Annotated in this window: 46 protein-coding genes; 18 read left to right on the top strand and 28 right to left on the bottom strand. The window is 48.4% G+C overall.

Translation table 11 applies throughout. From position 1 onward, the window contains the following. Nucleotides 1-58 precede the first annotated feature (58 nt). On the top strand, nucleotides 59-571 hold the full coding sequence (locus BMY62_RS04920; protein WP_090657246.1) for a hypothetical protein: 513 nt from the start codon (nucleotides 59-61) through the stop codon (nucleotides 569-571). Between the two features lie 263 nt (nucleotides 572-834). Here the strand turns inward: BMY62_RS04920 and BMY62_RS04915 are convergent, their stop codons facing one another. Genes BMY62_RS04915 through BMY62_RS04905 form a run of 3 tightly spaced genes read right to left on the bottom strand, consistent with a single transcriptional unit; the run spans nucleotide 835 to nucleotide 4,473 of the window. Then, the gene (locus BMY62_RS04915; protein WP_090657244.1) at nucleotides 835-2,487 is read right to left on the bottom strand and encodes a glycerol-3-phosphate dehydrogenase/oxidase; all 1,653 of its coding nucleotides are present in this window, start codon (nucleotides 2,485-2,487) and stop codon (nucleotides 835-837) included. Next, nucleotides 2,484-3,251 (bottom strand): glycerophosphodiester phosphodiesterase, encoded by a 768-nt coding sequence (locus tag BMY62_RS04910; protein ID WP_256207426.1) that lies wholly within the window; start codon nucleotides 3,249-3,251, stop codon nucleotides 2,484-2,486. The genes BMY62_RS04915 and BMY62_RS04910 overlap by 4 nt, the downstream gene beginning before the upstream one ends. 28 nt (nucleotides 3,252-3,279) lie before the next feature. Continuing rightward, a complete protein-coding gene (locus BMY62_RS04905) occupies nucleotides 3,280-4,473 on the bottom strand; it encodes an ankyrin repeat domain-containing protein (RefSeq protein ID WP_090657243.1) in 1,194 nt (397 codons plus the stop codon). Between the two features lie 160 nt (nucleotides 4,474-4,633). Between BMY62_RS04905 and pgeF the strand changes: the two genes are divergently transcribed. The 4 genes from pgeF (at nucleotide 4,634) to BMY62_RS04885 (ending at nucleotide 8,550) form a co-directional block, all read left to right on the top strand. Next, nucleotides 4,634-5,404 (top strand): peptidoglycan editing factor PgeF, encoded by a 771-nt coding sequence (pgeF, locus tag BMY62_RS04900; RefSeq protein WP_090657241.1) that lies wholly within the window; start codon nucleotides 4,634-4,636, stop codon nucleotides 5,402-5,404. A gap of 55 nt (nucleotides 5,405-5,459) precedes the next feature. Next, nucleotides 5,460-6,296, top strand: coding sequence for a ZIP family metal transporter (locus BMY62_RS04895; protein ID WP_090657239.1), 837 nt, complete (start codon nucleotides 5,460-5,462; stop codon nucleotides 6,294-6,296). Between the two features lie 191 nt (nucleotides 6,297-6,487). Beyond that, the gene (locus BMY62_RS04890) at nucleotides 6,488-7,402 is read left to right on the top strand and encodes an LpxL/LpxP family acyltransferase (protein WP_090657237.1); all 915 of its coding nucleotides are present in this window, start codon (nucleotides 6,488-6,490) and stop codon (nucleotides 7,400-7,402) included. Between the two features lie 143 nt (nucleotides 7,403-7,545). Further along, nucleotides 7,546-8,550: a 2-dehydropantoate 2-reductase gene (locus BMY62_RS04885; RefSeq protein ID WP_090657235.1), complete on the top strand. Its 1,005-nt coding sequence runs from the start codon at nucleotides 7,546-7,548 to the stop codon at nucleotides 8,548-8,550. 124 nt (nucleotides 8,551-8,674) lie between these two features. Here BMY62_RS04885 and treY read toward each other — a convergent pair whose 3' ends face one another. From treY to glk, 6 genes are all read right to left on the bottom strand, one after another. Then, complete coding sequence (gene treY, locus BMY62_RS04880) at nucleotides 8,675-11,602, bottom strand: malto-oligosyltrehalose synthase (RefSeq protein WP_090657233.1); 2,928 nt, start codon at nucleotides 11,600-11,602, stop codon at nucleotides 8,675-8,677. Continuing rightward, the gene (gene treZ, locus BMY62_RS04875) at nucleotides 11,602-13,452 is read right to left on the bottom strand and encodes a malto-oligosyltrehalose trehalohydrolase (protein ID WP_256207425.1); all 1,851 of its coding nucleotides are present in this window, start codon (nucleotides 13,450-13,452) and stop codon (nucleotides 11,602-11,604) included. The genes treY and treZ overlap by 1 nt, the downstream gene beginning before the upstream one ends. Nucleotides 13,453-13,466: 14 nt before the next feature. Then, entirely contained in the window at nucleotides 13,467-14,738 is a 1,272-nt protein-coding gene (locus BMY62_RS04870; RefSeq protein ID WP_090657231.1) for a glycosyltransferase, read from the bottom strand. After that, nucleotides 14,722-15,444 (bottom strand): DUF5752 family protein, encoded by a 723-nt coding sequence (locus BMY62_RS04865; RefSeq protein ID WP_090657229.1) that lies wholly within the window; start codon nucleotides 15,442-15,444, stop codon nucleotides 14,722-14,724. The genes BMY62_RS04870 and BMY62_RS04865 overlap by 17 nt, the downstream gene beginning before the upstream one ends. Before the next feature lie 178 nt (nucleotides 15,445-15,622). Further along, complete coding sequence (gene glgP, locus BMY62_RS04860; RefSeq protein WP_090657226.1) at nucleotides 15,623-18,178, bottom strand: alpha-glucan family phosphorylase; 2,556 nt, start codon at nucleotides 18,176-18,178, stop codon at nucleotides 15,623-15,625. A 289-nt stretch (nucleotides 18,179-18,467) separates the two neighbouring features. Further along, entirely contained in the window at nucleotides 18,468-19,475 is a 1,008-nt protein-coding gene (glk, locus tag BMY62_RS04855) for a glucokinase (protein ID WP_090657223.1), read from the bottom strand. A gap of 492 nt (nucleotides 19,476-19,967) precedes the next feature. On the opposite strand from glk, the gene BMY62_RS04850 reads away from it, so the two are divergent. Next, a complete protein-coding gene (locus BMY62_RS04850; protein WP_090657221.1) occupies nucleotides 19,968-23,003 on the top strand; it encodes an HzsA-related protein in 3,036 nt (1,011 codons plus the stop codon). A 43-nt stretch (nucleotides 23,004-23,046) separates the two neighbouring features. Here BMY62_RS04850 and BMY62_RS04845 read toward each other — a convergent pair whose 3' ends face one another. Together BMY62_RS04845 and BMY62_RS04840 are read right to left on the bottom strand one after the other, a co-directional pair. Then, nucleotides 23,047-23,475: a DUF2231 domain-containing protein gene (locus tag BMY62_RS04845; RefSeq protein WP_090657219.1), complete on the bottom strand. Its 429-nt coding sequence runs from the start codon at nucleotides 23,473-23,475 to the stop codon at nucleotides 23,047-23,049. A 15-nt stretch (nucleotides 23,476-23,490) separates the two neighbouring features. Beyond that, complete coding sequence (locus BMY62_RS04840) at nucleotides 23,491-23,835, bottom strand: hypothetical protein (protein WP_090657217.1); 345 nt, start codon at nucleotides 23,833-23,835, stop codon at nucleotides 23,491-23,493. A gap of 140 nt (nucleotides 23,836-23,975) precedes the next feature. On the opposite strand from BMY62_RS04840, the gene BMY62_RS04835 reads away from it, so the two are divergent. The 3 genes from BMY62_RS04835 to BMY62_RS04825 all read left to right on the top strand — a co-directional run bounded on the left by BMY62_RS04835 (nucleotide 23,976) and on the right by BMY62_RS04825 (nucleotide 26,106). Continuing rightward, nucleotides 23,976-24,644 carry a helix-turn-helix transcriptional regulator gene (locus BMY62_RS04835; protein ID WP_090657215.1) on the top strand — a complete coding sequence of 223 codons (669 nt, stop codon included), beginning with the start codon at nucleotides 23,976-23,978 and terminating at the stop codon, nucleotides 24,642-24,644. A gap of 282 nt (nucleotides 24,645-24,926) precedes the next feature. Further along, on the top strand, nucleotides 24,927-25,493 hold the full coding sequence (locus tag BMY62_RS04830; RefSeq protein WP_143058756.1) for an RNA polymerase sigma factor: 567 nt from the start codon (nucleotides 24,927-24,929) through the stop codon (nucleotides 25,491-25,493). Next, complete coding sequence (locus tag BMY62_RS04825; RefSeq protein ID WP_090657211.1) at nucleotides 25,477-26,106, top strand: cupin domain-containing protein; 630 nt, start codon at nucleotides 25,477-25,479, stop codon at nucleotides 26,104-26,106. Before BMY62_RS04830 ends, BMY62_RS04825 begins: the two co-directional genes overlap by 17 nt. A gap of 57 nt (nucleotides 26,107-26,163) precedes the next feature. On the opposite strand, the gene BMY62_RS04820 is transcribed toward BMY62_RS04825, so the two are convergent. Both BMY62_RS04820 and BMY62_RS04815 read right to left on the bottom strand, forming a co-directional pair. Then, nucleotides 26,164-27,417 (bottom strand): hypothetical protein, encoded by a 1,254-nt coding sequence (locus BMY62_RS04820; RefSeq protein ID WP_090657209.1) that lies wholly within the window; start codon nucleotides 27,415-27,417, stop codon nucleotides 26,164-26,166. 2 nt (nucleotides 27,418-27,419) lie between these two features. Then, nucleotides 27,420-28,439 (bottom strand): hypothetical protein, encoded by a 1,020-nt coding sequence (locus tag BMY62_RS04815; protein ID WP_143058755.1) that lies wholly within the window; start codon nucleotides 28,437-28,439, stop codon nucleotides 27,420-27,422. A gap of 792 nt (nucleotides 28,440-29,231) precedes the next feature. Between BMY62_RS04815 and BMY62_RS16465 the strand changes: the two genes are divergently transcribed. Both BMY62_RS16465 and BMY62_RS04810 read left to right on the top strand, forming a co-directional pair. After that, entirely contained in the window at nucleotides 29,232-29,354 is a 123-nt protein-coding gene (locus tag BMY62_RS16465; RefSeq protein WP_256207424.1) for a hypothetical protein, read from the top strand. A gap of 277 nt (nucleotides 29,355-29,631) precedes the next feature. Continuing rightward, nucleotides 29,632-30,564 carry a peptidylprolyl isomerase gene (locus BMY62_RS04810; RefSeq protein ID WP_218142935.1) on the top strand — a complete coding sequence of 311 codons (933 nt, stop codon included), beginning with the start codon at nucleotides 29,632-29,634 and terminating at the stop codon, nucleotides 30,562-30,564. Between the two features lie 151 nt (nucleotides 30,565-30,715). Here BMY62_RS04810 and BMY62_RS04805 read toward each other — a convergent pair whose 3' ends face one another. Further along, entirely contained in the window at nucleotides 30,716-31,654 is a 939-nt protein-coding gene (locus BMY62_RS04805; protein ID WP_256207423.1) for a LysR family transcriptional regulator, read from the bottom strand. A gap of 144 nt (nucleotides 31,655-31,798) precedes the next feature. On the opposite strand from BMY62_RS04805, the gene BMY62_RS04800 reads away from it, so the two are divergent. Both BMY62_RS04800 and BMY62_RS04795 read left to right on the top strand, forming a co-directional pair. Continuing rightward, nucleotides 31,799-32,674, top strand: a complete 876-nt coding sequence (locus BMY62_RS04800) for a pirin family protein (RefSeq protein ID WP_090657204.1) — start codon at nucleotides 31,799-31,801, stop codon at nucleotides 32,672-32,674. Nucleotides 32,675-32,700: 26 nt separating this feature from the next. Then, nucleotides 32,701-33,075, top strand: coding sequence for a DoxX family protein (locus BMY62_RS04795; RefSeq protein ID WP_090657201.1), 375 nt, complete (start codon nucleotides 32,701-32,703; stop codon nucleotides 33,073-33,075). 24 nt (nucleotides 33,076-33,099) lie between these two features. Here BMY62_RS04795 and BMY62_RS04790 read toward each other — a convergent pair whose 3' ends face one another. After that, nucleotides 33,100-34,200, bottom strand: coding sequence for an aminopeptidase (locus BMY62_RS04790; RefSeq protein ID WP_090657200.1), 1,101 nt, complete (start codon nucleotides 34,198-34,200; stop codon nucleotides 33,100-33,102). Nucleotides 34,201-34,498: 298 nt separating this feature from the next. On the opposite strand from BMY62_RS04790, the gene BMY62_RS04785 reads away from it, so the two are divergent. The 4 genes from BMY62_RS04785 to BMY62_RS04770 all read left to right on the top strand — a co-directional run bounded on the left by BMY62_RS04785 (nucleotide 34,499) and on the right by BMY62_RS04770 (nucleotide 41,401). Beyond that, on the top strand, nucleotides 34,499-35,923 hold the full coding sequence (locus tag BMY62_RS04785; RefSeq protein WP_256207422.1) for an efflux transporter outer membrane subunit: 1,425 nt from the start codon (nucleotides 34,499-34,501) through the stop codon (nucleotides 35,921-35,923). Nucleotides 35,924-35,989: 66 nt separating this feature from the next. Next, nucleotides 35,990-37,195, top strand: coding sequence for an efflux RND transporter periplasmic adaptor subunit (locus tag BMY62_RS04780; RefSeq protein WP_256207421.1), 1,206 nt, complete (start codon nucleotides 35,990-35,992; stop codon nucleotides 37,193-37,195). Then, nucleotides 37,192-40,305, top strand: coding sequence for an efflux RND transporter permease subunit (locus tag BMY62_RS04775; RefSeq protein ID WP_090657198.1), 3,114 nt, complete (start codon nucleotides 37,192-37,194; stop codon nucleotides 40,303-40,305). The genes BMY62_RS04780 and BMY62_RS04775 overlap by 4 nt, the downstream gene beginning before the upstream one ends. 211 nt (nucleotides 40,306-40,516) lie before the next feature. Then, on the top strand, nucleotides 40,517-41,401 hold the full coding sequence (locus tag BMY62_RS04770) for a patatin-like phospholipase family protein (protein ID WP_090657196.1): 885 nt from the start codon (nucleotides 40,517-40,519) through the stop codon (nucleotides 41,399-41,401). A 230-nt stretch (nucleotides 41,402-41,631) separates the two neighbouring features. Here the strand turns inward: BMY62_RS04770 and trbK are convergent, their stop codons facing one another. Further along, nucleotides 41,632-41,829, bottom strand: a complete 198-nt coding sequence (trbK, locus tag BMY62_RS04765) for an entry exclusion lipoprotein TrbK (RefSeq protein WP_090657194.1) — start codon at nucleotides 41,827-41,829, stop codon at nucleotides 41,632-41,634. A gap of 391 nt (nucleotides 41,830-42,220) precedes the next feature. Between trbK and BMY62_RS04760 the strand changes: the two genes are divergently transcribed. Next, complete coding sequence (locus BMY62_RS04760; protein ID WP_090657192.1) at nucleotides 42,221-43,201, top strand: endonuclease/exonuclease/phosphatase family protein; 981 nt, start codon at nucleotides 42,221-42,223, stop codon at nucleotides 43,199-43,201. Between the two features lie 207 nt (nucleotides 43,202-43,408). Here BMY62_RS04760 and BMY62_RS04755 read toward each other — a convergent pair whose 3' ends face one another. The 12 genes from BMY62_RS04755 to BMY62_RS04690 all read right to left on the bottom strand — a co-directional run bounded on the left by BMY62_RS04755 (nucleotide 43,409) and on the right by BMY62_RS04690 (nucleotide 56,305). Continuing rightward, nucleotides 43,409-43,738 carry a c-type cytochrome gene (locus tag BMY62_RS04755; RefSeq protein ID WP_090657190.1) on the bottom strand — a complete coding sequence of 110 codons (330 nt, stop codon included), beginning with the start codon at nucleotides 43,736-43,738 and terminating at the stop codon, nucleotides 43,409-43,411. A gap of 37 nt (nucleotides 43,739-43,775) precedes the next feature. After that, complete coding sequence (locus tag BMY62_RS04750; RefSeq protein WP_090657188.1) at nucleotides 43,776-44,102, bottom strand: c-type cytochrome; 327 nt, start codon at nucleotides 44,100-44,102, stop codon at nucleotides 43,776-43,778. A gap of 110 nt (nucleotides 44,103-44,212) precedes the next feature. After that, the gene (locus tag BMY62_RS04745) at nucleotides 44,213-46,150 is read right to left on the bottom strand and encodes an ATP-binding cassette domain-containing protein (protein ID WP_090657186.1); all 1,938 of its coding nucleotides are present in this window, start codon (nucleotides 46,148-46,150) and stop codon (nucleotides 44,213-44,215) included. A gap of 145 nt (nucleotides 46,151-46,295) precedes the next feature. Further along, nucleotides 46,296-46,721 carry an Hsp20/alpha crystallin family protein gene (locus BMY62_RS04740; protein ID WP_090657184.1) on the bottom strand — a complete coding sequence of 142 codons (426 nt, stop codon included), beginning with the start codon at nucleotides 46,719-46,721 and terminating at the stop codon, nucleotides 46,296-46,298. Between the two features lie 140 nt (nucleotides 46,722-46,861). Next, nucleotides 46,862-47,596: a DUF2490 domain-containing protein gene (locus tag BMY62_RS04735; protein ID WP_090657182.1), complete on the bottom strand. Its 735-nt coding sequence runs from the start codon at nucleotides 47,594-47,596 to the stop codon at nucleotides 46,862-46,864. Between the two features lie 109 nt (nucleotides 47,597-47,705). After that, complete coding sequence (locus BMY62_RS04730) at nucleotides 47,706-48,686, bottom strand: transposase (protein WP_256207418.1); 981 nt, start codon at nucleotides 48,684-48,686, stop codon at nucleotides 47,706-47,708. Nucleotides 48,687-49,393: 707 nt separating this feature from the next. Next, nucleotides 49,394-51,172 (bottom strand): BatD family protein, encoded by a 1,779-nt coding sequence (locus BMY62_RS04715; protein WP_090657176.1) that lies wholly within the window; start codon nucleotides 51,170-51,172, stop codon nucleotides 49,394-49,396. Continuing rightward, nucleotides 51,169-52,953, bottom strand: a complete 1,785-nt coding sequence (locus tag BMY62_RS04710) for a vWA domain-containing protein (RefSeq protein ID WP_090657174.1) — start codon at nucleotides 52,951-52,953, stop codon at nucleotides 51,169-51,171. The genes BMY62_RS04715 and BMY62_RS04710 overlap by 4 nt, the downstream gene beginning before the upstream one ends. 18 nt (nucleotides 52,954-52,971) lie before the next feature. Next, complete coding sequence (locus BMY62_RS04705) at nucleotides 52,972-53,955, bottom strand: vWA domain-containing protein (protein WP_090657172.1); 984 nt, start codon at nucleotides 53,953-53,955, stop codon at nucleotides 52,972-52,974. A gap of 7 nt (nucleotides 53,956-53,962) precedes the next feature. After that, nucleotides 53,963-54,415 carry a DUF4381 domain-containing protein gene (locus BMY62_RS04700; protein WP_090657170.1) on the bottom strand — a complete coding sequence of 151 codons (453 nt, stop codon included), beginning with the start codon at nucleotides 54,413-54,415 and terminating at the stop codon, nucleotides 53,963-53,965. Beyond that, entirely contained in the window at nucleotides 54,408-55,325 is a 918-nt protein-coding gene (locus BMY62_RS04695; protein WP_090657168.1) for a DUF58 domain-containing protein, read from the bottom strand. The genes BMY62_RS04700 and BMY62_RS04695 overlap by 8 nt, the downstream gene beginning before the upstream one ends. Further along, the gene (locus tag BMY62_RS04690; protein WP_090657166.1) at nucleotides 55,322-56,305 is read right to left on the bottom strand and encodes an AAA family ATPase; all 984 of its coding nucleotides are present in this window, start codon (nucleotides 56,303-56,305) and stop codon (nucleotides 55,322-55,324) included. Before BMY62_RS04690 ends, BMY62_RS04695 begins: the two co-directional genes overlap by 4 nt. Nucleotides 56,306-56,904: the final 599 nt, after the last annotated feature.

Here is a 56,904-nt window from a genome sequence, read left to right as displayed (position 1 = left end):
ATATAATAAACAAAATGTTATTATACACTAACCAGGAAAAATAACTTCACTTCCAGACTTGCTTCGTTTTGTAATCGCAATTTTTAGATATGCCCTTGACGTGTTCGACCCTGAAAACTATCAGGGTTCATCGGATGGCGTATTCACTGCTGAAGAACTTGGTGTGGCGCACCTGCCAAACCTGCCGGCAACAACTGAAACCCTGGAGTCGTTGATTTACGGTACAATGGTCAATGCATTTAGGGCAATTGACGAATCAGAGATTATTCAGATTGCTTCATATTTTCGTTCCCATCCCGATCTAATCGATAATCCAGATACATCTGAATTTGCCGCGTTAATGAACGACGTTTTTAGCGATAGGCCAGCAGATCCTATTTACAGGAATGATACCCAACTGGCTCACGCTGTGTATCAAGCTACCAATGTTCTGATCGATGATATTATACGAAATGACTTTGAAGATATTTTAATTATGTCATTGATTGATGTAACCGCTGCATCTATGCTGGAACTAATCTCAAATGGCAGAGCCGATATATTTTTTGATAGTGGTGGCGTGTTTCTGTAAGTAAACAAAATATTGAGTATGCAGCCGGACACTTGCCTTAGGTTTTAATGGGTAAATTCGATCTGGACGGTAAGCGTCAAGGATAAACTTCATCAAAATTCAATTCACAGAGTGCTGTTTTTTTTATTTCTGGCAAGGCGTGAAGAGGCGTAACAACTTGTCATTAAAATGAATCAAATCCGGAAAATGATAAAAAAACGGCATAATATTAGTATCATAGGGTTACCTTAAGGGTGAAGGGATTCGTTATTGTTTTTTTTGATTTATGTTGTTTGTTCTTTTTTATGACAGTCAACTGAGTTTTTTAGGTTTAACCAAGGCCTGCAACGGGCAATTTCTTCTTGAACCCTGAGCGCGTCCCAATGCATTACACCAGAGATTTCTTCACCGATTCGACGCAAATCTGTTTCGGTCAGCTTCGCGAGAATCAGCAGCGGCAAACGGCGGCGCAGCAGATCGTCCAGGTGCATAACCATCTCGCTAGCTGCGCAGTGCATGAGATCGGCCTGGATCAACGGTAAGGACGGAACAATGCGTGCAGCCAGATCCGGTCGTTGTTCAATATCCTTCAGAATGTCTGAAACCTTACTACCATGACGCCGAATCAGCCACAACGCACTTTCCGGGTCAACTTTCAGTTCCGCAGCCAGTGCCTGCATTGTTTCAGACCAGCGCAAAAAGCTGTCCAGCGATGCGACCTGTTCACTTAGTTCCTGTGGCGACCAGGGCAGCTTGCGGTTTCGGGTTGTGCAGGGCGCGTCAATATTCAATTCTTCACAGACCCGGTCGACAATCTGAGCGGCGTCCTGCCGGGCTGACGTTAATTTTCCACCAATCGAATAGTGAACACCGTTTGAAGCAGTTCTCACTACCCAGTCCCGGCTGACGGATGAGGGAGATTCCGTTGAGTCGGCAGTCGCCTCATGCTTCAGTACCCGTACACCGGCAAAAGCGCCGACAATATCATTGCGCGTCCAGGGTTCGCGCAAATAATCATTGACCGCATTCAGCAGATAATCGACTTCTGTTTCATCGACGTCGATACGATTTAGTGGACCCTGGTAGGTGGTGTCGGTTGTTCCCAGCAATGTCAATCCATACCATGGGATCATAAAAAAAACGCGCCCGTCCGAACGAGCTGTAAGCAGCAGCGCCTCTTCCAGACCAAGCTGTGGCATGACCATATGAATACCGCGGGTCAACAAACAATTTTCCGGACGTTGATTGTCCACTGCTATCCAGGGACCCGTTGTATTAACAATCTGTTTCGCCTGAATTGTATACGTCCGATCCGCCGGTTCATCGTAAACAGCCGCACCTGTAGCCTGCTGGCCGGTTTCTATCAGGTCGGTCAGTTTGCAGTAGTTGACACACACCGCACCGGCATTCATGGCACCTTGTACCAGTTCCAGCACCAGCCGTGCATCGTCGGTCTGCGCATCGGCGTATGTAAAACCGCCCTTCAGCGTATCAGCTTTTAAAAAAGGAAATCGCACGTTCAATTGCTGGCGGTTGAAATAGCGATGTCGCTTCGAGGTTTGCTGTCCGACCGCAAGAAAATCATACGCCATCAATCCCAGCTTCAAACGCAGCAGGCCGACCCGGCTGTTTGCATACACCGGCACGCCAAAACGCAACGGCCACACCCGGTGTGGCGCAACCAACATCAACATCTCACGTTCGGTCAGCGTTTTCCGCACTAACCCGAATTCAAATTGCTCAAGATACCGCAAACCCCCGTGAACCAGTTTGCTGGACGCGGAGGAAGTAGCGCTGCCCCAATCTCCCTGATCGATCAGCGCAACACTCAGGCCGCGCAATACGGCATCATAAGCCGTCCAGGCACCATAAATTCCGCCACCGCATACAAGCAGGTCGAACGTCTGACTTTCCAGCCGCGCGGGATTTCGGTTCATGCACCACCCGGTCTCGCATTCCGCATTTCAATCGCCTTGTCCGGCACATCGCTGATCAGTATATCGACACCCAGTTGCAGCGCCTTGTTGATCTGATCATCCGTATTACAGGTATATACGATAATGCGTTTATAGTGTGCACGCAGCTGATCTGACAGATGCTGATCCAGCAAAGCTATTGGCAAACAGAAACCGTAAAGAAACGTACAGTCGTGCAATGCCTGCTGCACGTCTGCGATGGTCTGGTGATCATCAATATTGTAGACCAGCGGAATATCGCAACCCTGCTGATGCGCATAAACCAGACTCTGCAAATTAAATGACGATACCAGTAAACGGTCAGCAGTCCGGCTGCCTGATACTTCTTTAATGAGATCAATCACCCGGCGCATTTTTATTTCATGACGAATGACCGGCTCCCTGTCATGGTTTTTGACTTCGATCAGCAAGCGGCAATGCTGATTGTAATCATTCAGAAACGTTTTCAGGGTCATGATGCCTTTAACACCGGTTTGCGGAAAATTCAACGTTTCCAGTTGCGCCAAATCAAAATCATCAATATGTTGACCGGCCAGACCGATCTTATCGAGAGACTCGTCGTGCCAGAGCACCGCCACTTCATCACGGCTAAGCTGAACATCGGTTTCAATACCGTCAATTGCATATAGCAATGCATGCTCGAAAGCCGCGCGCGTGTTTTCCATGGCTTCCCTGCTTGCACCGCGATGGGCAAAAATCTGGCATTTACTGGACTGTTGCTGCAAAATTTATTACTCCATTATGAACTTACTGTCATTCAGACTGCAGTAATTCAATAATATCCTCGTTCCTGGCAATTTCCAATGCCGTCTTGCCGCTATTACTTTTAATAGATACATCCGCATCATGTTCAAGCAGCAATTTTACCGCTTCAACATGATCGTGCATCGCTGACCACATCAAGGCAGTGACGCCGTCATCATTCTGAAGATCTATTTGCGCACCTTTTTCCAGCAACACCTTCATCACGGGAACCTGTCCGTTTTGCGCAGCCAGAATCAACGGTGTAAAACCATTTCTGGCTTTATGATCGATCTTAGCACCGGATGCAAGCAGGATTTCAACAACTTCTTTTTGCCCGACCAGAGCGGCCAGCGTCAATGCTGTAGCGCCGTTCTGATCCGGCTGATCCATTGAAATACCTTTATCCAGCAGGGCCTTGACGATTTCAATATAGCCGTTCTGTGCGGCGACGTGCAACGGCGTAGTCTGATTGGCGGCGATCAGATCAACCGGCGCATCTTTCGCCAGCAAAGTATTCACAATCGCTGTATGGCCGTTTCGTGTTGCCATATACAATGCTGTCGTGCCATCAGAAGCCTGAGTATCAATTCGGACATTTTTTGCCAGTAATTTATCGACGATAGTTTCTCTGCCTTCAAGAGCAGCAATCATCAACGCGGTCACATTGTCTTCCGTTCCAAGATTAACATTGACCTTCTGTTCCAGCAGTGCATCAACTATGTTGTCATAACCTTTCTGAGCAGCCAGCATCAGGGCTGATATGCCATCGCTTGTCTGCAGATTCACCCGCGCACCTTTGGCCAGCAACGCCCTGACCACGTCGGCATGCCCGTTTTTGGTGGCCAGAATCAATGCCGTCGCCCCCCCGTTGTTCTGAATATCCAGATGCGCATCCTTTTCCAGCAGCATGGTTACAATATTTTCATAACCGTACTGCGATGCAATCATCAGAGGCGTAAATCCCTTTTCATTTTGCAGATCAGGGCTCACACCTTTGCCCAGCAATTCGCTGACAATTTTATCTTTACCGGAAAATACAGCCTTCATCAATTCGGTTTGATCATCGGCTGGTCCGGTTGCAGTGACCCCGGCGGCATTTTGTGCGTATGCCAGACTGTCGGCTGCCTTTAGCGGTAAAATGACCGCCAGCAATACAAGTAAAAGAAATTTCAAATAATGTCTAAATTTTTCGGTATCATTCATTGAGCACACCTGTTCTGGAATCTAATCTTTTATAATTGATTTATAGGGAATAACGCAAGCGCTTAACCCAAAACCCGTTATTCTAACCCAGAAATTCATTGAGCATGTTTTATAACCAGAGCACGTTTCTAATATTGTGCTTAACCATGATCAAAAAACGATGATTGATTTGATAATTCCCGACTGGCCGGTCCCCGGCCATATCAAAGCCCTGTTTACAACGCGATGCGGTGGGTTCAGCAATGGCGCTCACGCCTCTTTCAATCTGGGCATGCATGTACACGACAACTCTGAGAATGTCTTCAGGAACAGGTCTTTGCTGCGAAAATATCTACCCAGTGATCCATATTGGCTCGTGCAAGTGCACGGATCCCGCCATATCTGGATAAATCAGAACGCCACACAACTGCAGGAAAAATCCGCAGATGCCGCGTTAAGCCGCCAGTGCAATACCGTTTGCGCAATCATGGTAGCCGATTGCCTGCCGGTATTGTTATGCGATATGGCTGGAACCGTGGTCGGCGTAGTGCATGCCGGATGGCGCGGACTAGCAGCCGGTATCATCGAACAAACCGTTGCAGCCATGCAAACCGGAAACGATACTTTGATGGCGTGGCTTGGCCCGGCTATTGGTCCTGAACATTTTGAAGTCGGCGATGATGTCAGGGCGGCTTTCGTTGACCATGATCAGCGAAGCGCCAAAGCTTTTCAACAAGCAGGCTCTTCTACACGATCGGAACCCAAATGGTTTGCAGATATTTTCCATCTCGCGCAGCAACGCCTGGCCTGCGCGGGAGTAACTCACGTATATGGCGGAGGCGTTTGCACGTACAGTGACCCGGCACGTTTTTTCTCATACCGCCGGGATGGCGAAACCGGCCGCATGGCGGCGTTGATCTGGATGGAAAAACCGGCAAACTGGCCAAATTAGTTCATTCACCCCGTGCATCAGCGTATAATCCCGCCTTTCCAATTGTTTTTTCTTTATGTCGACGCTTTCCTGGATCGTAGCAGCCAGCTTTACCGGTGGCGTACTGAGCCTGCTTCTGGCAGCCTTGCTCACGCTTAACACTCGCACAGCCTGGGTTTCAAAGCTTGTCTCTTTCGCAATCGGTGCATTGCTGGGCGCCGCGTTTCTGAATATCCTGCCGGAGGCCTTTGAACTTTCTGACAACCCCGCTCAAGTTACCATTCTGGTACTATTTGGAATTTTACTGTTTTTCATTCTGGAAAAACTTGTGCTATGGCGGCACTGCCATATGGAAGACTGCGAGGCACACAGTCCGGCAACTGCCTCAGAACAGGCTGTGCCCACTGTAGCGACCGTAACGGCGAGCAGCTATTCTACACATGAGCATGAGCACGATCACGGTCGCAGTGGCATGATGATTATGATCGGAGACACTTTCCATAATTTCGTCGACGGCATTCTGATCGCGGCTGCTTTTATGGTCGACACACAACTTGGCATCGTTACATCCATCGCGATCATCGCGCATGAAATACCGCAGGAAGCCGGTGATTTCATCATTCTGCTCAATTCAGGCTATTCCCGCCGCATGGCTTTTTTGATGAATCTGTTATCTAGTTTTGCAACGCTTGTCGGCGGTGTTCTCGCTTATTTTATGCTTAACACACTCGATTTTCTGATACTGCCTTTGCTGGGACTTGCCTCAGCCAGTATGATTTACGTTGCCCTGTCCGATTTAATACCGGGCCTGCACAAACGTCCCGAGATTGGCGCTACCATACAGCAAGTCACATTAATTCTTGCGGGAATCGGTCTGATCTGGTTTGTCGGGTTATTTGCCCACGGACATTGACTGTCCCTGAAAGTACCACTTGTACCAGCTTCGCAATCGCGCGCGAACACATCAGAACCGATTCCATATCAGCTTCTTATGGCCCAGAATATTTACACCCTTTATCAGTTTATATAAACTCGGCCCATGAAAAGAACACACCAGTTACTATCCGCAGCAAGACCTCTGCATTTTTGTTCGAATAATTTCTAATGAAGACCATATCGCTGCGAGACATAATGATGGTCTTCTATTTCGCAGCCCTTCTACCCATTGCCTGGCTGATTCCGGAGCGGTATTGGAATTTCCTGACCGGTTTTCTAGGCAAAACGCATATCAAGCTGTTTGGAGACAATGGAACACACTTAAATCGACTGGTCTCCCGGATTCCGACGATCAAACCATACCAGATCGAGGTTGCATTCCGCCAACACAATCACTGGGAGCTGCTTGAGAATTTACGGGAGTATGCTCCCTGGGGATGGAACCCTAAAATAGAAATCAGCGGCCAGCACCACATATTCGAAGCACTCGAGAAAAACAAAGGTGTGATTTTATGGTTCTGCCCATTTGCGCATGCTGATCTAGTTTTTAAAAAAGGATTGTTTCAGGCCGGATTTCGCATCACACACCTGAGCAGTTATACGCACGGCTTCTCTGACACCCGTTTTGGCATGCATGTTCTTAATCCGGTAAAAACAAACATCGAAAAGCGGTATCTGGAAGAACGCTGCCTGATCACGCGAAATGGTTCAGGACAGGCCATGCGCCGTCTGGTCTCCAGGCTTCAGGCAAATGAAATCGTTTCGATAACGGCCATTCATTCTGGCCGTCGTTACGGAGAGCGTCCTTTTCTGGGTGGCCGCATCCGGCTGGCTAAAGGCGCACCCAATCTCGCACTGACAACGGGTGCCGCCCTGCTTCCGGTATTTATTGTCCCTGCTTCAAACGGTTACGCTATTAACATAGCGCCACCCCTTGAATCTCAGAGCCCACAGATTGATGAGGCTGAAGAAGAAATGATCAGTGCATACATACCCATTCTTGAACAAAATGTATTGGAACATCCCGGACTCTGGCGAGGCTGGTGGCCCCCTTTCAATCTCTGGAAAATTGATCCGGGCTGATCTTAGCCGGAATGCCTGACAGACTTGAATTTAATTTTCCTTTGTTCTATCCGCTAACAACATACGTTGTTTACAAATTACCAGTATTAATATAGAACCAAAAAAAACCAGTTTTTGCATTTTTGAAAAACACAGGAAAAAGTATGCGTATCGCAATTGTTGGTTCCGGCGCAATGGGTATATTCATTGGGCACGGTATCCAGAAGGCCGGATATGAAGTTACCATGATCGATCTGCCGAACCGGGTGAAGAGACTGAAAACATCAGGTCAGATTACTGTAGCTGACCTGGATGGTCTGGAATCATCTGTAAGCCCGTCTTTGATTACTTCAGATTTTGCTGAGGCTGGAATACACCAAATTATAATATTGGCAACCAAAGCACAAGACCTGCCAGACGCTGCGGAAAACATTGCCAGGCTCACCGATGGCAATTCAATTATCATTCCCATACAAAATGGAATACCATGGTGGTATCTACATGGACTCTCGGATCGTTTTAAAGAAGCGCAGATTAACTGCCTGGATCCGGAGGGCCTGTTGAATCGCTATATCAACCCCTCGCAAGTTATTGGTTGTGTCGCCTATCCTGCAGTCATGCTGGAAGAAAATGGACGCGCCCGGCACATTGAGGGAAAACGATTCTCAATCGGCGAAATCATTGGCACGCAAGGCGAACGCACACAAAAAGTCGCAAATCTGTTTCAAGAGTCCGGATTTAAATGTCTGATAATTGACGATATTCGATCAGAAATCTGGCTAAAGGCATGGGGAGCCTTGTCTATAAACCCTATCAGCGCTTTAACGCATGCAACGATGGAAGATATCTGCACCTTTCCCAATACACGCGAACTGGTCGCCAGAATGATGAGCGAGGCCCAGCAGGTTGCCGAAACGCTGGGAGCACATTTCAGGCACACCATCGAAAAACGCATAGAAGGCGCAAAGGCTGTCGGCCCGCATAAAACGTCCATGCTGCAGGATTTGGAAAACGGACACCCGCTTGAGCTGGATGCGCTAATGCTCGCTGTACTGGAACTTGCAAGACTCACAGGTATACAGACACCAACGATTCGCAACATATATGCCTGCGCATCGTTGTTGAACTGGAATATTCAGAAAAGATATGAATTAAAAGAGGACGCATAGAACTGCCTTATCTTAAATAATGCCATTCATTGCTACCCGGGGCTTCTGTATCACAGCTAACCAACTGCTTTCATAAAACATGATTGCGGCTCTGGTCACAACAACTCGCACATGTTAGCAAGTATTATTTCGCTGGTTCCTCTACCAGTAACCCCACCGAGAAACTGCTGAACACTTCTGCCGCGCTCAGGAAAAATTGGTCGTCAATGCGCGTGCTGGTGACGCGTTCACCGGTAAAAACATTGCGATAAGTCTGTATTTCCGACTGGTTTGCAGGTAATTCGACAAAGGTGTCATGCCAGATGGATCCACCGATAGGCAAGTCATTTTCTTCGGTTACCAGTGGCACGAATTCGCGGGCAGCGACTGCTATGATAGTTTCGCCTTCATGGCAGCGTGCAAACGCGCAGATGTGATCGGCGCGGGGGCCTTGTGCAGTCAAGCCTGTATAGCTGCCGTGCCGAAAAAGCTGTTGATATCGATGGCGCAGTTTCAGGCTTTTCCAGGTCAGGTAGAGCTTGGCATGGCCATTGCCAATCTGCTCAAGCAACTGCCGTGCAAAAACAGACAGGTCTGTGCAGGCCTCGGATTCCTTCACGAGCGAACTCAACAATCGGTTGCGCTCCCGATAATCCACGGGCTGCCGGTTGTCCGGGTCAACCAGATTAAACATCCATAGTTCATTACCCTGATAAATGTCGGGTATACCGGGTATCGTCAGTTTCATCAATGTTTGCGACAGGCTGTTAAATAACCCGAAACGTGCGACGCGCTGCTGAAATGGTAAAAAATCAGCGAGAAAAGCATTGTGTTCCGGGTTGGTATATAACAACGCACTCACAAAACTGCGTATGGCTTCTTCATACTCCTCGTTAGGATTGATCCATGAAGTATGCACCTTGGCTTCCCTGATGGCCTTGAGCATATAATCTTCAATGCGCTTGCGTAATGATTCAAGCGCATCAGTGTCTTCGAACAGATGCCCGGTTTGTAGCGGCCATACGCCGATCAAAGTCTGATAAATCAGATATTCGTCGTTGCGGGAAGGAGCGCTTTCATGATTGATCAGTCTCTTTTTGTGACGATTGAGACGACTCCAGCGATTCAGGCGCCGCTGCCATTCATCCGGCATCTCTGACAATACATTTATGCGTGCGCGAACGTCCTCACTGCGTTTACTGTCATGCGTGGATGTAGTGACCATGGCTTGTGGCCAGTGCATTAGCCGCTGTTTGTTGGCCTGGTGAAAAGCAGCAACAGAAATACCAAATGCGCAGGGATTAAACCCGACATCGTTTAACGATGTCAGACGGTTATAAATATAGAACGTGGTGTCTTCAAGCCCCTTGGCCATCACAGGCGATGTATATTGCTGAAATTTAAGTACGAACTGAACAACCTTACGCCGCATGCTGTTGCGGTAAGCGTCCAGATGCGTCAATGTCAATAACTGTCCGATAAAATCAAAAATCAGAATATCGGTCGCCGGATTGTGTTTTTTTGCCTGCGCGATTGCCCATTGCACATAGCGTAAATCTTCTTCGCTGATTTGTGTAGCAGTGATATACGTACGATAAACCGGAAAACAGGCAACCACCTCACCCAATGCATCGCGCAACGCCTGATAGGTAAAATCACGGGTGCGCCGGTTGGTTTGCGCAATATGACTGAGCAAGTTGGCCAGCACCGTCAATTCGCTTGACAGCATACGATGGGTAATCAGTTTCTTTCGATCGTAGAGCAAACTTTCATATTCAAGATTCAATCCGATAAACCTGCTGTAAATGCGATTAACCTGACGTTCGGACTGCTGCCGGACAAAAATCCCATTGAGCAGAAATGCCGAATCATATCCAGTGGTCCCGCTGACAGGCCAATCGGACGGCAGGTGCTCGAAATTGGCCAGAATTTTCTCGATCCACAATCCGAAAAATGCGTCATCCGACTCCGACTGGGTGCCGGCTTGCTTACGCACTAATTGCTGCAATTGATGATAATAGGCGCAGGGATCGGATAAACCGTCAGGATGATCAACGCGAAGACCGTTGATTTGTCCGTCATGCACCATTTGCAGAATAAGCTGATGCGTCACATCAAAGACCTCACTGTTCTCCATCCTCAAGGCGGCCAGTTCGTTGATGTCGAAGAAGCGCCTGTAATTGATTTCTTCGGTAGCGACTTTCCAGTAAGACAGCCGGTAAGCCTGTGTTTCCAACAGCTGGTGCAATCGGTCAAAACTGCCGGGCTGTTTGACATCACCGTTAAATACATCCAGATTGGCCTGAATATAGGTGTGCGCTTCAGGATGCTTGGAGTAGAGTTCGACCAGATGGTGCTTGCATGCCATGGCACTCTGATGGCGATACTTGCGCAGAGAATCTGAAAGATCGTTGCGGCCTGGCAGGGACTTGCAAGCGGCAATGACTACGGTAAGGGCCTCAAAAAGTCTTTGATTCCTGTCACTATGCTGTGTCAGTCGGTCAATATGCATGCCCAGAATAAATGGATAAGTAAGCGGATCAATCGGAAACAGGTGCTCGTAATAACGCACGTTAAAAGTGCCGTTCTTGCTGTCGAATACAAGCTTCAGCTCGCCGTTTTCAAGAACCGATCCGTAGTGATCGCCGAGAAAGGGCAACAGCACCTTGTTACTCAACGCCGGATTTGCGGGGTGCCAGTCGATATCGAAAAAATCCGCATAAACCGATGCCTCGCCATTTTCCAATACATCCAGCCACCAGTTATTGTCGTCACCGCCAACACCCATATGGTTGGGCACAATATCAACGATCTGCCCCATACCGTAATGGTGAAGCCTTTCAATATAAGCATCGAAGTCGGCTTTTGTACCGATTTCAGGATTCAGCGCGTTATGATCAACAATATTGTAACCATGCAGACTGCCAGTGCGCGCTTTTAAGAACGGAGAAGCATACACGTGACTGATACCCAGTGCATGCAGATATGCGATCATATCTGCGGCATCGGCAAACGTAAATCCACGGTTAAACTGCAGACGGTATGTCGAACTGGGCGCACTCGATGGATTCACTAAGCAGCTCCTTTACTCAGATACCAGATCACGGACCAGGGCGGCAAAACATCGATGTCATTCAGACCGCAGCTGGTGCTATGCGTGGCATACAGTAATTTCCATGGAGAAAAACTGCAGCCGCTCAGTACTTCATCTCCAAGGTTGGCAATTAGCGATAATTGCGTATTATCGGCCAGTATCCAGCTTACCTTCAATCCATGACCCCCCAATTGACTGAACGCTGCCGGTTGCTGAATCAAACCGGGCAGACAAGGCACAATATAACGATGACGCAGGGCAAGCAGCTCACGATACAGCGTCAGCCAGGATGCATGTTCGGGACGATCACAATCCAGCCAGTTCAACACGGCGCGCTGAAATGTACTCTCTTCCATTGGATTGGGAATGCGCGCACGCGCATCAGGATTACTGAATTCCGGAAAACGGGCGAATTCCTCGCGGCGGCCGTTGACAACCGCGTCAGCCAGCTCCGTCCCAAAATCGCAAAAAAATGGAAACGGCTGGCAGCTGCCCCACTCTTCGCCCATAAACAATAATGGTGGTGACGGTGCAAGCAATAATATCGCTGCCGCAGCATGAATTTGCTGTGGCGATGCAAGCGCCTGAATACGCTCGCCAAAAGCGCGGTTACCCACCTGATCATGGTTCTGCAAGAAGGACACGAAAGCTGTTGGCGGCAAATGGCGGCTCGGTTCGCCACGGGGCTCCCCGTTCCGGTAAGGAGAGCAATCACCCTGATAAGCAAATCCTTCCGCCAGACAGCGCCCCAGGTGTAATATAGGATTCTGCGCATAGTCCATGTAATAACCACCGGTTTCTCCGGTGGTTATTACATGGAGAGCATGATGTATATCATCGTTCCATTGTGCAGCGTACGCGCACGGCTTGTGTCCGGCATCACGCTCAAGATAATGCGCCGCGTTATGATCGTTCTCCAGGATCAGATGAATATGGCGTTCACTGGGAAAAGCTGTCTGCACTCGTTGAGCCAGCTCGGTCAGAATATCCGGTTGAGAATCGTCCAGAATGGCGTGCACAGCATCCAGCCGCAAACCGTCAATATGATATTCTTTCAGCCAGTACAGTGCATTATGAATGAAAAACTGCCGTACCCAGTGACTGTATTCGTCGTCGAAATTGATAGCAGCACCCCAGGGAGTCCGATGTTTCTCAGTGAAAAACTGAGGTGCGTAAAGATGCAGATAATTTCCCTCCGGCCCGAAATGGTTGTATACCACGTCCAGGAATACCATCAGATTGCGCGCATGCGCCGCGTCGATCAAGGCTTTTAGATCGTCGGGCCGGCCGTAGCGGCTGTCTGGTGCAAACAGATAGGCACCATCATAACCCCAGTTGTGTTTTCCTGGAAAATCAGCAACCGGCATCAATTCAATCGCGGTAACACCCAGATCTCTCAAGTAATCCAGTTTTCCCATTACGCCGGCAAAATTACCTTCAGGTGTAAAACTGCCGACATGCAATTCGTAAACAACGGTTTCTTCCCAGGGCCGCCCCATCCAGTGAGCATCCTGCCAGCGCCAGCTGGAAGGGTCTATGACTTCACTTGGCCCGTGCACATCTTCAGGCTGGAAGCGCGAAGCCGGATCCGGTACGCAATGATCGCCATCAATACAGAAACGGTAGTAAGTACCCGGCGTTGCAGATGTTGTCGTGATTTCAAACCAGCTGTCAGCTGCCGCCGCCATCGTTAATTTTTTTTCTTTGGAACCATCATACAGACAGACATCTACCGTATTTCCCCCAGGCGCCCAAAGTCGAAAACGCACTTTGCCGCCGGTTTCCAGCTCTGCGCCAAATGGCATTTGATAAGATATATTGTCAGACATACAGTATTATGGCTTCATAAATCACGAATTTCCTGATTCAGGCTCGAGCAGGACAGCTCTATACGGTCCTGCGATTCATATAGCAACGCGACCATTAGCGCCAGGTATTCGCGCAAATGGCGGGTAATGAGAAAATTGTCGCGCACAAAAACTCTGGCTTTCTCACCCATTTCACGAATTTTTGCCGGCTGGTACAACAGGTAGCGGATACGCAGGGCGGCACCTTCTGGCGTACTCGCAAGAAAACCGGTATGGTGGTTAATTACCTGCAATCGAATACCGCCCACATCACCGCCGATTACGGGTTTGCCTTTCCACATAGCTTCAGTGACAGTCAGACCGAAACCTTCACGAATTGATTTTTGTAGTACGATGTCCGCTGCACGTTGTAGCGCATTTATTTCCAGATGCGCATCGGATGGCAGCAAAAGAATATTGATATCAGGATCGCCGTACGCAGCTTCCTGCACTTCGCCAAGCACCACCCCACCCTCAGGATCATCCGTTGCTTCGCCACCCGCCAATACCAGTTGCAGCGAGGGCAGATATTTTTTGGCCAGCTGATAAGCCTCGATTACTCCAATAGGGTCCTTGAAACGGTCAAAACGGGACACCTGAAGTATCAAAGGACGCTCGGGATCCAGTGTATATTTTTCATACACCTGTCGAACTGCACCGGGTTCCAATTCGATATTTTTGTCACTGAGCGGGTCAATGCTGGGTGGTATCAGATAAATCGGATGAGGCAATTCATGAGCGAAAGCAGCCAGAGAGAAAATACTGGCATCATACGGCACAATGAATTTCCGCAAATACTTCCAGACCGGCCGATAAGGATGGCTGGCGTCAATATGACAACGCCAGATCCATTTGCCTTTACGATTAGGAAAATGCTGCAGCAACGCAGCCGGCTGAGGATCATGAATAAAGACAAAATCAGCTTCCGTGAGCGATTCGCGCAACGCTTCAGCGTTCTCTGCATTCGTTCTCTCATAGACACCAAGCAACTTGTCGCTCAAATGAATCTGATTACCTTGCAGGGTATTATGCATGCCCTTAGTGCATTCATAAAACTGACTTTCTCCGGTAATCACTTCCCAGCTTGCATTAATACCGAGTTCCTGCATGAGCGGTATCATTTTCGTCAGAATCTCGGCAACCCCACCGCCTACACGTGTGGAATTGACGTGTACAACTCTAGCACCGTGAAAGGGCGCTGCAAGCTGCTGCAAGTGGGCAATGACATCATTCCCGCTAATTTGTGCATAATCATCCAGCAGGCTCATGAACCGGCTCCTGAAAATATGTCTGAAACAGTTGTGCGAGTTGAATACGCAATTCGGCCAGGCTGCCAAAATAAGGATCTATACCCGCAATATGCTTTCGTAATCCATTGAACTGGGTACCAAAGCCCGCGAGCCAGTCGCTGAAATCATCGCACCGGTGCTGGGTTCGCCTGCGCGCATCAATAAAATGATAAAAAATGCTGCTGGTCGAGAATTGCTCTATCGTTGATGCCAGCTCGGCCGGCTGCTGCAAGCACCGTTCAGTGTCAAAAACGATAATCTGCGATCGTATAAATTCGAACTGCTGGGTCGCGCGCATCCAGAGCAGGCTTTCACATTCGTCCAGACGCATGTCAATCAGCTCAATGATTTCATGGCGTAACAAATCAAGATCTGCAAAATCAGTTGGATCCAATGCAGCGAGCCGTTCGGCAAGCATGGCGTCGTGTATGCCATGGCGAATCCATGCAGCAAAGTCATTGTTGAATTCACGTTCTTCAAAGCGAGCCTGCAGAAGACCACCCCAATAATGATGATAAATGCTGGATTCATCAATCTGGGTGATTTCGTTTCTGAATTCCTGCAACATGCGCGCTCTTCTGCCGGTCGCCAGCGCAACCAGCGCGCAATCTTTAATGAAAAATGGACCGGGACGATTTTCTGATTCTGATGCTGTGCCTGTGGGAGCGGCGTCAAGCGTTGTCATAGATGATGCCTCCTTCTTGTTATAGCATTATCGGATCAGAAACACGGTGACGATACAAACGCCACAATATTTATCAGTATTGGGCAAATGGGCTGATTGTCAAACCCGCAGTTGAAATTTAAACAGTCATTGCAGTGATTTGCAAGACCGTTTTTTCGGGCGTCTTAAGCGAAACCGCTTACATCCAGACCATCATACCCATCTCCAGCGGATGAGTCAGTAAAGTATGATACGGATAAATACGTATAAAATATTCCTGTTTGCCGCAAAGCTCGGGAGACAATCTTAGCTCAAAAATATGCGCGTCCTGCTCTTGGATGCCGGTATATTCAAAGCTGAAATGATTAAAATTGCTGAGCCGTGTTTTCTTGTACTGCCGGGAGATCAGCATCTCAACGATCACATCTTCAGGTGTTAATCCGTTCAGTTTGGCCGCAACTTTAAAATGCAGAATATCATTAAAACAGGCTCTCGTAGGCGGTATATCCAGGCGGCGTATTTCAACACCATGCCAGGCGCTTCTAATTCGCGACTTCCACGCAGCAATCTCTCGTGCGCCTGAAAATTGATCCGATCTGTAGCGATCATTCTGACGACTGGCCGGATAATAGAAATTTTTCAGATATTGTTCCACCATGCGCGACGCACTAAAACCTGGCAGCAGTGATGCCATTGAATGTTTGGCCATTCTGACCCATTCAGGAGAATAACCGAACTTGCTGCGGTTGTAATACAAGGGAATCACCTGATCCTGCAATATTTCATAGAGCGCCAGACTTTCCTCCTGATCGCGTACTACTGCTTCCATGTTTTCAGGCCCCGGTTTGATGGCCCAGCCATTCAGACCATCGTACCCTTCCTCCCACCACCCATCAAGAACACTCAGGTTGAGGGAACCATTGATGCCAGCTTTAATACCTGAGGTGCCACTGGCTTCCAGCGGGTAAATTGGATTATTGAGCCAGACATCTACACCGGCAACCAGGCGTCTGGCCAGCCTCAGATCGTATCCTTCAACAAGCAACAACCTGCCCTCAAAATCGGGCATATGCGCAATCTGGCTGATACGACGAATCAAATCCTGGCCAGGTACATCAGCTGGATGCGCTTTCCCCGCGAAAATCAGCAGTACCGGATATTCCTCGTCCAGCACGATTTTGCGCAGCCAGTTTAGATTTTCGAAAAGCAATGTGGCGCGCTTGTAAGTAGCGAAACGGCGTGCAAAACCGATGGTCAACACATTGGGGTTGACCGGATCGGTGAATTTCAGCAGGCGGTCAAGGTGCGCCTCGGAACCGTGATTGCGCGTATTTTGCTCAGCCAGACGATCACGGATACCAAACAGCATTTGCGACTTTAAAGACTGCCTGATACTCCAGAACATATGATCTGGAATATCATAAATCTGTTGCCAGAATGTTGTGTCACACAATTTCGTCCGCCAGCCATATCCCAGGTAACGATCAAACAGATCGGTCCACTCCTGTGCCAGAAAAGTCGGCACATGCACACCGTTCGTAATATAAGCCAAGGGATTTTCTTCCGGCTCGATTTGCGGCCACAAATCCTGACAGATCTTCGCAGAGACGTTGCCATGAATTTTGCTGACACCATTATGTGTACGCGATCCACGAACAGCGAGCGCTGTCATGTTGAAATCCTTGCTGCTGGCTGTCTGACCCAGCGCCATAAAAGTTTCGTGATTGATATTCAACTCGCGGTAAAAGGGTTCGAAGTAGCGTTGTACCATTTCTTCGCTGAAATGATCGTGCCCGGCGGGGACTGCCGTATGTGTGGTAAAAATCGTGTTGGCTGCTATCGCCTCCAGGGCGCTGTCAAAATCGAGATCACCGCGCATCAGAATACGAATACGCTCAGGTATCATAAACGCCGCATGGCCTTCATTTATATGCCAAATCGTCGGCTTTATTCCCATTTCATGCAAAGCGCGCACACCACCTATACCCAGGATAATCTCCTGTTCAATGCGCATGGTTTTGTCACCACCGTACAGTTTATGCGTAATGTCACGATCCTGTTGAGAATTTTCCGGCAAGTCGGTATCCAGCAGATAGAGCGTTACTCGACCGATTTTGGCCATCCATATCTTTACCGTTACCTGTCGTCCCGGTAACGCTACCTGAATTCGTACTTCCGAGCCGTCGTCATGCAGAACCGGCGATACGGGCAGATCCTCAAAATCCGAATCGGTATAGACGGCACGCTGATTTCCCTGATTATCAATTGTCTGGGAAAAGTATCCTTGACGATAAAGCAGTCCTACAGCCACAAACGGCAGGTGCAAATCACTTGCTGCTTTACAGTGGTCGCCGGCAAGAATACCGAGACCACCGGAATAAATTGGTAAACTTTCATGAAAACCGAATTCAAAACAGAAATACACAATCTGGTCTTTCGTGCGCAATCCGTTGGCTTTGTCCCGCTGCGACGGTTCATAGAGATAGGAGTCAAACGTCGATAAAATACTGTCGTAAGTCGTCAGGAAATTTGGGTCTTCTGCCGCCTTCAGCAATACGGATTCATCCGCACGCTTGAGAAAAGCTTTTGGATTGTGTCCGACGGCGCTCCATAAAACAGGATCCAATCTGGAAAACAACATGCGTGTAGCACGGTCCCAGCTGTACCAGAGATTATTGGCCAGTTCCTCCAGACGTTCCAGTCTGGGCGGTATTTTAGGGTTGATGGTAATGGTATAAGTAGTTTTAGAGAACATAATTCAGCACAGCCATTCAGTCATGTAATCAAGTATTAATCTGTTTTGTATCACAATCACTTTTCCGTTCTTTTCATTGTCAATTTCCAAAGCGCGGGTATATTCAGAAGAAAATCATCAGACACTGTCCGTCTGCGATAGCATCAAAGAGATAAAGCAGATTCAAAATGCGTATACTGGTTTCCATTAATCCACACTTAACTTGGCACAGCATGTGTCTCGTTTTCCAAGTCGGCTTTCAGCATGCATGTCGCCAATGTGTTTACCATCTACTACTCGAATATCGTTTTCAACGGCTTGTCATCATTAATTCCCTTGCACCGTTTTTGGCACCCAGCAAGCTGATATCAGGATTGATGATCACCTGAACCGGAATAGTCTTCATCAGGCCGGAAAACCGGCCTTTACGACAAAACTCCCGTATAAACGCACCCCCCCGCAGTGTATCAATTATTTTGGGGGCGATTCCACCGGCAATATACACGCCATTTCTGCATAACCCCGCAAGCGCCAGGTTGCCTGCATAAGCACCATATATTTCAGCAAACAGTTCCAGGGATTTGATTGCAACGGGGTGTTTTTCTTCGGTCGCAAGCGCCGTAATCGCCGCGCCGCTGTCCTCATCCAACTGAAACTGCGAAATATCCGGTGATTGCGTATGGTTTTCCAGCAAAAATTTAAAAATGTGCGTCAGTCCCGTTCCTGACAGCAAGCGCTCAACCGAAACACGCTGGAATTTGTTCTGCAATCGTTCAAGCAGTCGAATCTGCAATGCATTTGTCGGCGCAAAATCGATATGACCAGCCTCTGTCGGCAACGGCCGGTAACCGTTCCCATGCCAGATGAGCCACGCCACGCCCATACCTGTACCTGCGCCGAGTATCACACGCATTGCTTTCGGTTGAGCGCAGCCTGACTGCAACATCACCAGGTCTTCGGGTGCCAGATCATCAACGCCCATAGCAGCCGCTTCGAAATCATTCAGCAACTTTACATATTCGATTGAAAATGCCCGTGCAATCTGCGCTGCGTCAAGCAACCAGGGCAGATTGGTCAATTGTGAACGTTGATCGACAATTGGACCTGCTACGGCAAAACAGGCAGCGACGGGACTGCAAGTTGTTGTATCGAACCCAACTTCATTCAGAAAATGGTTGAGCATGTCAGCAAATGAACGATACTCTCCACTGCGGTATCGACGTAAACTGTTCGCCCGAAATGTGGCACCGACACATTCAGCCATTTGCAACAGAGTTTTGGTGCCGCCTATATCACCATAAATAATGTATTTTCGCATGTGCTTAATAGAATCAGCCAAGCTACACTGATAAAGAATAAACAGGCTAATGTATCTCCCCGCTCCTCGCCGAACTATCGAATCCAATCCAAATACCATTTTCCTTGATCTCAACGAGCAAGCAGCGCACAGCATACCACAACGCATACTCAGATAATCACCGCAGTCTTATTTGACTTGACTGCCAAGCAGCTACACAACGACTGAAATATTTAAATTTAGCTGAAACATATGCAACTAAACCAGTTCAACCTTATTCTGAACTCTATACAAGAACATATTCCTGCAAATTTAAATTACTTGTTTTATAATTTCATAACAAAAGGTTATCGTTTCAATCAGGAACAAGTTTCAATCAGGAACAACGGCAAACTGAAATGACTCTATTAAACTATCTGCTAACAGATAGCTCGGTTTCAAACAATAAAGCATGCAGCGTTACGTACCGAGGATGACTGTTTGTGCCTGAATAGACTTACGAGATGGCAAACAATGAAATCAGGATACAAAAAATCGGCGACTGACATCAATCATCTTTGGTCAAGCATGACTGTTATCAAGTTTGCTTTGCTCATCGCATTGTTGAATCTGTCTGCACTGACAGACGCTATCGCCGGGGAAGCAATTGTGTACTCGCGGTGTGAACGCACAACAACCGAAATGGATGTAACTGCCGATGTTATCCTGAATGGCAAGCGACAAACAGTTACCCGGCGCATGAGCGGACTTGATATTTATGATGTTTTACCAGATATCACCAATTTTCTGGGCGACTTCAGTGCCCCATGTGATTTGATCTACCGCAACCCGGACGGTGCCGAAACGATTATTTATGACTGTTCATCCAGCTCTACCCCAACTGATTCCTGTGCCGCGCTCGATCCGGCTGTCTCTTTCGATGCCGAAATTATCGTTTTTTCAGTTTTTCGTGGCAGTCTGAGATTTTACCAGGAACACCTTCATTCACAGGCTGTACACCCGGATGCCGAACCGGAGGATCTTGGCTATTATGACTTCCCGAATAAGCTGCTGACTACAACAGGCGCGCATCTACATGCGTACCATATTCCGAGTGGGCAATTACGATTTATACCATTTACACCGGGAGTTTATGATTCCGGTCCGACGTTCATCAGCAATCAACGCATCGCATTTACCTCGACCAGAGATGACCATACCACCACTGTTGTCTGGGGCACAACCGAATCCAGGAAAGGTACCCGAATTTGGACCATGGATGTCAATAGTAAAAACCCTGACCTGTCCAGCCATCATTCACTGTCTCAGGAGCAGCATCCATTTATGCTCAAAAACGGCAGACTGGCCTATTCAAGCTGGCAGATATTCGGCGGACTCCCGTTTCGTTATTCCAATAATGGTGCAGGTACCCATACCACGATCGACAATCTGTTCCATATTTATGTGCAGGATCCCGATGGTGCAGAAAACTTCCCGATCTACGGACAGCACAGTGGGGATCATGCAAAAAGCTACTTTGGAGCAGATCACAAAGCGGCGCATTTTATCACCCAGACTTCCGATGAACGGATCTGGTTTGCCGACTATTACCGTAGTAACAACAAAGGGCTCGGCTTACTGATTGGTGTCATGCAGGAGCCTGAAGGGCAGGAGGGCATTGGTCCCCAGGATGCTTCAAACGATGCCGATGTTTTTGTACCGCGTGACATTATTAATTTTGCTTCCTGGGCACATAGTGATGATATGCCTTCTTTTCCCATGAACGGGCCAACTGTAACGCACCCGAACTACGCAGACCCGCTGCCATTTGCCGGCAAACTCGGTCATCCGGCAGCCTTGCCGAATAATGGCCTGATGGTTGCATGGGGCAAAGGCGCGTGCAGCACAGTGGCCCATCATGAGATTTTCTCAGCGCTTGGCAGAATCGCGCCTCCTTTTACCAGTGGATCAGGAGGTGGGGTTGCAATGAATCTGATCACTTCACTGGAAATGGATACGCCGGGGTGCGACGTCGGGCTCTATCGCGCCACACAGATTCCGTCTCAACACCCGGACGACCTGGAAATGATTGTCGATTCAAAAGACTGGCATGAAATCATGGGACGCGCCGTGGTGCCCTACGCCGATATTCATGGCGTCGACCATCCCGATATCATCGAAAGAGCGGATGTGCGCACCAGTCATCCAAGCCTGGAAACCGGCACGCCTTTCGGTCTGCTTGGCGCTGCTTCTATTACTGACCGTGAGACCCATCCCAAGAACGGGATTCATTTCTTCGGCGAGCATCAGTTCAATCTCCAGGGCACCGACACCATTGACTACACCGACGACGATCTGTGCGGCGTTCGTATTCTGGGCATTATGCCCAACCGGAACAGAAACGTTGTTAATGAGATTGCCAATATAGCCGGCGAGCGCGTATCGATTCTTGGTGAATTTCCGGTATTGAACCGTCATGCCGACGGCAGCCGTGCGATTGACGCCAGCGGCCATCCCGATACCAGCTTTCTCGTGCGTATGCCTGCCAACATGCCATACCTCATGCAAGGCATCGATTGTGACGGACGCACGCTCAATACCGACCAGACCTGGCAAAGCCTGCGCCCCGGCGAACAGAAAACCTGCAATGGCTGTCATGTCCATTCCAGACCGGGACGCACGCAATTCGAAACCACTTTCGCAGCCTCTCCCGAATATACCATTCCACGACTCGGTGAAGGCAACGTGCCATTTTTGATCGGGAAAAGTGGCGATACTGTTCAAACACTGTCAGTTCCGGGCTATGGCGTCCAGATTGAATTTACTCAACATATCAAGCCCATTTTCGACCAGCACTGCGTCGCCTGCCACAGCGGCAGCTCACCTGCGGGCGGACTTGCGCTCAATAACACCGGCGGCGCAAATAACAAGCCCAATACAACCTGGTGGTGTCTGGTTGCTGATAAAGACCAGAGCTGCGTTGCTCCGGAAAATCAAATCGCAACAGGTGCAGGATTTACAGGCATGAGTTTCAGGCGCCCGCAGTTGACACGCTACCTTCGTGCCTTCAATTCGCGCGGCAGTCTGCTCTACTGGAAAGCCGCAAATCAGCGCACCGATAACCGCACCGATGCGCAGTTTTCGGATGATATCGATTTTGGCGCCAAACATCCAACCTCGATTTCCGCCATTGAGCTGGCGACACTGTCTCGCTGGATCGATATCGGTGCACCGGGTGGCGGCGCTACCGAACTCTATGATACCCAGAAACCGACACTGCATCTGGCATCGACCGATAGCGGCAGCGTATCGCAGCTACGCGTCGGCACTGTCGATCTTGGCAGCGGCATCGACCCCAACAGCCTGGTCGTGTGCGTCCTGGGCGCCGGCGGCAGCTGTAACAATCTCGCCGGTACCGCTGAAAAACACGGTGTGACCATCGTCAATCTCGGTGCTGCGCTGAGCGACCCGGATACGGAAATCTACGCACGGGTTCAGGATATGGCCGGTAATACCACTGAAGTCTACCGAACAGTCGACTGGTTTTTGAATGACGCACCGACGCTGTAAAAAACAGGTCAGCGGAAAAGAATCTAACTTTTGATACGATCTGTTAATTATCCCGTTTTTGCTGAACGCCGATTGCATGTTCAAAAACGAGTCTGCCACCATACCACCCTGCAGCGCACAATGATATTAATCCCAGTATCGAAAAAAGTATTGCGGCACTACTGGGTTGCATGAGTGTTGTACCATCAAGGCGCAAAAAAAGACTGATCGAATAGAGCGACCAGCTTACCATTGCCAGAATCATGTGCTGATTGGCAATTTTCATGGCATCACTTTGCTGATCAATTCTTGCCAGCTCCAACAATCCGGCGACCATGGCCAGAACGGCCGTAATCACCCCGATGACCAGTAGCACCCCAGCAACCCAGCCTACCTGCTCTCCGTAATACAAACTGGCAACATCACCTATAGTTGCAAAAAACCATGCGGCAATTGGAAAATGAACCAATACGGGATGCAAGGGGTGTGTCATAATGAAGTTCCTTTTTTATAATCCCAAGAAAACACTCAATAAAATAAGAAAGCCAACGACTGCAACGCCAGCATGGATAATAACAACATTTTTAGGAGCAACAACTTGTTTCATATGCAGCGAAGCCAGATAAAAACCGCCCAGCGCCGCCACTACAAGTAACCCGAGTGCCGCTGTTACCGCTCCCGCTGCGGAACCCTCCAGAACTATCATAATCAGCATAATCAGGCCGGTTGCGCCCAGTAACGCATGAACAATCGATAACGGCCAAGGCGCCAGTTGCCCCGACAATACCTTGGTAGCCATAAATACACCGCCGATAGCCGCTATAGCAAAAATGACAATCGCATAGGTCAACATTCTTTCTTACCTCCCTCAAAAGAATTAAAAGTGCATACTATACTGCAGCTATTACCACTTTTACAATATTTATATGTTAAAAGTTGCAAGACTCTACATTTAATAAAAAAAATGAATAAAAAATTCATTATAATGACAGCATGATATCCACGATTTCGAGTTTAGGGCAGCGTCAGCAGGCGCTGCTGAAAGTCTTGCTTCACCATCGCAAGGGATTAACAATCGATGAATTGGCCGGCCTGCTCGACATATCCCGCAATGCGATTAATCAGCACCTGTCCAGCTTGGGTGGCAGCGGGTTTATTCAAAGTACCCTGCTGCACAGTACAGGCGGCAGACCCAGCAAAATCTATATGCTGAGCCCCAGCGGTCTTGAACTTTTTCCCAGACACTACGCGCTGCTGGCCAGCACCCTGCTTGGCTGGCTTAGAAATAACCTGAGTGAAAAAGAACTGGAATCCTGCCTGGAAGAGCTAGGTCAACAAATCGCGCTGGAATTCACTGGGCGTGTCGGCAAACACCCCTCACTAACGAACAAAGTCCACGAAGTAGTCTCGATAATGCAGGAATTGGGCTATGATGCAAGCGCTGCACATAACTCTGACTCTTATGCCGAAATCGTTGCCAACAACTGTGTCTATCATAGAATCGCGGAAGAATGTCACAATGTCTGCACCCTGGATTTGAGCCTGCTTACTTCCCTGCTGAACGCCGATATTGAACATAAAACATGCATCGTAAGAGGCGGTAAAAACTGCTGTTTTGGAGTGTCGACAAAAGCATCGCCGTGTTCATCAAATCGGAATTAAATATGTGTTACTTAACCAACTCCGGTATCTATCTCAGCCCAGATTAGACACAACTGAAAACAACGCGCTGCAACCAAAGCGTTTACCACTAAATCAACTCAGAACCAGTAGCACAGTTCATATATTCCAATACGAACCGGCAACTGTTTGTGTACGTAACTACTTGTTAAATCAGTATACGAAATAGCGACTTCAACGGTATCATGTTATATAGATAAGGATCGTGTTTGTTTTAGCTCAGGGACGTTGCGCTCTGTCATTCAATAGAAGTGGAAATGCATTGTGGACATTGACACACAATTAATGCAGCAGATGGCAAACAAGGAACACCATGCGCTGGCGCAGTTATATGAGCGTCATGTGACACAAATGCTGGCGGTTGCATACAGAATACTAAGATCCCGCAAAGATGCCGAAGACTTGATTCATGATGTATTTCTTGAAATCTGGAACAAAGCCAGTGATTTTGATGTTAAACGCAGTTCGGTCCGAACCTGGATTCTGATGCGGGTGCGTAGCCGCGCGGTCGATCGGCTGCGTCAACTTGCGCGTACGCAAAAATTTTTTTCGGCTGATGCATATGATGAATCCGATGCGATTCAGACAACCGAACCGGCACCGGATCAATTAGCCGAATGGCAGTATGCGCGTTCCGCTGTCGAACGACTGCCCGAGTCACAGTACACCGTTATTGTACTGAGTTACTATGAAGGTTTAACATGTACGGAAATCGCCGAGCGATGCCGAATCCCGGTCGGCACAGTGAAATCCAGGCTGTCAGCCGCAATCCGGCATTTGCGCGGCGCATTGGAATCGAGTGGAGAAAAAGCACATGCCCGACCACGATAATAAACTGATCGAGTATGCATTAGGCATGCTCGATGAAAAAAACGCAAAAACGCTGCAGGCTGAAATCGACTCATCCGCTCAGGACAAATCAGCATTGCGGGATATCGAGCATGCATTGACATTGCTGGCAGAAGCGGAACAGCCACTGGCCCCGCCACAAAACCTGCGAGAGCGCATCCTGCATTCCGTCCGGCACGAAACGCGCTTTGCCGGTTTTCTAGAACGGCTATGCGATTTTTTTGATTTGAACCAGGCAACCATCGAAAAACATTTATCCACTCTGAACCATGTGTCAGCAGAAACCTGGCAGCTTAACGCCTTTCCCGGCACGCATTTATACCATTTTGATGGGGGGCCGCAGATTGCCGAAAACGCCGATTGCGGGCTGGTCTACGTCGAACCCGGTCAAATGATTGCCGCTCACCGGCATCTGGGCGACGAATGGTCGTTCATACTTCAGGGCCAGATGAAAGAAATCAACGGCACCATCTATTACCCGGGCGATTGCATACACCGGCCCGCCGGATCGGTGCATGCACTGCAATCTGTTGGAGAAAAACCACTTGTTTTTGCCGCTGTGTTAATTGAAGGTCTGGAATTTGTTATGGATTAGAACAATAAGGCAATCTTGCATATAGCGATACATGACTGATGAAACAGTCTTATTTTACTATTTCGTATTAATCGACCTACACTTTACAAATTCTTTGTAGGCAGACCAGTCCAAAAAATACTCATAAGGATTTCCTCCGCCCAGCCAATTCCCCATATCATTGTCGCAATCTCCATGCTCCCAAGTAAGATCGCGGTGTGTTTTCCAAGGGCTGGTCAAAGGCATTCCTTTATAATCTTCCCCACTTAAATCCTTGTACTCTTCACCGCCTTCGTGCTTGTACCAAGTTTTACCAAAAGCATGAATTAACTCATGTGTTGCAACATTTTCAGCATTCATGTCTTTGCTACTTATCAGAATTACCGGAAGCTTCCCCATATTTGCCGAAGCTTTTACAATACGATCGTAAGATTTGATAGCTTTATATTCATCAACGAAAAAAACATATATACCAGTCTTTTTTAGATGCCGCCACATACGTTTGTAAATTGTAACCACGGCATCATGATATGGACGCCATTCCGGATTCTTTCGAGGACCGTCAAGACTCGCAATAATGTCTTTCTGACTCTTCAATGCCTGTATTGCCTTCTGTCGCGCATGTTTTCTTTTAATCTCCGCAATCGTTTTATCGACATCCAATTTACGCAGATCCAGTTCAATACAATATTTCTCAAACCAATCCTTAGCTTCATTAAGTTTTTCATTGCATTTATCTATCGTCCAGTTTGATCCCAAGAGAACCCAATAAATGGGAATGGATTTTGTATTCGGTATGTTTATCACCACTTGAGTGTTACAGTTAACTTTACCTCGTCTTTTGTTTAAAAATTTTTGTGAGCAATTTCCGGATGGAACGCACCAATACACAGGCGAAGGAAAACAAGCTTCGAGAAAACACGTATTCGTGACCAGCGCCGATAATGGACGTGCATCGAACCATTGCAACCCTGCAGCAGCGTGCTCCAGCAGAGTCAGGTTGACCATTGTATCGGTCAGATAAAACGGTTGCGTTGTGTCTCTATTCCCCGATGCTGCTGACAAACCAGGCGATTCCCATTCCGTTGTTTCCAGCGTATGTGGACAGGGATCATTGCCAGCAGCGCATGTGTCTGTTAGAGCATAAGACAATAGCAGACCAGGCAGGTCGCTTTGCGCCGACTGCTTGAATTCTACTGGCACTGGAGCGCGTTGCAACAGTGTTCTGACAGCCTCCTTGTTGTATCGCAACACTGACTGTTTTATTCCTGGCGCAACCGCGCCCTGTAGGCGCGCACCGGAAAAATTTTCGGTCAATAATTTGTCGGCCATGGTTATGCTCCCCGGATATCAAAGTCAATCAATGGACTGCGGTGTGCCGGAATCACGGCGTTCTTGATCACAGCCAGACTGCTGGCGCTGCCCAGCGCAATGCTGGCGGGCATTGTTACGTGATAAACCAGCGTGGACCCATCCGGCAGCATTGTCGAACGTGTCACGAACAGTCCCGTATCCAGCGCCGCGGGCGTCATGCCATGCAGGTTGTTTTCACCCAATGAAAAAAACCATATATTGACACCTACGCCCGGACTGCCAAGTATCTGAGGATTTTCATGTACGAGCTCTCCGGACGGATTATCAGGGCTGCCGCTGAAGTTTTGATTCAGGTCGTTGATATAAACAGGCGCGCCGTCAAAAGTTAAAACACGTTCCATTTGATTCTCATTCCGCGGACAAGGAAAAATCATGTCGGTGTACTGCGGCGTCAGCCCACGCGTCCAGTGCGCCGCATGAATAGCGCGCTTACCGATACTGTTGGTAAACAGTACCGTGCCCCGGCCATCGTTGGTGCGTACCAGCTCCTTACCTTGTTCAAGCGTTTCCAGCGTGAGCGGTTGAAAACCGAGATCCAGTACCCGCGACGGGTCGACTATTTTATGCAAACCGTCAAATTCACCGGCATTTGCTGAATCCCCCGATTCGAACAATATCCAGAACTTGTAGAGCAGTTCCCGAATGGCCAGCGCCATTTGAACAGATACCTGGTCGTTGACATTCGATGAAAAAATATCCTGCGCCTTATATGCCACCCGGAACTGAGTAGCAATCTCGGCGAATGTGAAGACCCGGCTTGGATCATTGGGCATCTTGGTGTCTTCAACAATTCCTTCTTCAAATCCGATCATGACTCCAGGCTGCAGAATCGGTGTTGTAGTGTAACGCAGTGCATCACCGGCAACCGGACAAAAAGGGAATACGCTTGCCAGTTGAATGCGGAATGGAAAATCTTCAATCAGCCACTTCGCCTGAACGTCATTTGAAAGCAATCGTGCGTTATCACCAATAGTAGACATGATAATCTCCTTATCAAAATAATGAATCCCGTAGAACAGAGAACCGATCTGACCGGAAAAAAACCTTTTGCATTTGCAACATGGTTGATCCAAAAACAACCGTGGACATAAATCGGCAATACCGAAAACCTGTTTGGCTAAAGGCGTTGACTGGCTAACGGTCTCCGAAAACATGAAAAAAAACTCAAAAATAGGTTCTGTTCATTCAGAACACTCAATATAATTCCGGTTTTATCAGTTATACGATTGATATCCCAAAATGGTTCGATTCAGTTCAAATCAAATTACCGGCTGTGATCTGATTGTCGCGCCGCGCCATGGCAAAGGTTTGCTTTGTGATGACGAATGACAAGGCTGATTCCAAAAAATACGGAATTATCAATAAAATAGAGGCAGGTTATGAATTACAGCGGACAATGTGTTCCGAACAGATAAACTCTCGATCGAACGTGATCTTTTTGAGCTGTTTTTGGTAAATGGCATCTTTGCAGCCAGAGTACGGGCGGCTATTATGGCAATCTCATCCTTGTCGCACAGACTGCCAACCTGATCAACAGCAATATACAGCCGATATACCTGTAATTAGGAATAACGTGAGGACATAACCCTCAGGGCGGTTAATTACCTTCAGTTTATTAATGCAGCATCTGCTGATCGGACAGATAACCAGGCGTTAAGCGATTTAGCTGATCGTTTTTGTATAAAAACGAATAGATGAAGCTGATACGGAAACAAACAGCATCGGAGCAATGTTCTTTGGCGTCGAAGTGAAACAGATTCAGCGCTCTTGCCATGAAGACTATCCGGTCACACTGGTTAATTGTAGGTGCACGTGGTTGCCAAATCAGTACCAATGGTGCTCAGCAGAGAAATACGGACAGGCCTTTTATCGACACTATCGGCGCAACGACATGATCAGTGCATACCTGAGACACGACAGCTGCGCGTAATGTTGCATTTACCATTCATCTATGTCCGTATAACAGGCAGTCGATCCGGCATAATGGACAAATACTTGCTCATCTGGACTGCAGGTCGGCTAATATAAACTGTAAAATGGTATCGTTAACAAAAAAATGGACCAGAAAAATTCTGGCATGTCATCCCGCTTTTCGGATATATTGGGTTTTTCCTATACAGCAGTGAATCTATATAATCATCTTTATATTTTATGATCATCAATCTGTCAGTCATGCCTTCAATTCAAAGCTTCACAAAAATCATCGTTGCCTTGAGTATGGTTCTCAGTACAAATGCGGCAACAGCGAACCCGGTTGCCTGTCTTAACACGAACGTGGGTGACTTTTGTATGGAATTGCTTGAACGACAGGCGCCTCTGACAGTTACAAATTTTATCCGCTATATTGACAGTGGCGCTTATCTGCAAAATATTTTTCACCGCAGCGAACCAGGTTTCGTCATTCAGGGAGGCGGTTTCAAAGTAGCCAGCAATAATTCTCAGGTAAATGTAACGCCGGTAACTACGTTTGAACCTGTTGCAAACGAATTTGGCCTTTCCAATACGCGCGGCACGGTAGCGATGGCCAAGCTGGGGGGTGATCCGGACAGCGCTACCAGCCAGTGGTTTGTCAATCTGGCTGATAATTCCGGGCCTCCGGCATTTCTGGACACTCAGAATGAAGGCTTTACCGTATTTGCAAAAATTCTGTATGACGGCATGACTGTATTTGATACGATTGCGGGTCTACAGCGCGTCAACTTTGGTGGTGCATTATCGAGCACGCCTACGGTAGGCTTTGACGTGTCTGAACCGGTCCAGGTGGAAAATTTTGTATTGATAAATGCTGTCGAATTACACGACGTTACTGCAGTTTTTAACGAAAGCGCGGTAACTTTTGCTGTAGATACCGGAGACAACAATAGCTATTCAGTGCGCCTGCAACTGTTGGGCTCGGAGCCGGATATCCTCTTTGAGCTGGACCCCGCCAGCGTAACGCCACTTGTAGCCGGGTCCGCAAATATGGCTGTATTTTCCGGTCAAAACCGAACACTGGAAATTCCGTCGGTTATCATCAACGAAACCACAATACTTAAAAATATAATAATGTCACTGAGTGACCCGGCCCGAATGCAGTTTACACTGATCAGCTTTGAACAAGAATAAACATTTGTTAGTTAAGCTTTATACGAGAATTGAGCAATTAGCAGGTCGATAGTTTCATGTTGTATTGTAGGCATACCGATCCTCTCCTATCTGCTTGATCTCAAGTGTCCACAGAGATAGTGCCTCTCCATACGCACGATGTCGATCGCTATCATGATTGCGGCTGAAAAACCGGTTCCTGCACCTGTTCTGTCTGCTGTAGACAGGCATCCCAATATGGCGTTTCCTTGAAACGCTCTGCCAGAAAATCGACAAAAGCCCGCACACGGTGTGAAAGATGCCTGGTTTGTGGATACACAGCGTAAGCCGTTATTCGCGGACATTGATAATCCGACAAGACCGGCCGCAGCTCACCCCGTTCAATTTCCCGGTATACAATAAACGTGGGCAGCAAAGTAATGCCCAGTCCATTAACGGCTGCATCGCGAAGAAACTCACCATTACCTGCTTTTAAATAAGGATGTATGCGTACTTTGATTTGCTGATCGTTCTTATCGTGCAGATGCCAGTGATTGAAGTCGCGTAACAGGTTATAGACCAGACATTGATGGTTTTCCAAATCAGCAACGGTTTTGGGCTCTCCCTTGCGTTCCAGATAAGCCGGGCTGGCGCATATCACAGCATGTATATCTGCAATACGGCGCGCGATCAGGCTGGAATCAGCAAGATTTGCAATACGAACAGCCAGATCAAAACCTTCGGTCACCAAATCGACCTGCCGGTCGTTAAAATCAAGATCAAATTCAATTTGCGGATGCAGGTGTAAGAATTCTTCAATCGCAGGCCCCAGGTGCATTAAGCCGAAACTGAGCGGCAATGCAATACGCAGGCTGCCTTTGAGTGTGCCGTGCGCCTGGGACGCAGTGTGCTCGGCCTCCTCCAAATCATCAAGAATACGCACGGATTGCTGGTAGAAAGCACGACCGGTCTCAGTAAGATTCATCTTTCGCGTGGTTCGATGAAACAGCGCCACGCCCAGATGCGTTTCCAGCTCTTTCAAACGTCGACTGACTACCGATTTTGCAACATTCAACCGTTCAGCAGCGCCACTGATGCTGCCAGCATCAACGACCCGGATAAATGTATACATATTGTCAAACCGGTCCATACATATCTGTTGCTTTATCGAGAACAATTATTTCCAATAATACATGTTTATTCTTAATAACATAACAGTAATAATGTACGTGTCACAAAAAACAGACTTTATCATAATTCAAACGGAGAAAAAGTCATGGATATAGCAACAGATACCCTTCGATCAATCTCGGCAACAGCGACTCGAGAAGGAGCAGGCGTTACCGTATTTCGTACCATTGGCACACCACGATTGCGAGAGCTTGATCCGTTTCTATTGCTGGATCATATCGACAGCGACGACCCGGATCACTATGTTGCCGGATTCACATCTCATCCGCACCGCGGTTTTGTCACCCTGACTTACATACTGGATGGCATCATGACGCACAAAGACAGTCTTGGCAACAGCGGCGATCTGGGCCCCGGTTCGGTTCAATGGATGAAGGCGGCCAGCGGCATCATTCACTCGGAAATGCCCAAACAAAAGGATGGCCTGTTGCGCGGCTTCCAGCTATGGATCAACCTGCCGGCGGCACACAAAATGGACCGCCCGGAATACCAGGAGTATGCAGCAACAGATTTTCCCGTTGTCCGCACAACCGCCTACACAGTCAAAGTGCTGGTGGGCAGCTTTGACAACGCCATTGCACCGATCAAGGATGACCTTACATCCACGTCACTTTACGATGTGCAAATACGTCCCGGTGCACGATTTCACGTTACAGTTCCCGCCGGACACAATCGATTTATATATGTCTTTGAAGGCGGCGGCAAACTGCTTGGCCATGATATGGGATCCCGATCACTGTTCGTCCCCGACACTAACGGCGGCGCTGGCAACTCAGCCGAGTTTATCGCCGGCGAGCATGGCGCCCGGTTTTTGATGGCTGACGCCAAACCGATTAGCGAACCTATCGTCCGACAAGGTCCGTTTGTCATGAATACCAGGGCAGAAATTGAACAGGCTGTGCATGATTATCAAACCAATGAGCTTGTACGCGACAAAGCATTATTTCATCGAAACAAATAACCCGTAACTTACCAAAGGATATTAAAATGAAAAAAATCAGCGAACTGACCGCACGCATACTGTTGGCCCAGATATTTTTTCTGGCTGGCTACAGCAAAATCGGCGGATATGAAAATACGCAGGGCTACATGAATGCAATGGGCGTGCCCGGCGAACTGTTACCGCTTGTCATTCTGCTCGAACTTGGGGGCGGCCTGGCACTGATAGCCGGCTGGAAAGCCCGCTGGGTATCGATCATACTGGCATTGTTCACCATCGCAGCCGCAGTACTTTTCCATAATGACTTCAGTGATCAAATGCAGCTCATTATGTTCAAGAAAAATATTGCTATCGCGGGTGGTTTAATACTGCTAGCTGTATACGGTGCAGGCACGTACAGCATCGATCGCTGGCAACGCTGATAATTCATGCTGAATAGCCGTCCGTCATTGAGGCTGCTGCGTAACCAAGCCGGCAAGATTGCTTTGCCGGCTGGTATGGATCGCCTTTTGCAGTGCATCAGCACGTTCCGATCGGGGAAGCTTACCGATTGCCCTGACCGCAGCAAAAAAACGTGCCATATCGCCATCCTGCAATATAAGCAGCGCCTGAAAGGCAGGAATTAATTGCGTATAAACGGATACAGTCGCCAGGCGTGCGTTGTTGAGCGGTTTTATAAACCAGTTCTCATAACCGCCAAATCCGGGCCTGCTACTTTTTAGCAATAAAAACTGAGCACGAAGATCATTTAAAATATGCGCTTTGGCTGCACGTTTCTCCGCATCGCTGACATCCATCTCATACAATGTCTTCAGCCGCTCACGATGACTGATAACAAGTGTATTGAAAGCTGTTTGCGTATCACGCCGGGCACGGTATGCCGTATATTCCCCGGATTTCCCCTGATGGGCAAGCCAGCGTCGTATACCTTCCTGTTCGACCAGCGTAGCAAAAGATTCATTGAAGACTGTATCACCCGGCACATAAACAACCTGATGCGCCAGTTCATGAAAAATCAGGCGCGCCAGTTCCAGTTCGGAACGGACGAATGTGTTCAAAATGGGATCATTAAACCACCCCAGTGTGGAGTACGCCGGCACACCGCCAACATGTACATCGTAACCTTGCGCCCGAAGGCGGCTGGCAAAACGTTCAGCCCTGGCCTGCGAGAAAAAACCACGGTAACTTACGCAACCTGCTTTGACGAAACACCACCGTTTCAGTCGAACAGAAAACTCTGGCGCCGCGACAACATTCCAGACTGCATAAGGTCTTTCCAAATCAGCATAGCGGGTATAGCTTTGATTGTCAGGCAGTTGAAGTTCCTGACTGGCGAATTTACGCATTGCTTCGGCCTGACTGAGAATCTGTTTCAAATCCGAGTCAATATCGGGGCTGTCGATGATGCTACGGATCGGTTCGGCACGCCGCATGACGTCCATATGGCCGTTTACTGCCTGCGCATAGTAGGTCAGATTGGCACAGCTACCCAGCAACACAATACTGAAAACAGCAACAAAGGACTTGAAAACGTTCGGTATCCGCATTATTTGTCAAAACTGTCGCCATCAAACTCAACACCGGCCATTCATCAGCTGGACTGTGTATTTGATCGACTTGTACATACTGACCTTATCTATGGCTCCAAACTTTTGCTTGGATTTGTATTTATAGTATATCTGCTATATCAAGTAAAATTAAAGACTAGTACTCTATCAATATGATATTGCCGGGTTCAGTCCTGCAAAAACACTGGAATCAAGCAAAAGGCAACAATGATAATATTCAGACAACTGCCAGAACCGCTGGACTAATTTTTTCAATCGCATTTCTACACTTTTTTTCATGATGCTACTCTTTCAGCAACACCGGACGCGCATAACCATTTTACTTTTCTGCCTGTTCCTGACAGCCTGCGCTATGGGTCCGGACTACAGACGTCCGGCGATTGAAGTGAATGAACAATTCCGAATGACAGAACTTGAAGGGGCGTCAATCGCAACACTGCCCTGGTGGAAATTTCTGCGGGACGAAACACTACAGAAATTAATACTAGAGGCGCTGATGAACAATCAGGATCTGAAACAGGCTACCGCCCTTGTTGAAGAATTTCAGGCGCGCTCACACATTGCACGCATGGATTTTCTGCCCAAACTGGATGGCAACATTAACGCCCCGTTTTTTGGTACGCTCGGCGGATTCCCCCGCGCTGGATTCCCGACCGATTTTAACTACTTCGGTATGGGCACATTAAACTGGGAAATTGACATCTGGGGCAGAATCCGGCGATCAAACGAAGCGGCGCGCGCAGATCTGTTCGCACAGGAGGAAAATCGCCGGGCAATCATTTTAATGCTCATCAGCGCAGTCGCCCAGACTTACTTTGATCTGCTGCAATATGACATGCAACGGAACATCGCGCATCGTGCACTGGCCTCCTGGGAAGAATCTGTCGCTATTTCCCGGGCGCAACTGAAAGGCGGCCTGATTTCCCGTCTCGACCTGGACCAGTTTGAGGCCGAACGTGCAAACGCAGTCGCACGTGTGGCCGAGTTTGATCGTCTGGTCGTAAACAAAGAAAACGAACTCAATGTGCTACTGGGCAGAAACCCGGCACCGATAATACGCGCGCAGTCTTTGACCCAACAGCACATTCCGCCTGAAATTCCTGCGGGGCTGCCATCAGAACTGTTACAGCGACGCCCGGACATTCTGCAGGCCGAACAGGCATTATCAGCAGCAACAGCCCGCGTCGGTATGACAAAAGCCATGCGTTTTCCCCGTTTCTCGATCACCGGACTGATGGGTGTAGCCAGTCCCGCATTGTCCAATCTTTTGCTATCGGATTCAGATTTTGGCACGGGTGGCGTAGGGCTTGCCACGCCATTGTTCAACGCAACTATTCTGGGTTTCGAGCAACGCGCTGCCGAAGCCAAGGTTACGCAGACACTGGCGAATTACAGACAAACAATTCTGCTCGCTTTCAGAGAAGTCGAAGACGCACTTGTCACGATCCGAACCGCCAGCGAGCAGCGCAAAGCCCGCCAGAAACAGGTTGAAGCACTGCGATCCGCATTACATGTTGCGGATTTGCGTTACAAAAGCGGTATTACGAGTTATGTCGATGTGTTGCTGGCCAAGCGTAATTTGTTTGAGGCGGAATTTTCACTGACCGAAACGCATCGCCTGCACCTGGTATCAATTGTTCAATTATACAGAGCGTTGGGCGGAGGATGGCACCATGAAAACGAAACCAGTGAACAAAACTGACAGCTTCTTACCGGTTTACGGGCAAATATGAAAACAGACAATAACAGTATGTTAAATATTCAAATCATGACAGTCGAACAAATTATTAATCCGTACAAAGTCTTTCTCAGGATTTTATCGTTCGGGCTTTGTCTGGCACTGATTGTCGGTTGTGCTGCGGATGAAACCACAGAAAAAAATCCACCACCGCCCCAGGTCGAAGTAATTACGGTTTCAGCACGAACCGTTCCCGACGAGCCAGAATTTATCGGACGGACAGAAGCTTTCCGCCCCGTCGAGATACGATCACAGGTTTCAGGAATCATCAAGGAAGTTTTATTTACTGAGGGCCGGAATGTTAAAAAAGGGGACAAGCTCTACTTGATTGATCCTGTGCCTTTTAATGCAATCTATCAGGCTATGAAAGCGAAAGTGGCGCAACATAAGGCCCGCCTTGTTCAAGTCAAGCAGAACCTTGCGCGCGTGCAGCCGCTACTCGAAGAACAGGCTGTCAGCCAGAAAGATGTTGATGATGCGATAGCCGACGTACTCAGCGAAGAAGCCGCATTGGAAGCCGCCCAGAACGATCTCGTCAAGGCCAAATTCGATCTGGACAATACCCGTATTGAAGCACCTGTCGACGGTAGAGTAGGCCGCAGCAACTATTATGAAGGCCAGCTGGTCTCAGCCCAGACAACGCTGCTCACCACCGTAGACCAGCTCAATCCGATGTATGTCAGCGTCAACGTTCCGGAAAGTTATATCCTTCGGCGACGCAAGGAACTGGCGGAAAAAAAAATAGAGCGGCCGGATCTGTATCAGTTGCGGGGCGTGATGACATTTGCCGATGGCAGCGTGTATGGGGAAGAGGGGGTACTGGATTTTACCGCAGTCACGATACGACCTGAAACCGGCACACTGCAGGGCCGCTTCAGATTTCCGAACCCATCCGGCTATTTCGTACCGGGATTGTCAGATTTTCTGCCCGGGCAGTTTGTCAGGGTTCGTCTAATCGGTTACGTACGGCCAAATGCCATACTGATTCCACAGCGCGCGGTACAGCACGGCGTTAACGGTGCGTTCGTCTATGTGATCGACGAACAAAATGCAGTCGAGCTGCGCCCGGTGAAAGCCAGTATGTGGTACGACAACGACTGGCTGATTGAAAGCGGCATCGAACCCGGTGAACGCGTCATGGTAGCCGGCTTTCACCGCGTTCAGCCGGGAGTTCAGGTTACTGTCACCACAAATGATACACCCGAGGAAAATACAGGCGCTCAGGAAACGTTATGAATCCACGATTTTTTATTGAACGACCGGTATTTGCATCGGTATTGTCCATACTCATCGTTATAGTCGGTCTGGTTTCGTCACAAAAACTGCCAGTGGCGCAATTTCCACAAATTGCACCGCCCATGATACAGATTGAAGCCGACTACCCGGGTGCGAGCGCGGAGGTTGTAGCCGAATCGGTAGCGCGTCCAATTGAGGTACAGCTGCCAGGCATCGACAACCTGCTGTATTATGATTCCACCAGCACCAATGACGGACACATGGTGATGCGCCTGACATTCGAAATCGGGACGGATGTCGATATTGCGCAGGTCCAGACGCAGAACCGGCAAAAACTGGCTGAGCCGCAGTTACCGGATGAAGTGATCCGTCAGGGCATAACAGTTAAAAAAATGTCGCCCAATCTGCTTGCGGTTGTCGCTCTCAACTCCACCGACCCCAAGCATGATCCTGTCTATATCTCCAACTATGCCTTGATCCAGGTACTGGACAATATCAAGCGCATCCCCGGCGTGGGTGACGCAGTTGTTTATGGTGCACAAAATTATGCCATGCGACTGATTCTGGATCCGGTGCGAATGGCACAGCTCAACATTACTCCCACCGAGATTGCCAACGTAGTACGTGAACAAAACCGGGATTTTCCGGCAGGCAGGGTCGGCCGCGAGCCAACCGGGAAAAGAACGGAGCTCACAATTCCGGTAATCACCAGTGGTCGCATGAGCGAAGTCCAGGAATTCGAGGAAATGATTATCCGAGCATATCCGGATGGTTCCATGGTGCGCATGCGCGACGTTGCCAGCGTCGAACTCGGCGCCCAGTCCTATGATCTCGAAGGACGCTGGAACGGCATTCCCAACACGTTTCTACTGACTTTTCTCGCACCCGGCGCCAACGCACTTGAAACCGTTAAAAAAGTGCGTGAAGAAATGGCAAGACTCGCAAGCAGTTTCCCAACAGGTATGTCATATGATGTGCCTTACGACACAACACAATTTATTGAAGTTTCAATCAACGAAGTTTTTAAAACACTGATAGAGGCTTCAATTCTGGTCATTCTTGTAGTGTTTCTGTTTTTGCAAAGCTGGCGCGCGACCCTGATACCCGCAGTTACCGTACCCATTTCACTGATCGGCGCTATGGCAGGCATGTATGCACTCGGTTTTTCGATCAATACGCTGACACTGTTCGGGATGGTACTGGCAATCGGTATCGTCGTCGACGATGCCATTATTGTAGTCGAGAATGTTGAGCGTAATATCACCAAGGGCGGACTGTCGCCCAAAGACGCAGCAATCAAGGCGATGAACGAAGTGACCGGTGCGGTAATCGCCTCAGTACTGGTATTGGCAGCCGTATTCGTTCCCGTTGGCTTTCTGGAGGGCATCACTGGACAGCTGTACAAACAGTTTGCCATCACTATTGCCGTTTCGGTTGCAATTTCCGGATTTGTTGCTCTGACGCTAAGTCCTGCGCTGTGTGCTCTGGTACTCGAACCGGGTCTTGATGCTCCAAAAAATACATTCTGGAAACTGTTTGACCGTATATTTGGATGGATGCAGAAACGTTATGTCAGAGCAGTCGATACGATATTGAAAAGTTCATTCATCGCAATTGCATTTTTTGCGGTCTTGATCGTCGTTGCAGCCGGCTTGTTCCAGACTATCCCCAAAAGTTTTCTGCCCGAAGAAGATCAAGGCTATTTCATTACGATTTTTCACTTGCCCGAAGGCGCCTCGAAAGCCAGAACCATCGACGTAGTCGAAAAACTTGAAGATTATTTCATATCAAATCCGGCTGTACATTCCACCGACGTACTGGCAGGACAGAATTTCGTCTTCAATACGCGTGGCACCAATCAGGCAACCATGTTCGTACCGTTGCATCACTGGGATGAGCGTCAGGATCAGAGTCAGCAGGCCCAGGGACTTATCAGTTCAGCATTCGCAGAATTTGCAAAAATTCCCGACGCGCTGATCCTAGCATTCAATCCACCGGCAATACCCGGTCTGGGCGCCACCGGTGGATTTTCGCTACAGCTGCTGGATCCAGTCAGCCGCGACTTTGGTGAATTTGCGGCAGCAGCGCAAGAATTTACGGCAAAGGCAACTGAACACCCCGCAATTGCCAAAGCCAGTACAAATTTCCGTGTCAACACGCCACGACTTTTTGCACAGATAGATCGGGAACGGGCCAAGTCATTGGGCGTGCCGATTTCGGAAGTGTTCGATACCATGCAGGCCTATTTCGGAAACATGTATATCAACGACTTCATCAAATTCGGCAGAGTTTACCGCGTACAGACCGAAGCTCCCCCGGAATACCGCTCTAGCCCCGGAGACATCAGCAAAATATTTGTTCGCACCCGGAATAATGCCGAGCAAACCATGGTGCCACTGGATACCGTTGTCTCTACTTACTTTAGCAGCGGCCCCGACCCTGTTACGCACTTTAACGGATTCAATTCAGCCCTTGTACTCGGCGCGGCCGCACCCGGCTACAGTTCAGGTCAGGCCATCGCCGCACTTGAGCAACTGGCCGAAGAACTACTCAAGCCCGATGGCTACACTATTGACTGGGACGGTATTTCCCTGCAGGAAAAAAAAGCCGGCGGCCAGTCTGTTATGATCTTCGCATTTGCGCTGCTCATGGTATTTCTGGTACTCGCCGCGCTATATGAAAACTGGTCGACACCTTTGGCGGTTATTTTAATCATACCTTTCGGCGTACTTGGTGCACTGCTGGCGATCTGGACACGAGAGCTTAGCAATGATGTCTATTTCCAGATCGGACTGATCACGCTGATCGGGCTTGCAGCAAAAAATGCCATACTGATCGTGGAGTTCGCAAGTCAGCGTTACGCCTCAGGCATGTCACTGACAAAAGCAGCACTGGAAGCTGCCCGCCTGCGCTTCCGGCCGATTATCATGACTTCGATGGCCTTCATTCTCGGTGTGCTGCCATTAGTGCTGGCATCCGGTGCAGGTGCGGCGAGTCGTCATTCAATCGGCACCGGCGTATTTGGCGGCATGCTGGCGGCTACATTTCTGGCCATTTTTTTCGTACCGCTGTTTTTTGTCATCACCGCCCGCCTGTCGCGTAAAACATAGCAATTGTTGTTTTGTTGAACGGGCAGAGGTCCTGCACTTCTGCCCGTTCCTGCAAAAAAAAATTGGACAGCACCTACACAAAAACTCCGGCACTGGGGGCCGATCACTTTCAGAAACAAAACAACAAAACACAGTATCGTTGTCCGTTTTCTGGTCAAGACACGCCCGTTCGTGGATAATGTCGCCCTTTGTAACAGGATTTGGCTATTTTATGAAAAAAACCGTATCACTTGTATTGGGCAGTGGCGGAGCACGTGGATTGGCACATATCGGGATTATTCACTGGCTGAACGAGAATGGCTACGAGATCAAATCCATTACTGGCTGCTCCATAGGCGCGCTCGTCGGCGGCATATATGCATCTGGAAAACTGGCGGAATTCGAGCACTGGATTAAGGCAGTCACTAAAATGGATATCATTTCGCTGCTTGATATATCATGGAGCACAACCGGTTTTTTTAAAGGAGATAAAGTCATCAATACATTAGTTGACCTGGTTGGTAACCAGTTAATCGAAGATCTCCCGGTACGATATACCGCGGTAGCCGCTGATATTACAAATGAAAAAGAAATATGGATAAATTCCGGAGAACTGTTCAGCGCCATTCGGGCATCTATCTCGCTGCCGATGCTGTTTACACCCTATAATTACAAAGGAGTCAACTTGATTGACGGGGGCGTGCTAAATCCAGTACCAATCGCGCCAACCTTTGGCGATGGAACCGAAATAACCATCGCAGTCAATCTGTGCGGGCCACCAAAAAACTCCCCGGCGCTGGATGACAGACCCGTCGAACTACCCAACGAATCGAATAGTTTTCATGAAAGAATTGCGAGTTTTATCAAAAACCTTCAGCAAAAGGTTGTTTTGAAAGACGGCATCGATCTGGATGCTTATGATGTTGTTAATCAAGCAATCGACGCCATGCAAAGCACAATTGCCAGGCAGAAGCTGGCAGCTTATCCTCCTGATCATACAATTGAAATTGCCAGGAATGCATGCGGCACACTGGAATTTGAACGCGCTTCAGAAATGATCGAACTGGGATACCGGAAAGCAGCGAAAAATCTGGACTCGATTTCCGGTGACAATTGAGCAGATAAGACTGGTATATCATAATGGCTACGAAAATCCACGTTGCCATTCCGCTTGCCTTAAAACAGAAAAATCATCAACGAATGGTTTTGAAGGACCCTGTGTAAGCCATGCAAAAAAATCTGTTTGCCAAGTCACATACCTGTTTTGGTTGTGTCCCGCTTTGTTCCGGTTGTGATCGAAACAACACCGGAACAGACGCTGGGACGGTATCTGGTTTGATGCGCAGTTTATTGTTCTTGTGCCAGCGCGTTGCATTTGTCTAGAAATGCCTGTCTCGCTGCTTCGTCATTCTTAAAGGCAGCCAATGATTTCTCCATTCCCCTCCCCGAACAATTGACTACATTCGCCTCCGGCACACTGTCGCATCCAAACAAGATGATACTCATTCCGATGGCGCAAACAGTGCTGTATTTTTTAAGATTCATTTATATCTCCCTATTGTGTGTGTGCTAGAAATTTTTTTAGCTATGCGGCTAACCAGACCACTAATTTTCTGTTCATCATTACTGGTTTGCACTTATATCAAAAGTTGTTATTTTACCCGAATCCTCACGGCCTGAGTCATCGATTAAAATCAACTCGTCGCAAACAAAGACACAACGTTATCTTTTCACAGTAACATGACGTGCGCAGTACTGAACACGTTGTTACAACTCAGGATACAAGCAGTTCTCCGCAGAACCACTAACCGTGGTACGATAAATTGTCATTTCCGAATATGTCAGCGTTTGTATAGCGATCAGATATACAGGATTGATGAAAAAATTTATGCTATCCAATAGATTAGATCATGCGACTACGAATGGAGAATAAATTATGAAACTACTATGGTTTGTAATATTGCTGGGCATTCTGGGTATATCAGGTTGCAGCGGCTTGCCGCCGGATTCTGGCGGCGGTACACAGTTAAATAGCTGTAATGACGTTGCAGATCGTGGACATTTAAATTTATTGACAATCAATCTGTTGTTTTCTGAAACCCAGACGCGTGATTCACGGCTGGAGGCAATTGCCGATTTTGCTTCAGATACATCGTTAGACGTTATTCTGTTACAAGAAGTAGCCGGTGGTGTTTTGGTAGGAACCGCCAACAGCGCGCTTGATCTTCAAGGTAAGCTGCGTGAACGGGGACACGCTTACGATTTGCAAACCGCGTTTGAAACTGGACTGCCGGGACTTTTAATGGTAGCTAACGCAGTTCTGTCCCGCTGCGAAATTGATTTTAAAATGACGAAACGGTTGCCCAAAGCTTCAGAACTGGAATTCAAGGGACATGACATCAAACTACCCAGGAATGTGATGATGACGCGCCTGAAAATTCCCGAACTCGGATTTATCAATGTATACAATACGCACTTATGCGCACAATGCAGTGCCGATGAACTTGGCGCACAGCTTCAGGTATTGTTAACGTTCATTAATGAGACTGAGAGCAATTATCCACAGACTAACCCGGTTATTCTCGGCGGTGACTTTAATATTGACCGCTTCCGCACTGATCCGTTTGAAGAACGCATCTTTTATGACAGTATTATTGAAACTGGCTTTACTGATGCTTATGCAAATGGAAGGCTCCTGGAAAGTTTGTGCGATAATACAGGAATTGCCGACCAGCACTGTACTGTAGGCGTTTCCACTCTGGATGCTGGCGATTCGGCGAGGCGCATTGATTATTTTTTTGTTAAGACACCAGCTCGCATTCTTCAAAGCAGCGTTGTATTTAATGATCTTGTCGATAATAATCAGGTGGGGGTATCAGATCATGCGGGTGTTTTTGTTTCAATCGAGCTCCCCTGAGAAACGCTGCCATGGCGTTTGACAGAAAACCATACTCAGCTCACGGCACAAAAAACAATAAACCCAGAATTGACGGAAATAAAAAACGAAATGTGGACGTATCCCAATTCGTCCACATTCCGTTTATAGTCAGCACTAAGAATTATTATTTTATATCAATCACTTAAAAATTGATATCCTATTGTATTCTTATAATTTTCTTGATTATTATTTGTTTGAATTCAATTTACCTGGCAGGCTGGAATAATAGAAAGCAAGATTTTCAATATCATCATTGCTTAAGGCGGCAGCCATACCGTTCATGACTGGGTCGGTACGAGTGCCGGATTTATAATCTTTTAAAGCTTTTTCAAGGTATGTTCTGTGCTGGCCACCAATATGTGGAAAATTTGGTGCCGGGCTGTTTCCGTCTATGCCATGGCAGGATGCGCAGACTTCAGCAGCTTTGTTTTTACCTGCATCAATATCAGCTGCAGCAGCGTTTCCAAATAGTATCAAAGCTGCGCCACTAAGTGTCGCAATCATAAATTTCTTCATAATTAATTCCTTCTTCCCTCTATAGATGATGACTTAATTAGTTATTTGCGTAGAAAGCAGCTAGATCTTTAATGTCCTGATCTGAAAGAGTTTTTGCTAACGCCGTCATGGAAGGGTGACTGCGTGTGCCATCTCTGTAGCCTTCAAGTGATTTGACAATATATTCAGCATGTTGCCCGCCAATCTTGGGAACATGATAAGTTGTAGGGAAAGCAGTACGATATCCCTCAATTCCATGACAGCCAACACACATTGAATTCAATTCCTTTCCCGCAGCCGCATCACCTTCAGCTTGAGCATTGCCTGATAAAAAGAAAAGCATGCTCGAGGCAAGTAATAAATTAATCATTATTTTTTGTTTCATTGTAAGCCTCCTCCTCTCAAAAGCTAGACTTTATACGAAGTGCTCAATTTGGTCAATGAAAAAACGAACTATGTCCATGTTGTTTATAGGGAAATTGCCCTTGCATGCCATCAGATTCTCTGATTGATTTTACACGATTTTGCTTCCAGTTCTTCCCATCTTTCGAGACATTCGGCCAGCTCTTTTTCTATGGCTGAGAAGCGTAACTGCAGTGTTTTTGCTTCATCTGGATTATTCCGGTAAATATCGGCATTGTTTAAACACTGGGCGATATTGGCCTGTTCCCGTTCGAGTGTGTCAATTTTATCCGGTAAAGTATTTAGCTCCCGGGTTTCCTGATAACTCAGCTTTTCAGTTCGTGATAATGATTTATCTGTTTTTTTACCTGGAGTAGGATGCTTCTCGGTCTGTTTGACCGCATTGTCAGTTGCAATCGCCGGTTTCTCAATTAGTTGTCCCTGGAGCCATTCGGCGTAACCCCCAACATATTCGCGTAACACGCCTCGACCTTCAAAGACAATGACCTGAGTGACGACATTGTCAAGAAATTCTCGATCATGGCTGACCAGAAAAAGCGTGCCAGCATAATTCTGCAGCAGCTCTTCCAGTAATTCCAGCGTTTCAATATCCAGATCGTTTGTCGGCTCATCCAGTATGAGAATATTGGCCGGTCGGGTAAACAAACGTGCCAGCAACAAGCGATTGCGTTCTCCGCCAGAAAGCGATTTAACACGTGAACGCGCGCGCTGCGGCGGGAACAGAAAATCTTCCAGGTAACTGATCACATGTTTTCGTTTGCCGTTGATTTCGATGAACTCAGAACCCTGACTGATGGTCTCGGCTAATGTCATTTCATCATCCAACTGTTCACGCATCTGATCGAAATAAGCAATTGACAACTTGGTCCCTTGCCGGACCTGTCCGGAGTCCGGCTTCATGTCACCGAGTATCAGTTTTAGCAGTGTCGACTTCCCTGCGCCGTTGGGGCCCAGCAACCCCACACGATCCTTGCGCATTATACGGCAGGAAAAATCGTCAATAATCGTTTTATCGCCGAATGCCTTGCTGACATGTGTCAATTCTGCAACCAATTCACCCGACTGATCACCCACACCTACCTGAAGACTGGCCTTGCCAACACGTTCCCTTCTTTGCGCACGTTCCTTTCGCAGCGCTTCCAGTCGCCTGACTCGCCCTTCATTACGCGTACATCGCGCCTGAACACCTTTGCGTATCCATATTTCCTCTTCGGCAAGAAACTTATCAAATTTCTGTCGCTGCGTCGCTTCTGTTTCCAGAATTTCATTTTTTTTATACTGATATGCAGCAAAATTTCCTGAAAATGATGTCAAAACACCTCGATCGAGTTCAATGATCCGTGTTGCCACATTATCCAGAAAGCGCCTGTCATGCGTGATAAATAAAACGCTGCCTGAAAAGCCCTGAAGAAACACTTCCAGCCATTCTATGGATGCAAAATCAAGGTGGTTAGTCGGTTCATCCAATAACAGCACATCGGGTGAAATAACAAGCGCACGCGCCAATGCTACCCGCTTTCTCAATCCGCCGGACAACTGCCCAATACATGCGTCTGCAGACAGGCTCAGCTTATCAATAACGGTTTCAATTCTGGCCTGAATATTCCACCCATCCTGCGCATCCAGTGCATTTTGCAATTCCTGAAGCCGTGCAAGCATCGATTCCGTATCGTTTTCACTATCGGTTAGCGCATGGGAGACAGTATGATAGTCCAGTAACGCCTGGCTGATATCGCCCAGACCGTTTGAGACTTCCTGATAAACCGTATTGGTGTCTGTTAAGGCCGGTTCCTGTGCAACATACGCCACTTTCAGACCCGGCGCGCACCAGAGTCTGCCGTCATCCAGCTTGATAGCAGCAGACAGGATTTTCAACAAACTGGATTTGCCGCCGCCGTTTCTGCCGATCAAACCGACACGTTCACCCGGATCAAGCTGAAAATTGGCCTGATCCAGCAATGCATGATGTCCGAAGGCCAGGCAGGCTTTCTCCAGCGTAATTAAAGGCATAAAAAGGAAATGTACTTGATTAGCAGATAAAACGAAGCGGCTTGTTGCCAAGCCTAATTATGACATGGTTTAATAAATAAAGAAAAAGGAGTCGAATCAGACGATTGATGAGCCTGTGTCGACTCCTTTTCGTTGGCAGGAGTTGTTATTCAGCGGAAGAAACACTGATTTTTTTGGGTTGCACGTGTTCTTTTTTCGGTATGGTCAACTCCAGCACACCATGCTTTGATACAGCCGAAATCGCATCCGGATTTGCTGTATCCGGCAGGCTAAACCGACGATAGAATGAACCATATGTCCGTTCGACACGTTTGTAACCATCTTTTTCCGTTTCCGCTTCGGTTTTCTTCTCACCTTTTATGGTGAGAACACCATTTTCCATGCTGATATCAATATCTTCCGGCTTTACTCCCGGAATATCAGCGTGAATAACAAACCTGTCTTTTTCTTCTTTAATATCCACGGCCGGCGCCCATTCGGCAGTTGCAGTCGAGCCTTCGGCAGCACCACGTTCCAGTTCCTTTTGCAATTGACTTAGCAGACCCCAGGGTTCATAACGCGTAATTGCCATTTTTTATCTCCTTTTAATAAAAAATTGATGAAATCGCTACTGCAGTTGATATGTGGTTTTTCAAACTTTTTTCAAGATCAAAAAGGATCAAAAAGCAGATTTTTACGTGGAAATCCCCCCATTCATTGCTATATGAGAAATTAAAAATTTAGCAGCAGCGTAATCGATAACACATGAAGCAATAGATCGGGGCGCGGACTGCTCGACTTGTTAATATGCTGATTCATATAACCGGTTTCCAAGGTTATCATCTTGTTTATCTGATAACCGAATCCGGCAAATGTCCGGTTCTGGTTATACCCGCTTCTAATACCTGCAGCCGTCGTTTTCAGATTGACAAATATTTCGTTCCACAAAACAACACCGATTCTTGGGGAAACAACTGGTACCGGTATTGACAGTTTGAGCATCTGCCGAAACAAATGCGCGGCATCTGAACCACCCGGAACGTCAAAAAAATGCTGTTCTAAACGCGTTCTGCTGATTAATGTGCCGAATGCAAAGCTGTTACTCCACGACAGTTGCTGCCAAACAGCATGGTCGTTAAACGGACTGAGTGCCAGCGGCCGACCGGTCGGCACCCAGTCATACCCAAGCCATGCTGTGACCTTCTCGTTGAATTGATAGCCGGTGCCTGCGCGTATCAATCCCTGAGAGAACTGTGACGAATTGTCGCCGAAGCGCCCCTGCATAAATAATTTATATCGCAAGTTTTTCAGGTAAGGATTGTGCGCAGGCAGACTGCCCGTCATTTCAAAACCGGCCCACGTGTAAAAATCCTCGTCAGGATTGGCCGCAGAAACCATATCAGCCACAATCAAGCTGAACACAACAACAATGATGTGCAGAAGGCGTTTACGATCTGTGATTGTCATTCAAACATCTGATTCTGATAATTATGTCTTGAAAATTTGGGATCAAAAATTTGTAAATTTGGGGTCATAAATTTGAAATTTGGGGTCAGGTCTTGCAATACAATACACATTAGCCTTCTACCTTTTTAACTATCCGGCTAACCGTAGCATAATGCACGCCAAATTCATCAGCAATAGCCTTCATCGTATAATCACCCGTTTGATATGCTGCAGCAATTCCTTCATTTCTGTCACCAAATCTCGAATAATACGAAAGTGGTCTGGCCTGTGCTCTTCGCTGCGCACGCGGAATTTCACTGATGTTCAGATCGGATTGCACTTGTTGCCGCATTTCTTTGACAAACGCTTCTTTGCCCAGATATATTTGTCCACACAAGTTTTCCCAAATACTCGGCAAACCCACACCTGCGCGAACAAAATCCATATACGCGGCAATAGCCCGCTTCCGTTGTTTACCAAACTGTCCCAGCAGCCAGTCTGTTTGCAGCCACTCGGGACAACTGCTTTCCCCGGTCATGACGGGATAACTGCTCCAGGTCCATTGATCGATATTTTTTACTATACCCGCCCGCACAGGATTCAACACAACATAGCGGGACAGTTCAAGCAGATAACTGTCTTTTTCCACCAGAATGGCTTTGTAACGGCCTTGATAAACATGCCCGATACGATTGTGAGACCGATTAAAGGTCTGCGTATAGACACCATTTAACTGCCGCATCCCCCTGGACAGATTCCCTTCAACCGTTTCTACAACGATATGATAGTGATTATCCATCAGGCAATACGCATGACAAACCCAGTTGAACCGTTTGCAAACATGAGCGAACAATGTCAGCCAATTGATACGGTCAGCGTCGTCCAGATAGATATTCTCACGGCGATCCCCACGGGAGGTGACGTGATACAAACCACCGGGGAATTCTATTCTTAATGGTCTTGCCATTTTCTGTTTCCAGAATTCAATTAAATTACAATAGAGTCCATCCCATTGGGCTAGTTCGTCCCAGGTAACGGTGGCACTTATTTCGTGAGCGGTATCATTGCGACGGCCTCTAACATCATGGAGGTTGTCGCCGTTATTGATCATATTATTGTCGGAGGCGAAAGAGATTCTACCTCCTAAAGTTTACGGATTCTTTTTTGGCATTCGTCCATGGTGCTTCTCGATTTCCCCCTTCTAATGCCTCGTCAAGTATTGACGTCATTTTTATATACAGGAGCGACGGAAGAAAATTTTCCAGTATCGGATTTTGGACCGTGTCAGTGCCATCAAAATTTGAAGCCATTCTATAGTTACGCACAAAAACTTTTCGATTAGAAATAGTCGCCACTCCTTAGCTATTGATTGGGTAGTCATTCGGCTCTTAAGTCCGGCATAACTAGAATTAGACGTCCGAAATGAAGCAATGTATTGCATCAACAATGACATCTTTTATGGCAAGCTTCATGATATCTCCTTAAGTTTTATAGCATCTGGTCAATTTAGCCTTGATTTTAACAAACCGCGTTAGATCCCCGAGAACACGAAATCCAGGATACTTATCTATTTTAAAAAGTTTGCCCCCGTTATCCCACCAAAGCGTATCATTCGCCGATACGTTATTTCCAACGCCGCTCATCGATAAAATGTCAGATATTATTAGTATTTTTCTTAGAGCCTGTTTAAGATCTCGATCAAGAAGTGCAGTACAAGGCAAAATTGAACTCAAAAGCGGAGCATACACACAGTATGCGAGCACTTTAAGTTCGATTTTAACGACGTATACACTCTTCAGTGAGATCTTGATCAGATTCTCAGGAATACAACTCCGGCAAAGCACTACCACCCCTCTTATCTTTTGATGCATGAACAGTTTTCGGCAATTCAGTAATCAGTTTCGCCAGTTCCCGTCCATTCCAGCTTTCCTGGTTATCCTGATACAAAACCCGATCCAGTTGCGTTAACGTTGCATCGATGGCCGGATCATTCAGACGTGATGAGAGCTCGTCAAGTCCTATGGGTGGAGAATCGTGCCAGTGGCATGCGGCCCATTTGAGCAGGAAGTGACGCGCCTGTTGCGGGTTATTGCCCCGACAGGCGGCGAGAAACCGTTTTCTGGCCTGCCTGGCATTTTCAAGTTCTTCAAAGGGTGGCTTTTCTGCGCCATCCGACTGAAGTTGCATACGTTGCATACGGCGCACGCGCCAGAAAAGGCCGAGTGTTATCAGCCACAGTGTAGCAAATAGCAACGCTACCCAGAACCAGCCGGAATCGCCAGCAGTTGGTGAACCAGTAAAGCGGCCCGTTCGGTCTGCCGGAAACAGCTGGCTGCCTGCCCGTTCTGTGGATTGCTGTGTTGAACGATTTTGCGCATAGTCGACACCCGGTATATTAGTTGCGACATCCTCCTGTTGTTGCCCCGCAGCAGGAAGCACTTCCACCGTGCGTTCCGGCAGTTTAGCGACCTGTTCGCTGTCAGTGGCAGTGTCCCACCAGTGTAAGGTAATGGCCGGGAGGGTATGTTTTCCGGGTTGTGTGGGCATGTATGCCAGGCGCAGTGTTTTTTCTCCCTGGACTGTGCCCGACTGGTTTTGCGTTCTCGATTGCGCACGGTCGGGATAGAGCTTGAAACCCTCGGGGTCTGTCAATTTTAGTTCAGGCAGTTGTTCGCCCGTCACACCCAGCGCTGTAATGGAAATGTTGCGCGTAACCGGTTCGCCAATATTGATTTGGCTGTCTTCAGGTTCCCAGGTTTCGTGCAGTTCAACGGCTTCGGAAGGCAACCAGTAGGGTGATTTACTTTGATCAGGACGTGGCCGAACATCCAGCGTAATCGCTTCTCCACGTAACCGGACCGGACGAGTACTGGAAAAGAAACGGTCAAAAAAAGGATCCTGTCGATTGGAGGCTTCCGGTATTTGTGCATTCAGAACCGCGGACGGAATCACCAGTTTGCCACTGACCTGTGGAAAAACCACAAACTCGCGTTCAATCACCGTGTAACTCCGGCCATTACGCAGGGTTGTATACTCACGATCTTCACCGACCTTACGCACCAGCATGTTTTCATGTTCAGGTTCGCTCAAGCTGCCCTGTGCCAGATTGACAGCAAAAAACACGCGCTGGGTATACCGAACCATTCCCTGTACATAGGGATCGGTTTTGTCAACGCTGGTTTCCAGAAAAATCGGTGCAGCTGTATCGGGCTCGTTGCCGGCAGACGCTGCCACCACCTGCAGGGTCAGTTCAGGCGTATACTCATTGTTAATCTGCAACGGTGGAATGGTCAATTGACCGCTACGCAGGGGAATCAGTGAAATCGTCCAGGTCGTGCGTGAATCCATTTTGCCATTGATAATGTTGACGCGGCTGCCACTCATGGTACCGGCGATTTCGAAATCCTGCTCCAGTGCGCGCGTATCGGGCATAGTTGATATCTGACCGGCGGCCTCGATGGTCAACCGTACAGTCTCACCCTCGGTTATGCGCTCGCGGTCCAATTGTGCGGTCAACGCCGCGACAGCCTGTACAGGCCCCAATAGCAGGCAAAACAGAAACATGATGGAATAAAAGAAGTATTTTATTTGGCTCATTTCTGTTTTCGCTGATGATGTTCCAACATGAATTTTCGGCGCAGCAGGCCGGCAGGGTCCTCGGGAATCTGCCGCAGCCACTGTTCCAGCGCCAGCTCTTCCTCGCTTGACAGCGGTTCATTCTCATCGTTCCTGTCATCATGGATTGACGCATCCGGCTGGGTAACCTGCTGATCTTCCGGATATTGATCGTCATTATCTGATTGCTGCGGATCAATGGGCTGCGATTCGCGCCGACTATCATCAACATGGGACTCGCTGCTATCACCATCAGCCTGGTTATTGTCGATTTGCGCTTCGTCTTCAGACGGCGTCATGTTGTTTTGTTCCGAATCGTTTTCTGAGCCACTCTCTTCATTGTGCTCATCGCCGTTTTCCTTTTTATCCTCTTTTTTTTCATCCTGTTCGCTTTCATCATTTTGATGCGCCGGTTCATCGTCCAGTTCTTGGTCTTGCAGCAGTTTCTCCAGCAATTCGAGATTGGCTTGTGCGTCGTCATGCGCGGGATTTTCCTGTAATACGTCGCGATAAGCTTTCATGGCCTGCTCAATCTCACCCGCGCGCGCAAGTGCATTGCCCCGGTTATAAAGTGCTTCAGGATCATCTGACTCGGCAAACGCTTTTGCGGCAGCTTCAAATTCACCAGCTTCGTACAACGCCGTACCACGCCAGTTCGGATCTCGAAACTGCTGCGCGGCGGCCTGCGGATCGCCCTCCTGTAAATATCTGTACGCCTGTTGATCAGCTCGTAACCATAAGTCCTGCCAGCCAAAGGCGTGACCAGGCGGTGGCGCAACGAAAAATAACGCATACCCCAGCAACCAGCCCCGCCGGAATGATACAGCGGCCAGCAACACAATAACAGGCAACAGCCAGACACCACTTTCCACCCAACGTTCGATCCCGCCAGCGCCATCTGACATTTGCTCAAAATCACCCGCAGGGGATGCTTCCGATAACAAACGGTTTAAATCCCGGTCATCAGTCGTCAGCCTGCTGAATGTGCCACCGCCTGCGCGTGCAAGTTCCTGGAGCGGTGCCGGATCAAAGCGAATTACTTCGGTAATACCATCACGCACAATCGCGCCGCCCAGTTCCGTGCCGATACCCAGCACGGAAAGTGTGTGCCCCTGGGCATGTAATTCCCTCGCCTGAGACAGGGCTGCCGCCGGATCTTCAATCCCGTCGGTAATCAATAGTAATTCACCTGCGCGTATGCCTTTCAGATTCAGCAATTCCATCGCCATCTGCAAAGCCGGTGCAGCATAATCACCACTTACCGGCATGATATCCGTCCGTAATGCCGTGACCAGATTCTGAATGGTTCTGATATCCTCGGTGAGCGGTGTAACGATATGCGGCTCACCGGCAAATACGACCATACCGGTACGTCCTTCCCTGGAACGTTCAAGTATATCCATGACCTTGAAACGCGCACGCTCCAGACGCGAGGGTATCAGGTCGCGCGCGTCCATCGACGGTGATAAATCGAGTATCAGAATCCGCGATAATTGCGCTTGCCAGACAGCCTCGGGCTGGCGTTCCCATACCGGACCCGCAAGTGCGCAGATGGTCAACACCCAGCCAGCGGCGAGTATCAACAATGGCAAACGCGCCGATCGGCCAGGCTTCTCCAGCCACAAACCGGACAACAGCTGCCGGTCAATAACCTTACGCCAGGCTTCGCCGGCCGATTGTCTGCGCCAGAGCAATATGAGCAGCCATATGACCGGTATCAACGCCAGGAACCATAATGGACGCAAGAAATGAAATTCGTTCATAACATTAACGCGGGTTCTTTATTTCATTCTCCATATGTATTGCACGAGCAAAAAACTCATTAACAATCCGAGACCGAGTGGCCAGACAAAAAGTTCAGACGTGGGGCGAACGAGACGACCACCCTCTATCGTAGGTTCGAGGCGGTCCAGCTGACGGTAGATATCCTGAAGCGTATCCCGGTCGGTAGCGCGAAAATACTTTCCGCCGGTCAAGTCGGCAATCATTTGCAACGTCGCTTCATCCAGATCTGATGCAGGATTCACCATACGCATACCAAACAGGGTCTGCATCTCGTGCGCTTCGCCGCCCACACCAATGGTGTAAATACGCAATCCCTGTTGTTGAGCAAGCTCGGCAGCTTTGCGTGGCTGCACATGACCTGCGTTATTGGCGCCATCAGTCAGCAGCACCAGCACAGCATCTTCGGCATCATGCCGCAAACCTTTCAGATGTTTGATCGCCATGCCGATAGCATCGCCGATCGCTGTTTCGCGTCCGGCAATCCCGATTGCGGTACCCTGCAGCAGGTTTGCAACGGTTGCGTGATCGAACGTCATCGGTGTCTGCAGATAAGCCTCGCTGCCAAACAGAATCAACCCGATACGGTCCCCCTCGCGGCGACGGATGAAGTCACCGGCCACCTGTTTGACAACATCCATACGGTTGGCATGCCCATCACCCATATCAGCAATCTCCATACTGCCGGACACATCGACTGCCAGAATCAAATCGCGCCCGGTCTCGGGAAGTTCAGTTTCCTCACCAATCCATTGCGGCCTGGCCGCGGCAGTGACCAGCAGCAGCCAGCATATGAACAATCCCCACAAGCGCGGCGAACGTATCGACTGTCGACGCGTTTCAGCAAAACCGTCTGAAATGGAGTCAACAAACGGTACAAATAAAACACCCCGATTAACGCTTGTAGCAGGCGGCAGAAAATGCCTGAAAAGCCAGGGTAACGGTAAACATAGAAACATCCAGGGCCATGCAAATTCAAACATCCTTCACTTATTTCGGCAGGTTCGTTTTAATCCACTGACGCGCCAGATCGATCAGTTCATCCAGATCAGCGTGCACCTCTTGATATGGGCCTGATAACAGCAAACGGCCGGGTCCGTTGGAAAACCGCCCGTTGCCGCCATTGTGATCAAGAAAAGCAAGCCAGGACTGGCCGGATAGTCCTGCAACTTCTTTTGCAGGCCAGCAGACCAGTGCATACCGTTTCAGCAGTTGATTCAAACGCGAGGCAGGCTGCTTAACATCATTCCGGTTACTGGCCAGCCATTTCAGCTCATAAAGCGCTGCACGCTGTGCGACACGTTTTTTTCTGTAACGATAAATCAAAATACTGCACACTGTTAACAGCAACACGGCAATCCACCAGCCCGGCGCAGGTGGCCACCAGCTAACAGGCATGGGCGTATGCAGTGGACGCAGCGCTGCAAGCGGATCTTCAATCATTGATTTTATTTTGACGGGCCAAACCCGAGCGCAAAGCAGGAACCATAGGGTCGGTCGTGGCGATTTTCATAAAGTGAATGGCATGGCGCGAACAGATGCTGCGGATTTTTTCACAATGCAACTGATATTGCCTCTGCCACTGTCCGAAAGCAGACGCACGGCCTGTATCGACAGTCATATAATGCCGGCTGGTACCAAGGTGGTACAGGCCTGGTGGCGGAGGCGTCGCTTCCAGCGGATCGTAAAGTAATGCACCAATCACATCATTATGACGCACCAAGGCACTCAGGTATTTCTCAGCACTGTTTCCAAGCTCCCTGAAATCACTGAAAATCACAACCATGCTGCCTGGCAGAACAATTCGAACCATCCGGGCGAGTGCGTCGTCCAGACGACCGTTTATCATATCGCCCGGCCTTGTGGGTTGCAATTGTACCATCGCTTTCAGCATCGATAACAATCCGACCTCGCGTGTAGCCGGATAAATTTCGCGATGCCCGTCTGCCCCCTGAACAATACCGCCAACACGGTCACCCGCATTGACGGCAGCCCAGCCAAGTATTGCACATAACCTGCCCGCAAGCACAGATTTGTACTGCACGCGACTGCCAAAAAGCATGCCCGGATGCAGATCGACGAGAAACAGTACCGGGCGCTCGCGTTCTTCACGAAACAGTTTGGTATGCGGACGTCCGCGCCGTGCTGTTACACGCCAGTCGATAGTTCGTGCATCATCACCGGCCTGGTATGCGCGCACTTCATCAAATTCCATGCCCCTGCCATGATAAACAGAAAGATAGCCACCCGCCTGTCTCGACAAAACGCGCCTGCGCGCACCGAGTTCCAGGCCTCGCGCAGCTGCACGCATGCGGATCAGGTTTTCGAGTTTCAGGGTAACACCTTCGCTCATGGCGCCGGCACACTGGCTAATATCTGGTCAATACATTGTTGGGCAGTGATGCCATCCGCTTCCGCCTCATAATTCAGCAAAATCCGGTGGCGTAGCGCATCTGGCGCAACATTCTGCACATCCTCAGGCGTCACAAAATCACGCTCGGCCAACCAGGCCATAGAACGCGCTGCACGCTCAATGGCAATCGCACCGCGAGGGCTCGCACCCCAGCGTATCCAGCTGGACAACTCCTGCCCGTATTGACCGGGATTACGGGTTGTCTCGATGATCTCCACGATATATTCCTCCACGGCCTCGGCCAGATGCAGCTGCATAATTTCACGCCGGGCAGTAAAAACCTGTTTCTGCGTTACTTTTCGAAGCTCAAGAGGCACTTTGTGCTCCAGTGCGCAAAGCGCTTCATGCCGAACTACTTGCAGAATTTTTCGGCTGGCGTGTCTGTCCGGATAGTCAACACGCACATGCAGCAGGAAACGGTCGAGTTGCGCTTCTGGCAACGGATAGGTCCCTTCCTGTTCAATCGGGTTCTGCGTAGCCATCACCAGAAATAACGGCGGCAACGGATAGCTGGTCGCGCCGACAGTCACCTGCCGCTCTTCCATCGCTTCAAGCAGAGCAGATTGCACCTTGGCAGGCGCGCGGTTGATTTCGTCGGCAAGAATCACATTATGAAACAAGGGGCCTTCGTTGAAGGAAAAACTGCCGGTTTCTGGATGATAAACATCACTGCCAGTCAAATCAGCCGGTAATAAATCAGGCGTGAACTGGATACGGTGAAAATCCGCCTCGAGACCCCGGGCAAGCGATTTAATCGCACGTGTTTTGGCAAGTCCCGGTGCTCCCTCCAGTAACAGGTGGCCGTCACACAATAATGTCAGCAGTAACCGTTGTACCAGCACCCGCTGTCCGATAATCTGCTGTTCGAGTTCACGGCAAAGCTGTGTAAATGCTTCTTTGAGAATATTTTCAGAACTCATTTTGATGCATGCTTATAGTTTTCGATGAACCAATCATAATGTATCCAAAGCAAATATCATGGCAGGGTGTTATTGTACGAAACAATCTCTTGCTGTGTAAAAATCTCTCTACCTTGCCTTCAACAGTCCGGCAATTAAACCTGAGCGTAAAGTGACACGCTGTTTTCTTTTTTCTAATAAATACTTATTTGTAATCATGCGCTTCGCGCCACACCTTTCACCTTTTCCGAATAGGTTCCAAATCGTACTATTACATTACACTCAATCAGTGACTAAGGTTAAACGTCTGTTAAAAGTGGACAAACTCACAATATCATTGCATATTTTATACACACAAGAGTTTCAAGCGTCATAACCTGCGTAAGCAAACGAGAAATACCCTTTGAGAACAAGTTTCAAATCGGGTTCACAGATTTTATAAACATAGCGTGTCTGTTATGGCAATTGCTTTTGGATTTCCTGTTACCCCAGCTCTTTCAGACACTCTTCGGCATTGACCTGGCAATAGTACGCCCGAGAAGGTTTAATTCATGGTTGCATCCATTTCTGCAAGCCCTGATTATCACAAAAACAGCTTGTTGTTAATTGTTTCGCAAGAT

The sequence above is a fragment of the Nitrosomonas marina genome (assembly GCF_900111605.1).
GTDB lineage: Bacteria > Pseudomonadota > Gammaproteobacteria > Burkholderiales > Nitrosomonadaceae > Nitrosomonas > Nitrosomonas marina_A.
The sequence above is the reverse complement of the archived record's forward strand: the minus strand, read 5'-3'. Positions and strand labels throughout refer to the sequence as shown.

Excerpts from the sequence above, each read along its gene's own strand:
- BMY62_RS04915 (WP_090657244.1), bottom strand. The coding sequence starts at position 2,487 with ATGAACCGAAATCCCGCGCGGCTGGAAAGTCAGACGTTCGACCTGCTT.
- BMY62_RS04905 (WP_090657243.1), bottom strand. The coding sequence starts at position 4,473 with ATGAATGATACCGAAAAATTTAGACATTATTTGAAATTTCTTTTACTT.
- pgeF (WP_090657241.1), top strand. The coding sequence starts at position 4,634 with ATGATTGATTTGATAATTCCCGACTGGCCGGTCCCCGGCCATATCAAA.
- BMY62_RS04895 (WP_090657239.1), top strand. The coding sequence starts at position 5,460 with ATGTCGACGCTTTCCTGGATCGTAGCAGCCAGCTTTACCGGTGGCGTA.
- BMY62_RS04890 (WP_090657237.1), top strand. The coding sequence starts at position 6,488 with ATGAAGACCATATCGCTGCGAGACATAATGATGGTCTTCTATTTCGCA.
- BMY62_RS04885 (WP_090657235.1), top strand. The coding sequence starts at position 7,546 with ATGCGTATCGCAATTGTTGGTTCCGGCGCAATGGGTATATTCATTGGG.
- treZ (WP_256207425.1), bottom strand. The coding sequence starts at position 13,452 with ATGTCTGACAATATATCTTATCAAATGCCATTTGGCGCAGAGCTGGAA.
- BMY62_RS04870 (WP_090657231.1), bottom strand. The coding sequence starts at position 14,738 with ATGAGCCTGCTGGATGATTATGCACAAATTAGCGGGAATGATGTCATT.
- BMY62_RS04865 (WP_090657229.1), bottom strand. The coding sequence starts at position 15,444 with ATGACAACGCTTGACGCCGCTCCCACAGGCACAGCATCAGAATCAGAA.
- glgP (WP_090657226.1), bottom strand. The coding sequence starts at position 18,178 with ATGTTCTCTAAAACTACTTATACCATTACCATCAACCCTAAAATACCG.
- glk (WP_090657223.1), bottom strand. The coding sequence starts at position 19,475 with ATGCGAAAATACATTATTTATGGTGATATAGGCGGCACCAAAACTCTG.
- BMY62_RS04850 (WP_090657221.1), top strand. The coding sequence starts at position 19,968 with ATGAAATCAGGATACAAAAAATCGGCGACTGACATCAATCATCTTTGG.
- BMY62_RS04845 (WP_090657219.1), bottom strand. The coding sequence starts at position 23,475 with ATGACACACCCCTTGCATCCCGTATTGGTTCATTTTCCAATTGCCGCA.
- BMY62_RS04840 (WP_090657217.1), bottom strand. The coding sequence starts at position 23,835 with ATGTTGACCTATGCGATTGTCATTTTTGCTATAGCGGCTATCGGCGGT.
- BMY62_RS04835 (WP_090657215.1), top strand. The coding sequence starts at position 23,976 with ATGATATCCACGATTTCGAGTTTAGGGCAGCGTCAGCAGGCGCTGCTG.
- BMY62_RS04825 (WP_090657211.1), top strand. The coding sequence starts at position 25,477 with ATGCCCGACCACGATAATAAACTGATCGAGTATGCATTAGGCATGCTC.
- BMY62_RS04820 (WP_090657209.1), bottom strand. The coding sequence starts at position 27,417 with ATGGCCGACAAATTATTGACCGAAAATTTTTCCGGTGCGCGCCTACAG.
- BMY62_RS04815 (WP_143058755.1), bottom strand. The coding sequence starts at position 28,439 with ATGTCTACTATTGGTGATAACGCACGATTGCTTTCAAATGACGTTCAG.
- BMY62_RS16465 (WP_256207424.1), top strand. The coding sequence starts at position 29,232 with ATGAAGACTATCCGGTCACACTGGTTAATTGTAGGTGCACGTGGTTGC.
- BMY62_RS04810 (WP_218142935.1), top strand. The coding sequence starts at position 29,632 with ATGCCTTCAATTCAAAGCTTCACAAAAATCATCGTTGCCTTGAGTATG.
- BMY62_RS04805 (WP_256207423.1), bottom strand. The coding sequence starts at position 31,654 with ATGTATACATTTATCCGGGTCGTTGATGCTGGCAGCATCAGTGGCGCT.
- BMY62_RS04800 (WP_090657204.1), top strand. The coding sequence starts at position 31,799 with ATGGATATAGCAACAGATACCCTTCGATCAATCTCGGCAACAGCGACT.
- BMY62_RS04795 (WP_090657201.1), top strand. The coding sequence starts at position 32,701 with ATGAAAAAAATCAGCGAACTGACCGCACGCATACTGTTGGCCCAGATA.
- BMY62_RS04790 (WP_090657200.1), bottom strand. The coding sequence starts at position 34,200 with ATGCGGATACCGAACGTTTTCAAGTCCTTTGTTGCTGTTTTCAGTATT.
- BMY62_RS04785 (WP_256207422.1), top strand. The coding sequence starts at position 34,499 with ATGATGCTACTCTTTCAGCAACACCGGACGCGCATAACCATTTTACTT.
- BMY62_RS04780 (WP_256207421.1), top strand. The coding sequence starts at position 35,990 with ATGACAGTCGAACAAATTATTAATCCGTACAAAGTCTTTCTCAGGATT.
- BMY62_RS04775 (WP_090657198.1), top strand. The coding sequence starts at position 37,192 with ATGAATCCACGATTTTTTATTGAACGACCGGTATTTGCATCGGTATTG.
- BMY62_RS04770 (WP_090657196.1), top strand. The coding sequence starts at position 40,517 with ATGAAAAAAACCGTATCACTTGTATTGGGCAGTGGCGGAGCACGTGGA.
- trbK (WP_090657194.1), bottom strand. The coding sequence starts at position 41,829 with ATGAATCTTAAAAAATACAGCACTGTTTGCGCCATCGGAATGAGTATC.
- BMY62_RS04760 (WP_090657192.1), top strand. The coding sequence starts at position 42,221 with ATGAAACTACTATGGTTTGTAATATTGCTGGGCATTCTGGGTATATCA.
- BMY62_RS04755 (WP_090657190.1), bottom strand. The coding sequence starts at position 43,738 with ATGAAGAAATTTATGATTGCGACACTTAGTGGCGCAGCTTTGATACTA.
- BMY62_RS04750 (WP_090657188.1), bottom strand. The coding sequence starts at position 44,102 with ATGAAACAAAAAATAATGATTAATTTATTACTTGCCTCGAGCATGCTT.
- BMY62_RS04745 (WP_090657186.1), bottom strand. The coding sequence starts at position 46,150 with ATGCCTTTAATTACGCTGGAGAAAGCCTGCCTGGCCTTCGGACATCAT.
- BMY62_RS04740 (WP_090657184.1), bottom strand. The coding sequence starts at position 46,721 with ATGGCAATTACGCGTTATGAACCCTGGGGTCTGCTAAGTCAATTGCAA.
- BMY62_RS04735 (WP_090657182.1), bottom strand. The coding sequence starts at position 47,596 with ATGACAATCACAGATCGTAAACGCCTTCTGCACATCATTGTTGTTGTG.
- BMY62_RS04730 (WP_256207418.1), bottom strand. The coding sequence starts at position 48,686 with ATGATCAATAACGGCGACAACCTCCATGATGTTAGAGGCCGTCGCAAT.
- BMY62_RS04715 (WP_090657176.1), bottom strand. The coding sequence starts at position 51,172 with ATGAGCCAAATAAAATACTTCTTTTATTCCATCATGTTTCTGTTTTGC.
- BMY62_RS04710 (WP_090657174.1), bottom strand. The coding sequence starts at position 52,953 with ATGAACGAATTTCATTTCTTGCGTCCATTATGGTTCCTGGCGTTGATA.
- BMY62_RS04705 (WP_090657172.1), bottom strand. The coding sequence starts at position 53,955 with ATGTTTGAATTTGCATGGCCCTGGATGTTTCTATGTTTACCGTTACCC.
- BMY62_RS04700 (WP_090657170.1), bottom strand. The coding sequence starts at position 54,415 with ATGATTGAAGATCCGCTTGCAGCGCTGCGTCCACTGCATACGCCCATG.
- BMY62_RS04695 (WP_090657168.1), bottom strand. The coding sequence starts at position 55,325 with ATGAGCGAAGGTGTTACCCTGAAACTCGAAAACCTGATCCGCATGCGT.
- BMY62_RS04690 (WP_090657166.1), bottom strand. The coding sequence starts at position 56,305 with ATGAGTTCTGAAAATATTCTCAAAGAAGCATTTACACAGCTTTGCCGT.